This is a genomic window from Aliterella sp. E5.1, assembly GCF_057473825.1.
In genome coordinates this window covers 1-57671 of record NZ_JBYCCV010000012.1, presented here as the reverse complement: position 1 = coordinate 57671, position 57671 = coordinate 1, and the positions used below count along the sequence as shown (strand labels likewise).

At 43.0% G+C, this 57671-nt stretch carries 53 protein-coding genes and 3 pseudogenes (1 of these 56 running past the window's edge); 28 read left to right on the top strand and 28 right to left on the bottom strand.

The annotated features are described in order from the left end of the window. The 6 genes from AC2VE5_RS07025 to proS form a co-directional block, all read left to right on the top strand. Nucleotides 1-331, top strand: partial view of a TetR family transcriptional regulator gene (locus AC2VE5_RS07025; RefSeq protein WP_486887050.1) — the 3' portion only. It extends 851 nt beyond the left edge of the window; 331 of the gene's 1182 nt are visible here — the last part of the coding sequence; the start codon falls outside the window, past its left edge; it ends in the stop codon at nt 329-331. Nucleotides 332-365: 34 nt separating this feature from the next. Further along, nucleotides 366-1223 carry a hormogonium polysaccharide biosynthesis protein HpsJ gene (gene hpsJ-B / locus AC2VE5_RS07020; protein ID WP_486887049.1) on the top strand — a complete coding sequence of 286 codons (858 nt, stop codon included), beginning with the start codon at nt 366-368 and terminating at the stop codon, nt 1221-1223. 181 nt (nt 1224-1404) lie between these two features. Beyond that, a complete protein-coding gene (locus AC2VE5_RS07015) occupies nt 1405-2100 on the top strand; it encodes a DUF502 domain-containing protein (protein ID WP_486887048.1) in 696 nt (231 codons plus the stop codon). Nucleotides 2101-2149: 49 nt separating this feature from the next. Continuing rightward, entirely contained in the window at nt 2150-2791 is a 642-nt protein-coding gene (nusB, locus tag AC2VE5_RS07010) for a transcription antitermination factor NusB (protein WP_486887047.1), read from the top strand. Nucleotides 2792-2854: 63 nt separating this feature from the next. After that, the gene (gene ftsY / locus AC2VE5_RS07005; protein WP_486887046.1) at nt 2855-4453 is read left to right on the top strand and encodes a signal recognition particle-docking protein FtsY; all 1599 of its coding nucleotides are present in this window, start codon (nt 2855-2857) and stop codon (nt 4451-4453) included. Nucleotides 4454-4545: 92 nt separating this feature from the next. Then, nucleotides 4546-6354 carry a proline--tRNA ligase gene (proS, locus tag AC2VE5_RS07000; RefSeq protein WP_486887045.1) on the top strand — a complete coding sequence of 603 codons (1809 nt, stop codon included), beginning with the start codon at nt 4546-4548 and terminating at the stop codon, nt 6352-6354. Nucleotides 6355-6545: 191 nt separating this feature from the next. On the opposite strand, the gene AC2VE5_RS06995 is transcribed toward proS, so the two are convergent. Together AC2VE5_RS06995 and AC2VE5_RS06990 are read right to left on the bottom strand one after the other, a co-directional pair. Next, nucleotides 6546-6812 (bottom strand): BrnA antitoxin family protein, encoded by a 267-nt coding sequence (locus tag AC2VE5_RS06995; protein WP_486887075.1) that lies wholly within the window; start codon nt 6810-6812, stop codon nt 6546-6548. After that, nucleotides 6805-7323 (bottom strand): GNAT family N-acetyltransferase, encoded by a 519-nt coding sequence (locus AC2VE5_RS06990; protein ID WP_486887044.1) that lies wholly within the window; start codon nt 7321-7323, stop codon nt 6805-6807. The genes AC2VE5_RS06995 and AC2VE5_RS06990 overlap by 8 nt, the downstream gene beginning before the upstream one ends. A gap of 279 nt (nt 7324-7602) precedes the next feature. Here AC2VE5_RS06990 and AC2VE5_RS06985 point away from each other — a divergent pair, with 279 nt between their 5' ends. Both AC2VE5_RS06985 and AC2VE5_RS06980 read left to right on the top strand, forming a co-directional pair. Then, on the top strand, nt 7603-8322 hold the full coding sequence (locus tag AC2VE5_RS06985) for an LmeA family phospholipid-binding protein (RefSeq protein ID WP_486887043.1): 720 nt from the start codon (nt 7603-7605) through the stop codon (nt 8320-8322). A gap of 10 nt (nt 8323-8332) precedes the next feature. After that, nucleotides 8333-8935 carry a GerMN domain-containing protein gene (locus AC2VE5_RS06980; RefSeq protein ID WP_486887042.1) on the top strand — a complete coding sequence of 201 codons (603 nt, stop codon included), beginning with the start codon at nt 8333-8335 and terminating at the stop codon, nt 8933-8935. Nucleotide 8936: 1 nt separating this feature from the next. Here the strand turns inward: AC2VE5_RS06980 and AC2VE5_RS06975 are convergent, their stop codons facing one another. The 3 genes from AC2VE5_RS06975 to efp form a co-directional block, all read right to left on the bottom strand. Then, nucleotides 8937-9332: an ArsR/SmtB family transcription factor gene (locus tag AC2VE5_RS06975; RefSeq protein ID WP_486887041.1), complete on the bottom strand. Its 396-nt coding sequence runs from the start codon at nt 9330-9332 to the stop codon at nt 8937-8939. Between the two features lie 69 nt (nt 9333-9401). Beyond that, complete coding sequence (gene accB, locus AC2VE5_RS06970) at nt 9402-9914, bottom strand: acetyl-CoA carboxylase biotin carboxyl carrier protein (RefSeq protein ID WP_486887074.1); 513 nt, start codon at nt 9912-9914, stop codon at nt 9402-9404. Between the two features lie 119 nt (nt 9915-10033). Then, nucleotides 10034-10591, bottom strand: a complete 558-nt coding sequence (efp, locus tag AC2VE5_RS06965) for an elongation factor P (protein WP_486887040.1) — start codon at nt 10589-10591, stop codon at nt 10034-10036. A 150-nt stretch (nt 10592-10741) separates the two neighbouring features. Between efp and AC2VE5_RS06960 the strand changes: the two genes are divergently transcribed. From AC2VE5_RS06960 to AC2VE5_RS06950, 3 genes are all read left to right on the top strand, one after another. Beyond that, nucleotides 10742-11860, top strand: coding sequence for a peptidylprolyl isomerase (locus AC2VE5_RS06960; protein WP_486887073.1), 1119 nt, complete (start codon nt 10742-10744; stop codon nt 11858-11860). A 119-nt stretch (nt 11861-11979) separates the two neighbouring features. Next, nucleotides 11980-12504: an SMC-Scp complex subunit ScpB gene (gene scpB / locus AC2VE5_RS06955; protein ID WP_486887039.1), complete on the top strand. Its 525-nt coding sequence runs from the start codon at nt 11980-11982 to the stop codon at nt 12502-12504. A gap of 261 nt (nt 12505-12765) precedes the next feature. Continuing rightward, nucleotides 12766-13110 carry a DUF760 domain-containing protein gene (locus tag AC2VE5_RS06950; RefSeq protein WP_486887038.1) on the top strand — a complete coding sequence of 115 codons (345 nt, stop codon included), beginning with the start codon at nt 12766-12768 and terminating at the stop codon, nt 13108-13110. A gap of 4 nt (nt 13111-13114) precedes the next feature. On the opposite strand, the gene AC2VE5_RS06945 is transcribed toward AC2VE5_RS06950, so the two are convergent. After that, complete coding sequence (locus tag AC2VE5_RS06945) at nt 13115-14605, bottom strand: SagB/ThcOx family dehydrogenase (RefSeq protein WP_486887037.1); 1491 nt, start codon at nt 14603-14605, stop codon at nt 13115-13117. 434 nt (nt 14606-15039) lie between these two features. Between AC2VE5_RS06945 and AC2VE5_RS06940 the strand changes: the two genes are divergently transcribed. The 5 genes from AC2VE5_RS06940 to AC2VE5_RS06920 are packed head-to-tail and all read left to right on the top strand — an operon-like array spanning nt 15040 to nt 19438. Continuing rightward, nucleotides 15040-16050, top strand: a complete 1011-nt coding sequence (locus AC2VE5_RS06940) for a cation diffusion facilitator family transporter (protein WP_486887036.1) — start codon at nt 15040-15042, stop codon at nt 16048-16050. Nucleotides 16051-16108: 58 nt separating this feature from the next. Continuing rightward, entirely contained in the window at nt 16109-16792 is a 684-nt protein-coding gene (locus tag AC2VE5_RS06935) for a hypothetical protein (RefSeq protein WP_486887035.1), read from the top strand. A gap of 3 nt (nt 16793-16795) precedes the next feature. Beyond that, nucleotides 16796-17242, top strand: coding sequence for a hypothetical protein (locus AC2VE5_RS06930; protein ID WP_486887034.1), 447 nt, complete (start codon nt 16796-16798; stop codon nt 17240-17242). A 47-nt stretch (nt 17243-17289) separates the two neighbouring features. Next, the gene (locus AC2VE5_RS06925; protein ID WP_486887033.1) at nt 17290-17493 is read left to right on the top strand and encodes a hypothetical protein; all 204 of its coding nucleotides are present in this window, start codon (nt 17290-17292) and stop codon (nt 17491-17493) included. Between the two features lie 40 nt (nt 17494-17533). Next, nucleotides 17534-19438, top strand: coding sequence for an alkaline phosphatase (locus AC2VE5_RS06920; RefSeq protein ID WP_486887032.1), 1905 nt, complete (start codon nt 17534-17536; stop codon nt 19436-19438). A gap of 74 nt (nt 19439-19512) precedes the next feature. Here AC2VE5_RS06920 and dnaK read toward each other — a convergent pair whose 3' ends face one another. Further along, a complete protein-coding gene (gene dnaK / locus AC2VE5_RS06915; RefSeq protein ID WP_486887031.1) occupies nt 19513-21432 on the bottom strand; it encodes a molecular chaperone DnaK in 1920 nt (639 codons plus the stop codon). Between the two features lie 480 nt (nt 21433-21912). On the opposite strand from dnaK, the gene AC2VE5_RS06910 reads away from it, so the two are divergent. Further along, nucleotides 21913-23199, top strand: coding sequence for a protein kinase domain-containing protein (locus AC2VE5_RS06910; RefSeq protein ID WP_486887030.1), 1287 nt, complete (start codon nt 21913-21915; stop codon nt 23197-23199). 116 nt (nt 23200-23315) lie between these two features. Next, nucleotides 23316-24056: a Uma2 family endonuclease gene (locus tag AC2VE5_RS06905; RefSeq protein ID WP_486887072.1), complete on the top strand. Its 741-nt coding sequence runs from the start codon at nt 23316-23318 to the stop codon at nt 24054-24056. 40 nt (nt 24057-24096) lie between these two features. Here the strand turns inward: AC2VE5_RS06905 and AC2VE5_RS06900 are convergent, their stop codons facing one another. Together AC2VE5_RS06900 and AC2VE5_RS06895 are read right to left on the bottom strand one after the other, a co-directional pair. Further along, nucleotides 24097-25125, bottom strand: coding sequence for a zinc-dependent alcohol dehydrogenase (locus tag AC2VE5_RS06900; RefSeq protein ID WP_486887029.1), 1029 nt, complete (start codon nt 25123-25125; stop codon nt 24097-24099). A 70-nt stretch (nt 25126-25195) separates the two neighbouring features. Beyond that, nucleotides 25196-25360: a hypothetical protein gene (locus AC2VE5_RS06895; protein WP_486887028.1), complete on the bottom strand. Its 165-nt coding sequence runs from the start codon at nt 25358-25360 to the stop codon at nt 25196-25198. A 356-nt stretch (nt 25361-25716) separates the two neighbouring features. Between AC2VE5_RS06895 and AC2VE5_RS06890 the strand changes: the two genes are divergently transcribed. Continuing rightward, nucleotides 25717-27159, top strand: a complete 1443-nt coding sequence (locus AC2VE5_RS06890; protein WP_486887071.1) for a YcjF family protein — start codon at nt 25717-25719, stop codon at nt 27157-27159. Nucleotides 27160-27247: 88 nt separating this feature from the next. On the opposite strand, the gene AC2VE5_RS06885 is transcribed toward AC2VE5_RS06890, so the two are convergent. From AC2VE5_RS06885 to AC2VE5_RS06835, 11 genes and pseudogenes are all read right to left on the bottom strand, one after another. Further along, on the bottom strand, nt 27248-27961 hold the full coding sequence (locus AC2VE5_RS06885; protein WP_486887027.1) for a DUF4336 domain-containing protein: 714 nt from the start codon (nt 27959-27961) through the stop codon (nt 27248-27250). Between the two features lie 49 nt (nt 27962-28010). Beyond that, the gene (locus AC2VE5_RS06880; RefSeq protein WP_486887026.1) at nt 28011-28523 is read right to left on the bottom strand and encodes a GNAT family N-acetyltransferase; all 513 of its coding nucleotides are present in this window, start codon (nt 28521-28523) and stop codon (nt 28011-28013) included. A gap of 29 nt (nt 28524-28552) precedes the next feature. Further along, nucleotides 28553-31524 (bottom strand): annotated as a pseudogene (locus tag AC2VE5_RS06875) (type I restriction endonuclease subunit R). Between the two features lie 71 nt (nt 31525-31595). Beyond that, on the bottom strand, nt 31596-32000 hold the full coding sequence (locus AC2VE5_RS06870; RefSeq protein ID WP_486887025.1) for a type II toxin-antitoxin system VapC family toxin: 405 nt from the start codon (nt 31998-32000) through the stop codon (nt 31596-31598). After that, nucleotides 31997-32242 (bottom strand): hypothetical protein, encoded by a 246-nt coding sequence (locus AC2VE5_RS06865; protein WP_486887024.1) that lies wholly within the window; start codon nt 32240-32242, stop codon nt 31997-31999. The genes AC2VE5_RS06870 and AC2VE5_RS06865 overlap by 4 nt, the downstream gene beginning before the upstream one ends. Before the next feature lie 51 nt (nt 32243-32293). Then, nucleotides 32294-32845, bottom strand: a complete 552-nt coding sequence (locus AC2VE5_RS06860; RefSeq protein ID WP_486887023.1) for a Uma2 family endonuclease — start codon at nt 32843-32845, stop codon at nt 32294-32296. Nucleotides 32846-32897: 52 nt separating this feature from the next. After that, nucleotides 32898-33497, bottom strand: coding sequence for a Uma2 family endonuclease (locus AC2VE5_RS06855; RefSeq protein WP_486887022.1), 600 nt, complete (start codon nt 33495-33497; stop codon nt 32898-32900). 50 nt (nt 33498-33547) lie between these two features. Beyond that, a complete protein-coding gene (locus AC2VE5_RS06850) occupies nt 33548-33805 on the bottom strand; it encodes a type II toxin-antitoxin system RelE family toxin (protein ID WP_486887021.1) in 258 nt (85 codons plus the stop codon). Then, entirely contained in the window at nt 33802-34017 is a 216-nt protein-coding gene (locus tag AC2VE5_RS06845) for a DUF2281 domain-containing protein (protein ID WP_486887020.1), read from the bottom strand. Before AC2VE5_RS06845 ends, AC2VE5_RS06850 begins: the two co-directional genes overlap by 4 nt. A gap of 84 nt (nt 34018-34101) precedes the next feature. Then, the gene (locus tag AC2VE5_RS06840) at nt 34102-35397 is read right to left on the bottom strand and encodes a restriction endonuclease subunit S (protein ID WP_486887019.1); all 1296 of its coding nucleotides are present in this window, start codon (nt 35395-35397) and stop codon (nt 34102-34104) included. Further along, nucleotides 35397-37733 (bottom strand): type I restriction-modification system subunit M, encoded by a 2337-nt coding sequence (locus AC2VE5_RS06835; protein ID WP_486887018.1) that lies wholly within the window; start codon nt 37731-37733, stop codon nt 35397-35399. Before AC2VE5_RS06835 ends, AC2VE5_RS06840 begins: the two co-directional genes overlap by 1 nt. 175 nt (nt 37734-37908) lie before the next feature. On the opposite strand from AC2VE5_RS06835, the gene AC2VE5_RS06830 reads away from it, so the two are divergent. Both AC2VE5_RS06830 and AC2VE5_RS06825 read left to right on the top strand, forming a co-directional pair. After that, the gene (locus AC2VE5_RS06830; RefSeq protein WP_486887070.1) at nt 37909-39276 is read left to right on the top strand and encodes a GTP-binding protein; all 1368 of its coding nucleotides are present in this window, start codon (nt 37909-37911) and stop codon (nt 39274-39276) included. Nucleotides 39277-39603: 327 nt separating this feature from the next. Then, complete coding sequence (locus tag AC2VE5_RS06825) at nt 39604-40050, top strand: ATP-binding protein (protein ID WP_486887017.1); 447 nt, start codon at nt 39604-39606, stop codon at nt 40048-40050. Here the strand turns inward: AC2VE5_RS06825 and AC2VE5_RS06820 are convergent. Further along, nucleotides 40047-40337 carry a DUF6439 family protein gene (locus AC2VE5_RS06820; protein WP_486887016.1) on the bottom strand — a complete coding sequence of 97 codons (291 nt, stop codon included), beginning with the start codon at nt 40335-40337 and terminating at the stop codon, nt 40047-40049. The genes AC2VE5_RS06825 and AC2VE5_RS06820 overlap by 4 nt on opposite strands. Before the next feature lie 48 nt (nt 40338-40385). Between AC2VE5_RS06820 and AC2VE5_RS06815 the strand changes: the two genes are divergently transcribed. Both AC2VE5_RS06815 and asnS read left to right on the top strand, forming a co-directional pair. Continuing rightward, nucleotides 40386-40748 carry a sll0565 family protein gene (locus tag AC2VE5_RS06815; protein ID WP_486887015.1) on the top strand — a complete coding sequence of 121 codons (363 nt, stop codon included), beginning with the start codon at nt 40386-40388 and terminating at the stop codon, nt 40746-40748. A gap of 30 nt (nt 40749-40778) precedes the next feature. Beyond that, nucleotides 40779-42167 (top strand): asparagine--tRNA ligase, encoded by a 1389-nt coding sequence (gene asnS, locus AC2VE5_RS06810; RefSeq protein WP_486887014.1) that lies wholly within the window; start codon nt 40779-40781, stop codon nt 42165-42167. Here the strand turns inward: asnS and AC2VE5_RS06805 are convergent. The 4 genes from AC2VE5_RS06805 to AC2VE5_RS06790 form a co-directional block, all read right to left on the bottom strand. Then, nucleotides 42164-44845, bottom strand: a complete 2682-nt coding sequence (locus tag AC2VE5_RS06805; protein ID WP_486887013.1) for a chloride channel protein — start codon at nt 44843-44845, stop codon at nt 42164-42166. The genes asnS and AC2VE5_RS06805 overlap by 4 nt on opposite strands. 121 nt (nt 44846-44966) lie before the next feature. Then, nucleotides 44967-45563, bottom strand: a complete 597-nt coding sequence (locus AC2VE5_RS06800) for a GDSL-type esterase/lipase family protein (protein WP_486887012.1) — start codon at nt 45561-45563, stop codon at nt 44967-44969. A 12-nt stretch (nt 45564-45575) separates the two neighbouring features. Beyond that, complete coding sequence (locus AC2VE5_RS06795) at nt 45576-46892, bottom strand: TldD/PmbA family protein (protein WP_486887011.1); 1317 nt, start codon at nt 46890-46892, stop codon at nt 45576-45578. Nucleotides 46893-46968: 76 nt separating this feature from the next. Further along, a complete protein-coding gene (locus tag AC2VE5_RS06790) occupies nt 46969-47838 on the bottom strand; it encodes a Tab2 family RNA-binding protein (protein ID WP_486887010.1) in 870 nt (289 codons plus the stop codon). 215 nt (nt 47839-48053) lie between these two features. Between AC2VE5_RS06790 and AC2VE5_RS06785 the strand changes: the two genes are divergently transcribed. Continuing rightward, a complete protein-coding gene (locus AC2VE5_RS06785; protein ID WP_486887009.1) occupies nt 48054-50027 on the top strand; it encodes a protein kinase domain-containing protein in 1974 nt (657 codons plus the stop codon). 42 nt (nt 50028-50069) lie between these two features. On the opposite strand, the gene AC2VE5_RS06780 is transcribed toward AC2VE5_RS06785, so the two are convergent. The 3 genes from AC2VE5_RS06780 to AC2VE5_RS06770 all read right to left on the bottom strand — a co-directional run bounded on the left by AC2VE5_RS06780 (nt 50070) and on the right by AC2VE5_RS06770 (nt 53359). Beyond that, nucleotides 50070-52316, bottom strand: a complete 2247-nt coding sequence (locus tag AC2VE5_RS06780) for a glycoside hydrolase family 57 protein (protein WP_486887008.1) — start codon at nt 52314-52316, stop codon at nt 50070-50072. A 101-nt stretch (nt 52317-52417) separates the two neighbouring features. Continuing rightward, nucleotides 52418-52648, bottom strand: a complete 231-nt coding sequence (locus AC2VE5_RS06775; protein ID WP_009631463.1) for a NifU family protein — start codon at nt 52646-52648, stop codon at nt 52418-52420. 63 nt (nt 52649-52711) lie between these two features. Beyond that, entirely contained in the window at nt 52712-53359 is a 648-nt protein-coding gene (locus tag AC2VE5_RS06770) for a DUF3386 domain-containing protein (RefSeq protein WP_486887007.1), read from the bottom strand. A gap of 128 nt (nt 53360-53487) precedes the next feature. On the opposite strand from AC2VE5_RS06770, the gene AC2VE5_RS06765 reads away from it, so the two are divergent. From AC2VE5_RS06765 to AC2VE5_RS06750, 4 genes and pseudogenes are all read left to right on the top strand, one after another. After that, nucleotides 53488-53823 carry a 2Fe-2S iron-sulfur cluster-binding protein gene (locus tag AC2VE5_RS06765; RefSeq protein WP_486887006.1) on the top strand — a complete coding sequence of 112 codons (336 nt, stop codon included), beginning with the start codon at nt 53488-53490 and terminating at the stop codon, nt 53821-53823. A gap of 1341 nt (nt 53824-55164) precedes the next feature. Continuing rightward, entirely contained in the window at nt 55165-56379 is a 1215-nt protein-coding gene (locus tag AC2VE5_RS06760) for a glycosyltransferase (RefSeq protein WP_486887069.1), read from the top strand. A gap of 363 nt (nt 56380-56742) precedes the next feature. After that, nucleotides 56743-57430 (top strand): annotated as a pseudogene (locus tag AC2VE5_RS06755) (IS1 family transposase). 12 nt (nt 57431-57442) lie between these two features. After that, nucleotides 57443-57571, top strand: a pseudogene (locus AC2VE5_RS06750) (IS1 family transposase); the annotation flags it as partial. Nucleotides 57572-57671 lie beyond the last annotated feature (100 nt).

Genomic DNA, 57671 nt, shown 5'->3' with positions numbered 1-57671 from the left:
CACTCGCAATCCCTTGACTGGGTGGCTTAGAAGTCGCAAAGACGAGCATCCGGCGTTATTTTTGAATGATTCTGGGCTACCAATGTCTTCTCTAGATATAGATTTGCGTTGGCAGGCCCTAACAGAGGGCTTGTTGACACCGGAAGGGCGATCGCCAATCATTGAGCAAGCGGGGCAAACGTGGTGTATAGAAATGTTGAGCAAGGGCATGAAGCTAGAAAATTTGAGTATGCTTACGGGTTTAAATTTAACTAAGCTCCAGCCTTACGCACGTAGAGCGAAAGAAAAATTAGCCTTAGAACAAGCTATTAATCTTGATCGCAAATCTTAAAGTTCTTTTATTTATAACTTCTTACTTAAAACCAATGAAAGCTATCAACAAGCCTCAATCCCCTTTTATTGCCCAGATTTTGAAACTGGTGGGGATCGTATTAATTTTGTCTTTTCTATTAGATTTTGTGATTTTGGCTTTTCCGCCGGGAAATCGAGACGCACTGTGGCAAATTGGCTTTGTCACTGCCACTATCGATCGGGGGATCACACCTGTAATTGGCTTGGCTTTTTTGCTAGTAGGATACTGGTTCGATCGCAGTCCTAGCGATACGTTGACTCAGCCGCCACTATGGTTGAGCTTAAAGTTTTGGGCGCTATTATTATCTAGCTTATTGGGATTGCTGTTTTTAGTCATGATTCCTATACACATCAATAATGTAAATATTGAAAGCAGTAGGGCGGTAGAGCGGATTAATCAAAATTCCTTGCAAGAAGAAGCTAAGTTGCAAGCAGAGCTTAACCAATTTCAAAATCAATTAGGCGATGCCAACGTCCGTAGTAAATTAGAAGCTGAAAAAAATCGAGTCAAAGCCCAAGTTACCGCTTTACTGCAAAACGAACAGCAGTTTAATCAAGCCCTCAATAGCGATCGCACTCCCGAAACCGAAAAAAAATTGCTGCGCCAATTTAAAGCCAATCCCCAAGCTCTAGAAGCGTTTTTGGCAGAGCAAAGCGACCCCGTTGCTCTTGGTAGCAAGAGACTCTCGCAACTACAACAACAAAAACAGCAGTCGGTAAACCAAGCTAGACAAGAGGCTTTGCAGTCTAGTATTAGAATGACTGTCCGCAGTTTGTTGATATCGATTGCTTATATCTTTATTGGCTGGATGGGCTTAAGAAATCTAATTGGCGCAAATCGCTCGGCGACAACCCAATCTACCCTACAATAAGAATAATTGTTACGACCCTTAGTTAATAAAGTAATTATATGCTGAGTGAATTTAACTAAAAGTAATTATTAGTACGCTGCCCGCAGGACTTAAAGTAAGAACATAGATTGTGTGTAGGCTGTGGTTTGATTGCAAGTGCGTAAAATCCCAAAAGCAATTATCAAAGGAGAGTGAGCAATTAGTGCTCGAACGCTTCAAACAAAACTTAAAAAATGACTTAATTGCCGGATTATTAGTAGTAATTCCCCTAGCTACGACAATTTGGCTAACCATTACGATCGCTTCTTGGGTTGTAAACTTTCTCACGCGGATTCCTAAACAAATAAATCCGTTTGACGACATGAACCCAATTTTAGTAACTTTGCTGAACTTGGGAGTGGGTTTGGCTGTACCGCTATTGTGCATTTTGCTCATAGGCTTAATGGCACGCAACATCGCTGGACGGTGGTTGCTAGATGTAGGCGAAGATGTATTAGAAGCAATTCCTTTAGCAGGAGCGGTTTATAAAACTTTAAAGCAACTCCTCGAAACCTTACTTAAAGACACCAATGGAAAATTTCGCCGCGTGATTTTGGTAGAGTATCCAAGACGAGGAATATGGGCGATCGCTTTTGTCACAGGTAGCATGAGCAATGAAATTCAAGCGCAGATGGTGCGCCCCGTGCTAAGTGTATTTATTCCTACTACTCCGAACCCAACTACTGGCTGGTATGCGGTAGTGCCAGAAGACGAAGTAATCAATTTATCCATGTCTATTGAAGATGCTTTTAAAGTCGTGGTATCGGGTGGAATTGTTGCTCCCAATACCCTCATACCTTCTATCGCTGGATTGCCAGACCTTAAACTCGACGAAGCACCCCATATAGAAAAAATGTAGACTTGGCGCTAAAAATTGCTACTATAAATCCTCCTCGCCCCTAATTTCTATGAAAACCCAAACACCCCGCCAAGTTGCCCGCGAACTCGCACTCTTGAGCTTGAGCCAACTGCCACAATCATCCCAAAAGCTAGAAACTCAAGAAATTTCAACTTTGCTGTCTGCTGCAATCGGCGTTCTTACAACCGAAGCCCAAGACGCGCTCACCAATGCGTCAGGAGAACTACAACGGAGTAGCGATCGCTTGCTCAGCAGTGAAATTCGTTCTACAGATGTAGAGTCAGCCCGGACAATGGTAACCGAAGCTGTAGAAGTGACTCAAAGCGCCATCAATCGCTTGGGTGTAGCCTTGGAATTGCCAGATTGGATTCAAAGGGCAAATCAACAAGAAGTCCGCAGCTATACTATCAGTATTATGGCTACAGTCAGCGCCAAGCTAACTCAGATAGACGAAATATTAGGAAAAGCTTTGGTAGATTGGCAAGTAAATCGGTTAGCCAAAATCGACCGTGATATCCTCCGCATTGCGATTTGCGAAATCTTGTTTTTAGGTCAACCCGATCGCATTGCTATCAACGAAGCCGTAGAACTTGCCAAACGCTACAGTAGCGATGAAGGATATAAGTTTATCAATGGCGTGATGCGCCGGGTGACAGAGCAACTAAAAGCTCCCACCGCTCCAGCTTCTTAATTAAATTAAATTCTGCCCTGGATTTGTTCAAAAATACTCCTCCCATTCATGTAAGTTAGTCCAATGGTTTTTAATTGGTTCCGCCGTCAATTTAACGATAAAGATACCTCGCATCCAGAAGAAGAACAGCCTGCGGTTATAGAGGCGGAGGTAGAACCAGAAGCACAAACAGCTTCAGAAGAAGACGTTGCGGCAGAATACTTAAAATGGGCTAAAGCTGCTTACCAAAATATTCAACAACAGCAAGCACAATCTACTCAAGAAAGCGTTGCTGAAGTTGCACCACCTCAAACTGAGCCAGAAACGCAACAAGTAACGGCGGAAACTTCAATAACAGAAGCAAACTCAACAACCCTAGTTCCCGTAGCCGATGAACCAGACTCAGAAACGCTAGGATCGGAAGCTGTGCAGGTGGACGAACCAGATCCGGAGTCAGCAACAGTTATTCCCCAAGCTGAGGAACCAGACTCAGAAACGCTACTTGAAGACAAATCCAAAGAGCTAGACTCGGAAACTAAGGCAGAAACCGCCCCTCTGCCATTTTGGGCGCAAGCTGAAGCTGACAGATTAGCAAGAATAGAAAGGCTCAAAGCTACAGCCATTGAAGTTGAACCGGAAGTATTGCCACAAGTCCAACCTACAGAAGACGTATTAGTTGCTTTTGATGAAGGCTTTTTGTGGTCAGCGGAAATTTTAGCTTCTCAAGGTCGTCGCCCGGAAGATGTTTCTTTAGAAGAAATTACCTGGCTAAAAAAACTCCGGCAAGGATTAGATAAAACGCGCCGCAGTATAGTTAATCAACTGAAAGCAATAGTCGGTCAAGGACCGCTCAATCAAGCTGCTGTAACGGAAATAGAAACATTGCTATTGCAAGCAGATGTTGGGGTTCAAGCGACCGACTATATTATTAATGCCCTGCAAGAGCGACTGAAGCAAGAAGCCTTACCCGCCGACGAAGCGATCGCTTACCTCAAGCAAATCCTCCGCGATATGCTCGATCGCCCCTTAGAAACTTACTCCCGTACCTTTGTCCCCGAAAAAGACACGCTCAATATTTGGCTGATGACAGGGGTCAATGGCGCAGGTAAAACTACTACTATTGGCAAAATCGCCCACATTGCCCAAAAGTCTGGCTATAAATGCTTGATTGGCGCGGCGGATACTTTTCGGGCGGCGGCGGTGGAACAGGTAAAAATCTGGGGCGCAAGAAGTGGAATTGAAGTAGTAGCTAATCCCGGACAAAATACCGACCCCGCCGCCGTGGTATTTGATGCGATCGCGGCGGCGCAGTCTCGTTCTACAGAACTATTGCTAGTAGACACGGCGGGACGATTGCAAAACAAAAAAAACTTAATGGACGAACTAAGCAAAATTCGCCGCATTGTAGACAAAAAAGCCCCCAATGCCAAGGTTGAATCGCTGCTTGTATTAGATTCTACTCTCGGTCAAAATGGACTGAGACAAGCGGAAGTTTTTGCCGAAGCAGCGCAATTAAGCGGTGTGGTTTTAACTAAACTTGATGGCACGGCTAAAGGTGGAATTGCCTTAGCAGTAGTGCAGCAACTAGGTTTACCTATTCGGTTTATTGGTGCGGGGGAAGGGATAGAAGATTTGCGCCCCTTTTCTAGCTACGAATTTGTGGAAGCATTACTCAGTAGTTAGAAATCGCCTCTTTTTCTAATTAAAATCTGCGCCTGGGGATGCTTTAAACTAAAAATTGCGATCGCCAAATAGTTACAGATAGGTTACGAGCAATGCGACTTTCAAAAATGTTATTTGTTACTCTGCGGGAAGATCCTACAGAGGCAGAGATTCCCAGTCACAAATTATTACTCCGAGCAGGTTACATCCGTCGCATTGGTAGCGGTATCTACGCTTATCTACCTCTAATGTGGCGCGTATTGCAAAAAGTTTCGGCGATCGTGCGCGAAGAAATGAACGCGACAGGCGCGCAAGAATGCTTGTTACCTCAAATGCAACCTGCGGAGTTGTGGCGCGAATCTGGACGCTGGGATACTTACACCAAAGCCGAAGGGATTATGTTTTCCCTCATAGATCGTCAAGATCGAGAATTAGGCTTAGGTCCCACCCATGAAGAAGTAATTACCACTGTCGCCCGCGAAACCATCCGCTCTTACCGCCAATTACCCGTACATCTCTACCAAATTCAGACTAAGTTTAGGGATGAAATTCGTCCCCGCTTTGGCTTGATGCGCGGACGGGAATTTATTATGAAAGATGGCTACTCTTTTCATACCGATACCGAAAGCCTGAAAAAAACTTACGACGATATGCACCAGGCTTATAGTAATATGCTGCGCCGTTCGGGTTTAGCATTTCGAGCCGTACAGGCAGATTCCGGCGCAATTGGCGGTTCGGGTTCCCAAGAATTTATGGTATTGGCGGAAGCTGGAGAAGACGAGGTACTTTATACCGAAGATGGACAATACGCCGCTAACGTAGAAAAGGCTATTTCTTTGCCACCCGATGCGGAAACGTCACCCTTTACAACTTACGAAAAGCGCGAAACTCCAGGGACAGAGACAATCGAGAAAGTTTGTAAGCTGCTTGGTTGTTCGCCGACTACTTTAGTTAAAAATGTGCTTTATCAGGCAGTTTATGACAATGGTAAGACAGTTCTAGTCTTAGTTAGCATTCGCGGCGATCGCGATGTCAATGAAGTTAAGTTGCAAAACCATTTAAGTAGCGTAGCTGGGCAATATAGCGCCAAAAATGTTTTAGCTTTAACCGTTCCAGACACCGAAGCACAGAAGAAATGGGCAGCTAAATCTTTACCTTTGGGTTACATTGCGCCCGATATTGGTGACGATTATATAACTAGCGATCGCACTATCCATCCCAAATTCTTGCGCCTAGTTGATGAAACCGCCGCCTCACTGCAAAACTTTGTTACTGGTGCAAACGAATCTAACTACCACGTAGTCGGCGCAAATTGGGGGCAACAATTGCCACAACCCGCCCAAGCTATAGATCTGCAAAAAGCAAAAGCAGGCGATCGCGCGGTTCACAATCCTCAGCAAACTCTACAAAGTGCAAGAGGCATTGAAGTCGGGCATATTTTCCAACTAGGAACTAAATACTCCCAAGCCTTGGGTGCTACCTATACAAACGAACAAGGGGAGGAATTGCCCTTAGTGATGGGTTGTTATGGTGTGGGGGTGTCGCGTCTAGCACAGTCGGCTGTAGAGCAATCTTACGATAAAGATGGAATTATTTGGTCAGTTGCGATCGCGCCTTACCACGTGATTATCTGCATTCCCAATATCAGCGACACCGAACAAGTGCAAACGGCGGAAAAACTATACACAGAATTAAACGCCGCCGGAATTGAAACTTTACTAGATGATCGCAATGAACGGGCAGGAGTTAAGTTTAAAGATGCTGATTTAATTGGCATACCCTATAGAATCGTTACCGGGCGCAGTCTGAAGGAAAATAAAGTTGAAGTAGTCGAAAGAAAAAACCGCCAATCTCAAGAAATCCTGATTGATGAAGTGGTAGCTACTTTAAACCAGTGGATCAAAGCCGCCTTAAGTGCTTAAAGTAGATAATTTTTCACTTTCTAAGCTTGCACTTTTACGGGCGCTTTCAAGAGTTCAATGTTTTGAATCTCTAGGATGCCACTACTTTCAAAATCAACGCTAATCTGAACTTTCGTAGGATTAGTGTCTTGCTTGAAATGGGCGCGAACTTCAAAAGAACGCCAATTTTCAGTTTGTAAAATGCTTGTTGACTATGCTTTATGGGCTTCTGCATAAATCCGTAGTGCCGCAGCCATTTTCTTCTCATAATCCTCACCCTGAGCCTGAAACCAGGCTAGTGTGTTGGGATCTACCTGAACAAGAACATTTAATGGCTCTACAGGTTTCCACCACCGCGATTTACTAAAAAACTCCTCTGTCAATGGCGGAATCTCAGAAGTGTCAATTTCTTCCTCTGTAAGGGAGTCAAGTTTCTCCCAATTCGTCTTTGAGGTATTGTTCATAGCATTCTCATTTATTTTCCTCGATGCCTGCGCTAATCTCCCACTTCCACACCGCTCCATCTTCTGGATCGATACTTTCCGCTACTTTGGTCATTCCACACTTTTGTAATACCCTAGTCGAGGCGTTAGGCTCTGCTAAGGTATGGGCGCAAACGCAGTCAACTAACGGTGATGCGATCGCAATTTCAATAAGTTGTTTTACAGCCGAGGTTGCCACACCTCTATTTTGATAGCTTGGAGCGACGGAGTAGCCAATTTCCACTGTGCGGTTATCATCGGGAACGGATTTAAAGCCTCCAAGTCCAACTATTACGCGATCGGGACGAAAGAAAAATAAATAACATAGCCACGGATGCCAAATTTGCTTAGCTTGCATTTCGTTGAGGCTGTGCTGAAGCACTGCTCTAAATCCCCTAGGTAAGTATCGGTCAACTACCTGAAACCGATAAACTTCAAAAAAAGCACTCTCACCCTCAATCAGCTTTTCAAGATGTTCAACGGAGCAAGGAACAATTTCTACATCCACTATTCAACCCTCCTACCTTTCTAGCCCTTAAAAACTAACCAATAAGAAATATTGCTCTCCCAAATAACCTTACTGAAAATCCCGAACTAGAAGAAGGTAAAATTCTTCAAGCTTTAGAAATCAATATATCTATCGCTAAAAAAGTCAGTAGTACATCAATCAGCTTTACAAAGCACAACGGTGGAATTTTTAACAATTTTCCTATCTAGCCTCTTGGGTCTAGTTTCGCGTCCAGGCTTAGTTGTCGAAAAGGTGGCAAGTAATGCCCTGCGATAGCGCTTGCGCGCACGCACGGCTTCGCAGTTTGCCAGTGTTGAACAGCTACAAGTCCGCATCGACAACCCTCCCAGTCACCAACTATTGCAAGGTAAAATTCAAAAAGCCCGTATAGCTGGTAGAGGTTTGCGGCTAAAACAGCCAGCTATTCGCCTAGAAGTGTTGGAACTAGAAACCGACCCCATTGACTTAGATATCCCTAGTCTAGGACGAGGAAAACCAAAACTAGAGCAACCTTTACAAGCTGAGATACGTCTAGTTATCAATTCCCAGAACACCAATCAAGCTTTGAAGCCAAAAGCTGTAGTAAATAGGTTGCAAAACTTGGGGTTTGATATCTTCCGAACCCCATCTAGGGAGCAACAACGCTTGCAAGCCGTCAATCCCCGCGTGGAATTATTACCCAACCGTCTGCGATTGCAAGTAGAACTAACCGAAGTTGATGCCTCGCCCCTAGGGATTAAAGTAGAGATGGGACTAAATATTATTGCTGGACAGCAAATTCAACTTGTTGACCCCGTAATATATGTAAACCAGGAGGAAGTACCACCACAAATTGTGGATGCGATCGCAAGCAACCTCAATCAACAACTCAATCTCGCCAAACTAGAAGCTTACGGCATCAGCGCGCGAGTTTTAAAGTTAGCGATCGATCGCCAACAGCTAGAAATTGCTGCTTTTGTACGCGTAGACAATTCTGCCCGATTTTTTAAAAAGTCTTAGGAGATAACCAATGACACGACAACAAAAAGTTAACCCTATTTCTGGAGGTGCGATCGCCCTCGCTGTCACCGCAGCCTTAGCGGCGGGCGGGGGTCTTGCTTGGTGGGGTTTTCAAGCAAATAATCCCATTACGCCCAACGTTGCACCCAATGTAGTCCAGAATCCTACACCGCCCGCTACCGTACAATCTACCACCGCAAGAATCTACTTACTCAAAGACACGGGCAGGAATTTAGAGCTTGTTCCTACGCCGATTGAAGTCAACACCGACCAGCCCGACGCTGTACTCACAGCAGCTTTTAATAGTTTACTGGCAAATATTGACGGCAAAATTGCAAGTAGTACTATTCCTGAAGGAACCAAACTTCGCAGCTTGAAGATTCAAGAAGATGGCATTCACGTTGATTTATCAACAGAATTTACTACCGGAGGCGGTAGCGCCTCGATGAGCGGTCGTTTGGCACAGGTTATTTATACAGCAACAACCTTACAACCTGACGCAAAAGTGTGGATTGATGTAGATGGCAAACCCTTAGAAGTTTTGGGCGGTGAAGGCTTAGAAATAGACCGCCCGATGACACGCCAAGGCTTTGAAGAAAACTTTTCGCTCTAGATCATGAATAAGGCAAGCCCCTTGCCTCTTGCCTTTTACCTCTGATTCCTTGTCCCTTGCCATTGAGAGCGCGAAATTGGTGGGCTTGTTGTTCGATCCGATTGGCTAAGCGATCGCATACTTGGTTACATAGTTCAAAAATCATTTCATCTTCCACGCGGTAATAAGCACAAGTCCCTTCGCTGCGACGGCTCAAAATACCTGCCTGCCACATAATCTTTAAGTGCTTAGAGACATTTGCCTGACTTGTATGAGTCGCCTCTACAAGTTCTTGCACGCATTTCTCGCGATCACGCAGCAAATTTAGTAGACGCAAGCGCATCGGTTCGCTTAGGAGGCTGAAGTATTCAGCTACTTGCTGCACAATTTCTGATGGTCCAGATATTGCTGATTTCATGAAGATCACCCTAAAAGCACTGATCCCAAGATTTTAGCAAGGAATTGGAAATCAAACCGTTTATATTCTTTAGTTCGGGTTAATTCGCATCAAAGGTTGCCCGTATTCTATGGGTTCGCCGTCTTGAACGAGAATTTGAACTACCTGCCCAGACACCTCGCTTTCAATCTCGTTCATCAGTTTCATCGCTTCAATAATGCACACTGTTTGACCCAGACTAATGCGATCGCCAACTTCGACAAAAGCTGCTTCTCCAGGAGCCGGGGCGCGGTAAAATGTACCTACCATTGGGGAAATTACTTCTACAAATTTTTGCTCAAGAGGTGGCGAGCTTACAGGGGCTTGGACATTTACTACTGGCTCAATGGGGCTGCTATCGACTAATTCTGTACTAGGGGTCGTCGCCGCCGGGAGTGCTGACTTAGAGCTACCCACTGCCGATCCTGGTGACATTCCCTCACTGACTCTAGGATTTTTTCGGATCGTCAATTCAAAATCATCGCTTTTGAGAGCAAACTCGGTGATATCAGTTTGAGAAATTGTAATTAAAAGTTGGCGCAGTTCGTTAAAATCGAGTGGCACAGCAGGTATTGACCTCATTTATTCGCGATCGCATTATTTTTCTAACTCAGAAAAATGTTGCAATTAATACCAATTTATCTTTTCAAATTAGCTGAAGTAAGGCTTCTCCTCAACAATCTTTATTCTCGTCCCTGGTAGCTATCGGTACGGGTATCAATGCGGATGCGTTCGCCAGTAGTGATAAATAAGGGAACCATGATCGTTGCGCCAGTTTCTACGGTAGCGGGTTTTGTACCTCCGGTTGCCGTATCGCCTTTAACCCCAGGATCTGTTTGCGTTATTTCTAAAACTACCGTATTGGGCAATTCAACTTCCAATATTTGCTCGTCCCAGCGCACGACGTTTACTTCCATGCCTTCCTTAATGTACTTAACGCGATCGCCAATTTGGCTGGCGCTCAAGCGGCTTTCTTCGTAGGTTTCCATATCCATAAACACATACTCATCAGCTTCTTTGTAAGTATGCTGCATGGTACTTTTTTCTAAGTTCGCTTGCGGTACTGTTTCCCCGGCTCTAAATGTGCGTTCAATAACACTGCCAGATTGGGAATTTTTTAGTTTCGTCCGCACGAAAGCTGAACCTTTACCCGGCTTGACGTGGAGAAATTCTACTACCCGCCAAACAGAGCCATCTAATACAATCGTTACACCCGGTCTGAAGTCGTTACTAGAGATCATGAGGAAATTGACAGGATTTTTTTTGCAGGACAATCGGCATTTATTGTACCGCTTGGAGGGGACAAGGAAAGGAGGCGCAAAGATTTTGAAGTTTTAGTTGCAACTTCGGTAAGGTAAACTGATTTGATGGCGCATTTTTTTAGCTATCCCATGACAAAATTGTGGAAACGCTGGCGTAGAGCCAGCCTAGTTGTAACTCTACTTGCTGTCCTATTTCTAGGAACCAGTGCGATTGGCTGGACTCCTGCAAGTTTCGCCGCCTTGCCGGCGGGTAATGCGATTACCGACGGCAAAGCATTGTTGCGCTACTCACTACCCATTGACAACCCAACTGTACGAGAATTGCAAGCAAGTCTAGAAGATATTGCTGCCCAACTACGCGCAAATCGGCGCTGGGGTGCTATTTCGAGCGATCTAAAAAAAGCAAACAAAATTGTTAAAGATAGATCGGCAAAACTACTAGCAACAGTTCCTGAAGATCGCAAACCTCAAGCGATCGCCTTAATCGATCAAATTCAAGCCGGGATAGAAACTCTCCAACCGGCGGTGGAAGCTAAGGAAAAAAATCAAATTTGGGAAGACCGAGCTAAGTTGCTAAATTTAGTAGGACAATTGGAAGACCTGATGGCTGTAGGTTTTCCCTTTGAAGTACCAGCAGAGTACAGCAATTTGCCTCAACTTAAAGGTCGCGCCACCGTAGAATTAACCACAAACAAAGGCGATCTTACAGTTGTTTTAGATGGTTATAGCGCCCCAGTTACGGCAGGAAACTTTGTCGATTTGGTACAAAGAGGTTTTTATAATGGCTTAGAGTTTACGCGCAGTGAAGACTCTTACGTGCTGCAAGTCGGCGATCCGCCTGGTAAAGAACAAGGATTTATCGACCCTGATACTGGCAAATACCGCGCTATTCCTTTAGAAGTGCTTGCCGAAAATGATAAGACTCCAACTTACGGAATTACTCTAGAGGATGCTGGGCGTTACCGCGATGGGGTAGTTTTGCCTTTTTCTGCTTACGGAACCGTCGCTATGGCTCGTCCTGAAGGCGAACCTAATGGTGCGTCATCGCAATTTTTCTTTTTTCTGTTTGAACCAGAACTTACCCCCGCCGGGAGAAATTTGTTAGATGGTCGCTACTCGGTGTTTGGTTACTTGACTGAAGGTAAAGAAGTTTTGGAACAACTCAAAGCTGGAGATGTAATTAAATCAGCTAAAGCTGTATCGGGATTAGAAAACTTGGTAGAGCCAAAAGTAGCTGCTAGTAAATAAAAATCATCTAAAGTTCTGGGAATTACCCCCGCATTTTTTGCGGGGGATTTTTGTAACCTCGATCCAGTCTATGCAAGAATACCTGTAACTCAAAATCTAATGTTTCTATCTTTGACTCAATGCGCTTAGCTACCAAAATTGAAGCCATCCTTTACTTGAAAGGTCAGCCGCTAACGATCGCCGAAATTGCAGAATATGCAAAAGTCGATCGCCCAAGTGTTGAAGAAGCCTTAATTGAGCTTATAGACGACTACGCTCACCGCGATACTGCTCTTGATGTTGTCGAAACTAATTCTAGTTATAGTCTGCAATTGCGTTCAGATTTTCAATCGTTGGTTCAAGTTTTGATTCCTCTAGAAATGGGTGTAGGAGCCTTGCGGACTTTGGCAGCGATCGCTCTCCATTCCCCAATTACTCAAACTCAATTAGTCGATTTACGCGGCTCTGGCGCTTATCAGCACGTCCAAGAACTGGTAGAGCTAGGTTTTATCCGCAAACGCCGACAAACCGATTCCCGCTCTCATTTGCTATCAATTGCGCCAAAATTCAATCAGTATTTTCAGATGGATCAACTGCCACAGCAATTGCTCGAAAGCCAGCCCCATCAGCTAGAAATGGAATTTGCTGCTACAAACAATAATTAAAAAAGATTTACTATCTGCCACCCCTGGCACGGCTCAATTCAATAGTTATAATTGTTAGTTTGCTAAAATTTATACATTACAGATTTGTAATAGTTGAGATAATGCAAGCACGCAAATTAATTGAGATGAAAATTTGTTGCTGTTCTTAAAAATGCAACTAAGCCCAAAACTAATGTATAAAATTACGATAAACTGCCAATGGCAGGTTGCCGTTTGTAGCAATCGTACGTCACATTAGAGATCGATTATCTAAAACTACACATGGTTTTTAATTCTGACTTTCTCAGCGACAGCGCCCAAGAAGACCGAGTAAACCCCTTGTTAAAATATCTCCAAAGTCAATCACCAGAGATTTTGTCTCACGTTGCCAAGTCTGCCAGCCCCGAAATTAAACAAATAATCTCTCACAACGTCCAGGGCTTGGTAGGAATGCTGCCTTCGGAGCATTTCAATGTCAAAGTTTCTACAGACAAAGACAACTTAGCTGGTTTACTCGCGTCAGCAATGATGACAGGCTACTTTTTGCGCCAGATGGAGCAAAGAATGCACTTAGAAGATTTAGCCGACTCGGCAATGCCACCTCAAGATCCCAATAGCAAAGATTAATTGTTCAGCGCGGACGACCTAGAGTAGTGATGTAGATGGCAGCTTCATCAACAGGAATGCCCAAAACTTCATTGACGCGATCGTCAAAAAATCCGGCAATCCCGCTTACACCCAAATTGAGGCGGATAGCAGCCAAGTTGAGGCGTTGCCCCAAATGCCCAGCATCCATGTGGAGGTAACGATAAACGCGATCGCCATACTGAGTTATTGCTGCTTGTAAGTCGGCGGTATGAAACAAAACTGCTGCCGCATCCCGTCCCAAATCTTGCCCCAGGCAAAGAAAATGCAATTCTCGGCGGAAGTTTTTAAATCGGATTTGCCGCAATTCTTGAGTTTTGGGCGCGTAGTAATAACAACCAGATTCTAAGCCTTCTACCCCAGACACAGCGATAAATGTTTCAATTAAGTGCAAAGCAAAGTAATCGGGGGTTCCGTCTAGTTCTTGCTCAACGTAGTGCTGGGGTTGGTAGGTAAAATTGAGTAAAGCGTTGAGTTCTGCCAAAGTTAAGTTTTCGCCATTGTAAGTGCGAGTGGAGCGACGTTGAAAAATAGTTTGTTCTAACGCTGATAACTTTCCGCCCCAATCAATAGGCGGGGAAATAGTTGGAACTTTGAGGCAAAAAGGAAAATTGTATTTGTCTTCACTAATACTTGGGCGCTCAACTGGAGTCATAGATTCAATCGCTGTAGCGCGGTGGTAGTAAGGCAATAGCTGACCATCAGAAATCGCTGGATACTGGGTTTGGACGGTAGAAGCTAAAGCTGTTAAACCACGAGGTAGGTTTTCTTGGACATCTAACAAATCTGCCAAGCCAATAATAGAAATCGCACCTTCAGTATCCGCATCTAAATACAGCAAATTATTTATCGCTTCATCGATAAAGCCGCCGATGAGATGGGGGCGAAAATCATTGATAGCACTAGCAAGTTCGATATTGCCGAGTAGATGCCCTGTATCTAAAAATATCCGGCGATAAGCCCTGTCTTGATAGCGCCAAGCCGAGCGATAAAATACCGCCGTAGTAGCGACAGCAAGCTGGGTGTGTTGCAATACTGGATGCCAAAAACAAGCCGATTGCAAACTTTGCCAAACCTCACTTTCCCAAAAATGGACTAAACAATGATTTTGAGCTTGGTAGTTGTATAGTCCTGGTGGCAGCAATGGCGTACCGCGAGAAACTAAATAAATTTCGGCAGGATATAAGCCCCCTGCCGAAGGCGCAGCCCTTAAGTATATAGGCGCTCCCATTGTATCTACCCTAGCTGTCAACCCATAGCTAGATAATAGTAGCCGCGACAACCGCCGCCACCATACTTCTGTTGTTTCCTCTTGGAGGTATAGTTTTAGATCGATAGTTTTCCCTAGCTTGTACTCTTTAAACGGTGCTGGTTGCTTACTCCAGTCCAAACCTTGGCTTCTAGAAGCGATAGTCTCTGGATCGTATTTAGTCCGTTCGTGATAGTGCTGAGTTATGGAGGGTTGCAGTTCTGGCATCGAAGTTTAAATAAGCTTCATATGGTGTTAAATATTGACACTTTTCGCCGTACAAGAAAAGTAGGATTAGTTAAAAAACTTTGAACTAATCCTACTTTCGTCAGTAATGTCAGCCTTTTGAGGGAGATTAGCTAGTAATATCCTACAAATTGAGAAATTAATTCAAATAGTCTACTTTTTAGCATTTTTTGCCGTTTGCTCAGAAAAATTAGAGCCTTTGATAGTCAACAATGACTAAATTATTTAATAAGTTTCTCCTAGCCACCGAGCGCCAACCCCGTATTATTACTGATTTTTTCTTTACGATTACTATTTTTTCTTTGAATTGCCCGTATTTTTACCCAAACTTAATCAAAGCTTAGTTTCTTACGATAGGAAAAACTACTAAAGTACGTTCAGGTATTCATCCGTTTGTAGGCAAACAGGGATTGGAGATGGCGTTCTCGGTGGAACAAGATATTAGTCATCATCGCACCGCAATAACACTGAGTCCTTGCTGCGATTATTCAAAGATAATTAATACTGGTAGTAACGAGCAGAAAACCAAACTACTATGGTTTTCGGTAATTATACTAAGTAGTTTTTTTATTGCCGAATTAGCGACAGGGCTTTGGAGCGGTAGTTTGGCACTCCAAGCAGATGCAGGACATATGCTCTCAGACCTTAGCAGCTTAGGTCTAGCGATAGTATCTAAAAAATTAGCTACTAGACCTGCTAGTAAACGAGCGACCTTTGGACATCAGCGAGTAGAGGTTCTAGCAGCTTTAGCTAACAGTATTGCTTTAATTGTGATCGCTTTATCGATTGCTTGGGAAGGTGCAAGCCAGTGGCTAGAACCAACTCCAGTAATGGGGCTACCGATGGTGATATTAGCAGGAATTGGGCTATTGGTTAATAGCATCAATATTGCCTTACTCTACAAAGCAAGCCAAAACGATCTGAACTTACGCGGGGTTTTCCTGCATATGGTGGCAGATACGGCTAGTTTTTTAGGTGTAATTCTGGCGGCTATAGCTATCTACTTTTTCCATTGGTTGTGGGTAGATGGGTTTGTTAGTTTGTTAATTGCTTGTTTCTTGGGGTGGGGTGCTTTGCCTGTACTTCAAGAAAGCTGGGCAGTTTTGATGGAGTATGCACCCAATCCAATCAATTTAGCGGAGGTTGAAGCAGCACTCAAATCCTTCAATACCGTTGAGCAAGTAGAAAAATTACATATTTGGACAATAAGTTCTAACCGAATAGCACTGGTTGCTCATCTAAATGTAAATTTGCCTAGTGGTAGCGATCGCGATCGCTTATTAGGACAGCTAAAAGCTCACCTGAAGCAAGAGTTTGATATTGGAGAATGCACCTTAGAGCTAACAAGCTGTACCAAAGAATCCTTTGTTTTGCATCCTTTACTCAACAGCAATCTAATTGAGTTATTTGCTCGCCAACAACGTTAGATCGCCAATTGCTAAAAAGAACAAAATTTAATCTGTTAACTTAGCCACCCTAACAAATATGCGCGTCCATCATTTTGCACTTCTACTTGGGCTGACTACAGCAATTACATCTACCCAGCTATCTGTACAGGCTGCGGCGATGACCTATCAAATCCAGTCTGGTACAACTAGCTTGAGTTTAGATGAAGCTCTTTCACCCTTCGGTCTATCTTACAAGGTAGACTTTGATATTATTCCTCCCAGCAACGATCCTAATATTGTCGGTACCAACTTTACTTTCAGCTACGACGACCAAACAAAAGCTTTTACTCCCCTAAGTGGCACTATTGAGCATACAGGTAGCGTTGCTTTTAATGTAGACCAAGCACAGTTAGCTTTGCTATCCCCCTTTGAAATTGGTGACTTCTCCTTTGAGTTTGACGACGCTGGTTACTACCTTAGAGATAACGTCAGCACTGGTCAAAGACTATTTGACCTCAAAATAAATAGCGCGCCTACCTTTGATGGCACGAATTTATTAATTGAGGGCGCAGACGTATTAGTTTCTCAAGACTTTGACTATCTTCTAGACAATGCTACGGGTTCCGACTTGCCACTATTTGGTTTTAAAGTTGCTCAAGCACAAGTCAGCGCTACTGCCGTTCCCGAACCAGAAACTAATATTGCAGCCTTACTGTTACTAGCGGCTGGTATGGGTATGGCAATTAAGCGGCGGCATCAAGCTAAAAAGTTAGAACTTTAAGCAATGAATATAAGCCGCGCAATTCTTACTAGCTTAGTAGTTTTGTTAAGTAGCCCTGCTATTGCTTGGGCAGAAGACAAGCAAATTACTTATACACTCAATACTCAAAGTAATCACAGCCATCAAGCTTTGACAAAGCAAGCAGAGTCTTTGACAGGAGAATTAATCGAGCAAGCCTTCGCACAAAATCCTAGATTGACAGAAGTCACAGTGTCCATCATCGGCGAACGTAACGGTCAAGAAGTACCTCTATTGGCTGCTAAAGTTTCTCGCGCTAACTGGCAAAAAAATCCCCAAACTCAATCGTGGACGCAGTATTTCAGCAACTCTGCTGTACTGCTAGGCTTCAAGCAATTGCAGTCACCAACAAATGTAGTGCGTCCACAAAATAGTAACTTCATAGCTAAAGAAGTAGCATCTTCGCACCTAGAACCCAACTTTTACGAGTAAGCCAGCACAATTTCACTTTTCCTAACAAACAAATAGAGGCATCAGCAATGATAAATATCCTGAAAAAACGTTGGCAACGGGTAGCTTGGTTTATAGCTAGTTTTTTGACTGTCATGTTGTTTTCGTTCACTTCTAACCAAGCACCAACTACCGCCGCAGCTAGTCCCAAAACGGTAGTAAAGTCTAGTTTTTCTAGTGCCGCCTTTAAACAAGTAGCAGCTTCGCACCTAGAACCTAACTTCTACAAGTAATTTCAATCTCAAAAAAAATTAGCTAATTAGAGGCACTGCAATGATTGCATGGTTTGGAAGACACCTACGGTGGCTGGCTTTTTCATGGGCAAGTTTACTATGTACAAGTATGTTGGTGTTTGGAATGCCAGCACAAAACGCGATCGCCGCAGGTAACGGAATCAACGTTATTTTAATGATCGGTGATGGCATGGGCTGGGAAATGGCTCGCGCGGCCGCCGTTGCCAACGGTACTCCTATGTACAAAGGTGGCAAGGGTAGAGGTCTAAGCTTTCAGAACCTAGCTGGTTACGCTCAGATGACCACTTACGGAACCACAATTGCTGGTTCTACCATAGATGATGATGACAATCCAGTAGTTGATGCCAACGGCAATCCCGTAATTGCCTTTGATACTGGTAATTCTGCTTTAGATAATTCCAATTTAGATAACACCGATCCCCTAACGGCAACGGGTGCAAGTCCAGTTCGTCCTGGTTTTGCCTTCAAACCCTTACCTTTTAATCCTGGTACTGAGGCAGATGGTGGTAGCACTGATTTGTCGCTAGGTAACTTAGTCGGTTACGAACCACAAAGAGGCGGCCCAAATCCTTGGACACCTATTAGCCCTACGCAATCTACTGCTGACGGTTACGACAAAGAGTACATCAAGTACAGCTACCCCGACTCTGCTAACACAGCAACCACACTTTATACCGGGGTTAAGACTTATAACAACGCAGTCGCTGTAGACATCTTTGAGAAAGACCTGACCACAATTTTGCAAACTGCCACTAAACTTGGCAAATCTACAGGCGTAGTTACTTCTGTACCAATTACTCATGCCACTCCGGGAGCCGCGATCTCTACTGTCAACCGCCGTGCTAAGTACGACCAAAATCCAGCTGTAGCCACTAGCCCTGCTCCTGCCTTAGACAGTATTTTGCAGGATGCTCTAACACAGTTCAAGCCCACAGTATTGTTAGGCGGCGGTCATCCATTAGATTTCCAAAACAGAACTAATGTTGGACCAGTTAATAACTACACTTACATTAAGCAGGAGACCTACGATACCTTAAGAACCAATCCCACTAATAACCGTTACGGTTACACTTTCTTAGAGCGCGGTCCTGATGCTGCCAAGAAGCTAATCGATACAGCAAAAGGAATCGAACCAGAATCAGGCGATCGCTTGCTCGGCTTGTATGGCGCTCGCGGTCAAAATGGTAACTTGCCAGTCAGTTCAGCCAATGGCGACTATAGCACTACTGGTCTTGATATGTTCTCATTATTTTCTACGGCAACAGATGAGGATAATCTTACCCCAGGAATTCCTCAGCCTGATACTGTTCGTCCGTTAGCTCCCGGCGAAACTGATGCTCAATTCATAGCCAGAGAAGTAAACGAAAACCCTACTTTGGCAGATTTGACAACCGCAGCTTTGGAAGTTGTCAGCAAAGACAAAGACGGCTTCTGGATGATAATTGAAGGCGGAGACATTGACTGGGCTGCTCATGATAATAATATGGACAACCTAATTGGGACAATGAATAGTTTTGATCAAGCTGTCCAAACAACAATCGATTGGATCGAGAAAAATGGCGGCTGGAGAAAAAATCTCCTAATTGTTACTGCCGATCACGATCACTACTTAACTTTGAATGACAACTTCCCCGAACTATTAAAAACTAAGGGAGCAGAAGCTTTAACTTTTGTAGAGCATAACCCCGCCAATGCCGGACACTTCTGGGGTTCAGATCCTAACGTAAAATACGGCTGGGGCAGTCATACTAACCGTCTAGTGCCAGTTTATTATCAAGGAGGAACTTCGACCTTGACACAGTTTATTGGCAAAGGCTACAAGGCTTATGGATTTGACGTGCCTGGGGTTCCTGGCGCTGTAGATCAAGTCCACATTTATCAAGTCATGCTCAACGCACTTACAGCACCCGTAAGAAGAAGTTAGTTTTAAATCGCCTACAAAACAAAACAAGGGGAGGCATAACGCCTCCCCTTGTTTTTATGACTTAACTAGATGTATTACTTAGACTCGGTAAAATCCGCATCAATTACATCATCGCCACTAGGGGTAGAAGCAGAACCACTACCACCATCATCCCCAGGAGTACCAGGTGCTTCACCGTCGCCACCGCCACCACCTTGCTGATACAAGTTAGCGCCGATAGTGTACAGAGTTTGCTGGAGTTCGGGCATCAAGGTTTTGATTTGATCGTCATTTTCTGAAGCGATCGCATCTCTGAGGTTTTTGACCATGCCTTCAATCTTAGCTTTGTCATCGGCGGGGACTTTATCGCCCAAGTCAGCAATTTGTTTTTCTGCTTGGTAGGCTAAAGAATCTGCCTGATTTTTGCGTTCGATTTTTTCACGGCGCTCTTTGTCGGTAGAAGCATTTTGCTCAGCTTGCTGTACCATCCGCTCGACTTCAGATTTGTCGAGGGTAGAAGCGCCAGTAATGCTAATGGACTGCTCTTTACCGCTACCTTTGTCTTTAGCTGTGACATTGAGAATACCGTCGGCATTGATGTCAAAGATAACTTCAATTTGCGGTACGCCGCGAGGTGCTGACGGAATACCATCTAAACGGAATGTTCCCAAACTCTTGTTATCGGTAGACATTTCCCGCTCTCCTTGGAGGACGTGAATTTCTACATTGCTTTGACCATCTACCGCCGTTGAGAATACTTCCGACTTTTTGGTAGGAATAGTTGTGTTGCGGGGAATAATTTTAGTCATTACGCCACCGAGGGTTTCTACTCCCAATGATAGCGGGCTAACGTCGAGTAGCAAGATTCCGGTAACGTCTCCTGCTAATACTCCAGCTTGGATTGCCGCACCTACAGCTACTACTTCATCAGGGTTGACAGTTTGATTAGGATCTTTGCCGAGTATCCGCTTCACTAAGTCTTGGACGGCAGGAATCCGGGTAGAACCACCTACTAAGACAATTTCATTGATGGCACTTTTATCTAACTTGGCATCGCGCATCGCATTTTCTACAGGAATGCGGCAGCGATCGATGAGGTCAGAACAAAGTTCTTCAAATTTGGCACGGGTTAGAGTCGTATCTAGGTGCTTGGGCCCGTCTTGGGTAGCGGTAATAAAAGGTAAGTTGATTTCCGCTTGAGTGACGCTAGATAGCTCAATTTTTGCTTTTTCTGCCGCTTCTGTTAAGCGCTGCAAAGCTTGCTTATCTTTGCGTAAGTCGATGCCTTCTGAGCGTCTAAATTCGTCAGCTAAGTAATCGACGATCTTTTTATCAAAGTCGTCACCACCCAAGTGAGTGTCACCGGAAGTTGCTAATACTTCAAATACACCATCGCCTACTTCTAGCACCGATACGTCAAACGTACCGCCACCAAGGTCAAATACTAAGATCGTTTCGTTGCTCTTTTTGTCGAAACCGTAAGCCAAAGAAGCAGCCGTAGGCTCGTTGATAATCCGCAATACTTCAACTCCAGCAATGCGTCCGGCATCTTTGGTAGCTTGACGCTGGGAGTCGTTGAAATAAGCAGGGACGGTAACTACAGCTTGGGTGACAGTTTCACCTAAGTATTTGCTAGCATCTTCTACCAGCTTTCGCAGCACTTGAGCAGAGATTTCTTCGGGGGCAAACTGCTTGCCAGCACCAGGACAGTCTAATTTGACATTGCCGCTACCATCGCGAATAACTTTGTAAGAAACTTCGGTTGCTTCGTGGGTTACTTCTTCGTATCTACGTCCGATAAAGCGCTTGACCGAATAAAAGGTATTTTCGGGGTTCATTACCGCTTGACGTTTGGCGATTTGACCAACTAAGCGATCGCCATTTTTGGCAAAGGCAACGACTGATGGCGTTGTCCGAAAACCTTCCGCATTAGCAATTACGGTGGGCTTGCCACCTTCCATCACTGCTACGCAAGAATTTGTTGTACCTAAGTCAATTCCAACTACTTTTGCCATTGGAGATATTTAGCTCCCTATAACTACTAAAAATTTATGGACAATTCAAAACTAAAAATTGCACTCAGTACGTTGGTTTTTGTACTATTTTATATACTGAGCTTGACTAGCCAATGGTTCCTAGGGGGGTTTTCCGAACCTGGGGCAGGGCGGTCAATTTCTGAGGATTGGCTAACAAAATGATTGCTACTTGTCTTCAATTACTTTCACTGTTGTTAATGTAAGTAAATTTCAGGCTTGAGTAATTAGTGCGAACCGTAATTTAATAGTTGTGTTTGCCGTCCGTAGGCGTTTTTTAACGGTCGTGGCAGTGTCTGTTGATAAATTTTTGCTCTACAAACTGCCAAAAGTACCTAAATATATGTCATTTATCGCTTTGATTACTTTGATAGGTTAGAAGTCAGCTATCCAATCTCAACATATTTTCAATTACTGTAGAACTGGCTGTGAAGCCCAACAGTAGTAGATTCATTGCGTCTTATGATGTTAGGCAAGTTGTTAAAGCAGCGTTACCAAATTGTTGAAGCCTTGAGGGCAGGAGGAGGATTTTGTCAAATCTATCTAGCTAAAGACATTACTCAAGCAAATTGCCCCAAATGTATTGTCAAGCAACTACTACCAACAACAGGCAATTGTGCCAGTAGCTTGGTGGAAAATATTAAGAAATCGCTGGTTAGAGAAGGAGAAGCCCTCAACACGCTCAGCACCTATAACCGCGTTCCTGACCTTTTGGCTTACTTTGAGGAAGATGGAGAGTTTTACTTAGTCCAAGAGTTGATTGAGGGCTATTCTCTCTGTACGGAAATCTATCCTGGTTGTTGCTGGAGCGAAAATCGAGTTATTCGACTTCTCTACGAAGTATTGGAAATCTTAGCGGTAGTGCATAGCTATGGATTAATTCATCGCGATATCAAACCAAGCAATCTAATTAGACAAAACGGCACGCACAAGTTGGTTTTGATTGATTTTGGTGCAGCTAAGCAAACTTGGACGCAAGCAGTCATAGACTACGAAAAAACTCGCATAGTTGCCTTGGGTGCAGACGCTACGATCGCCATCGGTACGCCAGGATATATGCCCGCCGAGCAAGAACGCGGCACTCCTAGACCTAGTAGCGATATTTATGCTTTGGGCATGATGGCTATTCAAGCCCTGACGGGGCTAAATCCTTCCCAACTGCTAGAAAACTCGGAAACCGGAGAAATTTTGTGGCAGCAGCACGTTAAAGTTTCCCATGCCTTTGCTGGTATTTTAAACAAAATGGTGTCTTACCACTTTAAAGACCGCTATCAATCGGCGACAGACACTTTACAGGCACTCCAACCGCTAATTAATCTGTCTATTCCCCCCACAGGGCAAGAAACGCCAGCTTTTCAAGAGCTTGCCAGCAATACTAATTTAAAAGGCAAACAGAGGCTATCTGTTGTATCGGGCGCGATCGCATTTCTTTTGGCTTTAAGCGCGGGCGGCTACTATTTGCTGTCCTCACCTTTTCCTACTCTTAGAGCCGAAAAACCCCTAGCTGCGGCTGCTTCAAATGCCACTTTAATCCATACCTTAAAAAGTCATACAAATGTTGTTTGGTACGCTATTTCAAGCTTTGACGGTCAAACATTAATTAGTAGTAGTGGAGACAAAACAATCAAAGTATGGAGCTTAGTAACAGGAAAGTTGCTGCGGACTTTAGCAGGAAATTCCGAGCAGGTTTTGTCGGTGGCAATTAGTCAGGGCGATCGCACTATTAAAGTTTGGCGGCTTGGGCCTTAAGCTTTTCGCTAAGGCGCGATCGCACTTTGTGTTGGAGTGTAGTCGTGCGATCGCATGAGCCGAAAGCAGATAATAGAATAAATCAAATAATTTTTTACCTTCAAGCAGAGGTTGCCGTGTCTGTTACTACTCAAACCCCTGAATCGCAGCTAACCATTTCCTATCCTCTTTTGCCAGAAGATTTTATTCTCCCCGATGACCTAGTAGAAAATACAGACCAGCCTTTATTAGCGGCGGCTTTACGCCAACCTTTGACCGCCTTTCCCAATCTAGTGCAGGATGCTTTAGTTGTTTCTAACTTTGCTTTGTGTGCCGCAATTGGCAGGAGAATTATTTGTAAAGCACCAGACTTTTTGTATGTGCGACCTGTAAATCTAAGACAATCATCTCAAATTCGCCGCAGCTATACTCCTAATACGGAAGGGGTAATTCCTCAAATAGTGATGGAGTTTCTTTCTGCTACTTATGGCGAAGAATACTCTGTTGAGTTTACAGAGGGTGTAGGTAAGTGGTTTTTTTACGAGCAAGTTATTCAAGTACCTCGCTATGCAATCTTTCGACCAGATACCGGGCGACTTGAAGTTTATGCTTTAGAAGCTGGACGCTATCAAGTTCAAACCCTAGAAGAATCAGAACGTTGTTGGATACCTGGATTAGAGCTATTTTTAGGAGTATGGGAGGGAACCCACGAAGGCAGAACTGGCTATTGGCTGCGATGGTGGGATGCTCAGGGGGAACTACTATTGTGGTCAGAAGAACGGGTAGAACTTGAACGCCAACGGGCTGAACAAGAACACCAACGAGCAGAAAGATTAGCAGAACAGCTACGTCAGTTGGGAGTAGATCCAGAGGTTTGAGTGCTGCAACAAAGGGCGATCGCGCATCAGCCACTTTTCGTTAAGGTGCGATCGCTACTTTGATTACTTTTCGCGCTTTCATATCCTGAAATACTTGCTCTAAGTCTTGCAATGAGCGTTTTTCGCTAATTAATAATTCAAAAGGGATGCTTCGACTAGCTAGGAGCGATAATGCTGCGCGTACATACTCAGGAGTGTTGTGAAATACGCCTTTAAGAGTTAATTCGCTGTAATGCAGTTGTTCGGTATTGACGCTAATTGTCGTATCTCGCGGACAACCACCAAAGAGATTAACTGTTGCGCCAGGGCGCGCTAATGCGATCGCATCTTCCCATACACTAGGTACGCCTGTCGCCTCAATTACTACATCTGCGCCCCATCCATCGGTTAAATCTTTCACTACTTGGGTAGTATCTTCTATGTGTTTGTAGTTAAATGTTTTAGCTGCCCCTAGTTTTTCTCCAACTTGCAACCTCGCCTCATTACCACCAAATAACAATACTTCTGCGCCTATTTGATTGGCTAATACTGCCACAAACATGAGTCCAATTGCTCCATCTCCTAGCACTACTACGCGCTTACTTGCCAAAACATTCGATCTGGCGACTCCGTGCAATACGCAGGCTAAAGGTTCCGTTAATGAAGCTAATTCATGCGGCAATTCGTCAGGAATAGATAGCAAGTTCTGCTGGACAATCGGGGCAGGAATTTTTAGATATTGAGCGAATGTGCCGTTATTCCAAGTGATATTTGGGCAAAGAGAATACTCTTGCTGTTGACAAAAAAAACATTTTGTGCAAGGAGCCGAATTATTAGCAACAACGCGATCGCCTATTTGCCAATTGTTGACATTTTGCCCGACAGCAACAATAGTTCCAGCAGCTTCATGTCCAAATAAAGTCGGAAGTTGTAACATTTTGGCATGACCACCCCGCCGCCATACTTTCAAATCTGTACCGCAAGTAGTGGCACTAGAGACTTCAATTACAACTTCCCCGTCGGCAACAGTAGGATCGGCAACTTGTTCTAAGCGTAAATCTTCCTTACCGTAGAGTAGGGCAGCCAGCATAAATTTATTGTCTGTAATTTGGGTTTCACGATTTTATCAGGGTTCAGACAACTTTTTGCTGGCATAGTTACTAGCGTTTGCTGGCAACGGCTGGTTCTTTGGGCGGTATTTTGCTAACTGCTAAAATTGGTACTTCTTGCCAACAGGAGGTACAAAACCAATACACACCACGTTGGCGGACGTGACGTAGCAAAGGATTACCGCAGCAAGGGCAATTACTATTATGGTCTTGCATAATTTATCTCCGTGTTTCAAAAAGAATGAAGCGCGATTTTTTAAAGCAGTACACCGATCTAAAAAATGTGAAATTAAAGTAGATAACAGCGACCTAATCGTTTTCAGTTTGATAAATTAGAGCGATGTTTTTTATTTGATAGTTCTGGCAACTACACTGACCAGGATAGACGCTATTTTCTGAAGCCTCATCTATCTTGGGGATCATCAACTACGAAAGTATTTTTAGCGATCCCCAAAAGTCAGCATAAAAACTTTCAGTTCCATTAATAAATGCCTAGGCATGGGCAGCAAGTGCCGCTCTTTAGTAGCATAGGGAAGGCAAGTAGAGCAAAAAAAGTTGGACGGCGTAGCTTTATGTTAGAGGAAGTATTAATGCCTAAATTGCGGCGACCGATTTTGGTAGGTGGAGTTGGTTTATCTTTGGCGCTGTGGCTGTTGCAAAGCTTTAATAGCTCAATGGGACAATGGAGCGAATTGGGCTTATTTGGGGTGATCGCTCTTTGTATTTGTCTATGGTTATCTCAACAAAATAAATTAAAAAAAGCTCAATTAGTCGATAATTCACCTCCAAGTCGGCAAAAAGCGGAAATAGTAATTGCAAATACTAATAATGCAATTAACCAATTGCAAACTGAGTCCGAAAATCATATTGCGTTACCACTGCTACAAGCGCAATTTACAAAAATAAATAATGAGTTAGAAAGGCAGTATCTAAATATAGCTATTACAGGTGGCAAGGCAGTAGGTAAAACAACGCTACTAAAAGCATTATCTGGTTGGGAAAATACAGGCGATAAATCTGTAAATTTCCAAGAAACTAAGCCTTTATTTACACCAGAAAACAATACCTTGCTAGAGGCAAATTATGCCGACTTAGTAATATTTGTTACCAGTGGAGACTTGACCGATTCCCAGTGGCAAATATGGCAGCAAATGGCAGTCAAAAATCAACGGACAATATTAGCTTTTAATAAGCAAGACCAATACCTAAGCGAAGCACGATCAACGGTACTGCATTCATTGCAACAAAAAGTTGCCGATGTAGTTGCAATGAATGCAAATCCAAATCAAGTCAAAGTCCGCCAGCATCAAAGCGATGGTTCGGTGCGCGAATGGTTAGACAAACCCGCCGCCGATATCAGCCAACTAAGCGATTATTTGCAGCAAGTGGTAATCAAAGAAGGACAAGAATTAATTTGGGCGACAACTATTAGACAGGCAACGAGTTTGCAACTAGAAGCAAAAACTGCTCTAAACCAAGTAAGACACCAAAAAGCTACTCCGATTATTGAGCAATATCAGTGGATAGCTGCCGCCGCCGCTTTTGCTAACCCCGTTCCAGTTTTGGATTTGTTGGAAACCGCCGCAATTAATGCTCAATTGGTAGTGGAATTAGGCAATATTTACCAACAAAAGTTTTCACTCCAGCAAGCACAAACCGTAGCCGGAACAATGGGGAGCTTGATGTTGAAGCTGGGACTCGTCGAATTATCTACAAAAGCGATCGCTACTTTATTGAAAAGCAATGCCATCACTTTTGTCGCTGGTGGTGCATTACAGGGAATTAGCGCAGCTTATCTGACTCGCGTTGCTGGACTAAGTTTGATTGAGTATTTCCAAAGTCAAGAAGTAGCTGTAAATGCTGAGACTGGCTTAAATCTAGATAAATTTGGGCAAACCTTACAAAAGGTATTTCAGCAAAACCAACAAGTCGCTCTATTGCAATCTTTTGTCCAGCAAGGAGTAAGTCGTTTATTACCAGAATCTCAGGTTAAAGCTGACGGTAGCGCCTCTTAGTTTAAGTGGTTTAGAAATTGCCAGAGATATATTTAGTCGGCTTAAGCCGACTTTAGCTTATTAGCCTGGGGTTTTAACCCTAGGCGGGCTAGTTAATAGATTGACCTAAAAAGCTTTCATACCCTGCTTTAAACTTTTGCTTTCCCTGATTTTCGATAATACTACCGTGAGCCATAATTACTCGCTCAAAATCCCAATCAAGAATTTTTTGCACTGCTAATTTAATCTTTGCTTTTTCCGTGGTTGCAACTTTTTCTAGCAAGGATGGACTAAAAGATTTGTATCCGCCAATGACTCTCGCGGCAAATTGAGTAACTAAAGGAAAGCTATCATCAAAGTGAAATGCAATGTCTGTAAGAATCAAGGTGCGGCTTTTTGGGTGAAAGAAAACCCACTCATTTATTAAGTCAATGCCTTTGAAGCCAAGAGTTTTAAAGCCATCAAACAACACGCAACGAAGCTCAGTAGGAAAATTATCTACATTACTATCAATTTTGCGATCGATGGGAAGTTCTGGTTTTTTGACTTCCAAGCCTGGAGTAGCCCAAAATGTTGCTTTTGGGTAGAGGGCTTTGAAATCTGCTGCAAATAGATAGTGATAAAGGTTTGGGGCAATAATGTGCGAGACTGTGCCAAGCTCGTCAAGCTGACGGATAGTTGCGCTATCGATTTGAATTGGCGAAATAACGGCTATTTCTAGGTTTTTTAGCCGAATAACCGTCATTCTTGTACCAACACCCAAGCCAAAATACTTAAATGGGGCTTCTGCAACCCAAATATCAGGAGCAATTTCTTTAAGCATATTTAAACTATATAGATGTGATCGCGATCTCTAAAACATCAATCAATTATTACTTCTCGATCTTGAAGAACAATATAGGATTACCGTCAACGATCTTTTCTTCTACTTGTTTCATCCCAATTCTTTGAGCAACTTTTTGAGATTCTAGGTTTGGCTTGTTGCAGCTTGCTAACAGATATTGATAGCCAAGCTCGTTAAAAAAATACTCCAATAGGCGGTTAGATGCTTCGGTAGCGTAGCCTTTTTTGGTTGCTTGGGGTAGCAAAGCATAAGCCAACTGGGGTTGCTTTTCGGCAAAGAAATACCACAAACCAGCAAACCCAATAATTTTTTGTTCGCCCTTAGTCTCAATAAACCACAGCCCAAACTTTTGTTCATTAAAGAGCTTTTGACTTTCTAGTAGCATTTCTTCAACCTGTTGGCGAGAAAAAATGAGATCGTCGCACAAATACTTTCTCACGTAGGGATCTATGAAAATATTGTGCAAGATATCAAGTTGGCTATTTAAGATTGGTTGCAGTAATAAGCGCTGAGATTCTAATCTTAGTTCTTGAAAGTGCATAAGGATACAGCCTTATTGGAAATTGACACTTAAGCAAGCAACTGATTTAGTTGTTCTGGAGTGCTACGAATTAGTAATTGCATGATACCTGCATCAAAAGTTCGCTTAAAATCGGGGTCGGAAGCATAACGTTTATAAAGGTCAAGTTCTCGCTTTCGTTCTTGGCTAACAGCTTGTTGGATTAACTGCTCTAAAGCAATGCGGCGGTTTTGTTCGTCTTGATTATCAACTACTTGGGTTTGATAATTGGGATTATTGACAACGTGCTGGGCAATGTTAATAAATTTAACTCTTTGCTCTTGGGGTGTGGCATCCCAACCAGAAAAAAAGCGATCGTTAAAGGCGGCGATAATTTCACTCAGGGAATCGCTTTGGGGCGCATCGCCGCGATAGCCTCGCAGATTGGAGTTTTGGGGGTCGATTTGCGCTTCTGTTGATTCAAGAGTGATCGCATAATTAAGATGCACTCGTTCTAAACCATAGGTAGATAAATCGATACTTTCGAGCAATTCGTCAATTTGGTCTACGGCGGGATCTCTAACGTATAGTTTGGGGATGAGGAATTTCAAAAACCAGTACAATTTCTCCCAATTCAAATTGTTGTAAAGAATTATACAAGCAACTTGACCGTAGATTTTGACAAACTGTTTAGCCTTAATTTTGAAGTCAATCTTATCTTCATTTTCTAACTCTAATTCTTGATTGAATCTCGCCGCCGCTACGTCTATATAATGGGCTAAGTTGGTCTGCGGGGACTTTGTTAAAAAATAGCTCGTTAAACTGTTGAATTTCTTGGCTTTCGTAAACCCCCACAATTGCCAAAGCTTCTCGCAAATCGTGCAGGACGTTGACATCGGTAGGTTCGCTTAAAGATGTGGAGGTGTAAAAATCATCAAAAGCGTGTCGGATATCATCAACGGTGTTGAAAAAGTCAAGCACAAAAGTATCGACTTTGCCCATTTTGTTGTTGCAACGATTGAGGCGCGATAGAGACTGTACGGCTAGAACAGATTGCAGCTTTTTGTCTACATACATAGTGTGCAAAAGCGGTTCGTCAAACCCGGTGAGAAACTTGTTAGCAACTATTAAAATTTTGCAATCATCGGCTTTAAATTGCTGGGGGATATCTTTACTAGGAAAGCCGTTGAGGGTGTCTTCGGTGTATTCGATGCCATTTACAGTTTTTTTGCCAGAAAAAGCAACGATCGCTTTAAAGGGTGAATTTTCGCGTTTTAAGGTTTTGCAAATGGCGAAATAGTAGCCAATAGCCGCTTCAATGTTGCGAGTGACGACCATTACTTTAGCTTGTCCTTTGAGCTTTCTGGGCTTGTAGACTTGCTCTAAAAAGTGATTTACCATGATTGTCGGCTTTGGTAGCGATCGTCTCTTTATGCCCTTCTACATAGGCTCTCAGCTTCTTTTGAGCTTTGGCTGTATCGAATAGGGGATTGTCTTCGACAGATTTTTGAATCTCGTAGTAGCTGCGGTAGGTGGTATAGTTTGCCAGCACATCCAGAATAAAACCTTCTTCGATCGCTTGTTTCATCGAATAGAGATGAAATGGTACAAATTTTCCATCGGCGTTTTGCTGTCCAAATTTCTCTAGGGTGGTGTTTTTGGGGGTAGCGGTGAAGGCAAAATAAGAGGCGTTTTTACCTAGTTTGCGCCCTTCCATTGCTTTAAGAATTTTGTCTTGGATGTCGTCTTCGATTTCTTCGTCATCGTTACTTAAAGCCGCGTTCATTTTGTCCGCCGCTTGACCGCTTTGGGAGGAGTGCGCCTCGTCGATAATGATGGCAAAATTGCGATCTCGTAAATCTTCTACACCATTGACAATAAAGGGGAATTTTTGAATAGTTGTAATAATAATCCGCTTACCTGTTTCTAGCGCGGTTTTGAGTTCTTGAGCATTATCTGTATGGGTAATAATATTTTTAATTTCCGAGAAACCTTTGATGTTGTCGCGGATTTGTTTATCAAGGTTGGTGCGATCTGTTACTACAACTACCGAATCAAACAGGGGGTAATCGCTCCCTGGTGCGTATAGCTCGATTAGTTGGTAAGCTGTCCAGGTAATAGAATTAGATTTGCCCGACCCGGCGGAGTGTTGAATTAGATAGGTGTGTCCTACGCCATTTTTTTGAGCATGAGTTAGCAGTTGGCGGACTATATCGAGTTGGTGATAGCGGGGAAAGTAGAGAGATTTTTGCTGAAGGGGGGTTTTGCTATCTTGGGGAGCTAAAATCGCTAAGTGTTCGATGATATTTGTAAAACTGCGACGGGTGAGAGTATCTTCCCAAAAATAGGCGGTTTTGTGTCCGTTTGGGTTGGGGGGGTTGCCTTTACCAAAGTTAAAACCTTTGTTGAAGGGTAGAAAGTAGGTATTGTTTTTGTCTAGTTTGGTTGTCATCCATACTTCATCGGTATCTACGGCAAAGTGGACGACGCACCGCGCAAACTGGAGGAGGGTTTCGGCGGGATCTCGGTCAGTTTTATACTGTTCTCTAGCGTGGTAGACCGTTTGACCCGACCAAGGGTTTTTTAATTCTATAGTGGCGATCGCAATTCCATTGATAAATAGCACCATATCAATAGACAGCATGGGATTACTTTTTGAGTAATGCACCTGGCGAGTGACAGAAAATATATTGCGATCGAAGTTCTCTAAAACCTTGGGATTTGCGTCGTTGTAGGGGAGGCTATAAAGCAAGGTCAGATGAGCGTCATCAATTTCTAGTCCCTTTTTCAATACTGAAAGAATGCCACCAGTTTTGATTTTACGGTCTAGCCGCTCTAAAATAAGTCTTTGCCAGTTGGGGCGATCTTTGAGCTTTTCTAATTCTTCTTTTTGGGTTGTTTCCAGAAATCGCCAAAACTTGGCGCTATCAATGGCAAATTCGCGCTCGAAGTCCGCACCGTTGCCTTTTTCGTAGCGAGAATGGTCTATTAGAGAGGTTTCGATGCAATTTTCTAGCGCCTGCTCGTTAGTTTGGCTAACCATTTTAGTTCCTGCAAATAGGATATTTTTTTAAATGCTTTGATATCTAGTTGTTCAATTCATCCTAGTTTGGCTTACCAAATGGTTTGAATAACTGACAGCGCTCTGATTTTGCAACCTTTCGTAACCAAAGGTAAATTGAGGCAAAGTGCTGTTGCGGCAATAATGCGATCGCCCATTTCAGGAACAGTTAGGCGAGGAATTTTAGCTAAAGACTCAGCTACCAACAGATCCATTGGCGCAACAACTAAACCAACATTAGGATCGGTTAGAGCCTGTAAAAGTTGTTCTAGGGCTATTTCAGGAATTTTATTTTTTTCAACTAGGTATGTTATTTCTACCACTGAAATTGCTGATATATAAATTGCATAACCATTATTAATTGCGCCATTGAGAGCCAATACGGCATCCGGTGATAACTTCTTAGAGTTTTGCAAATACCAAATAATTGTATGAGTATCAGCAACTACCGCACTCATGATTCAATATCCGTTGAGAAATCCCACATTTCCTGTCTAGCTTCGGTAATTTCTTCCTCTGTAATCTCGATAGGTAAGTTTGCCCAAAGTCCTTTTAAGCTATTAGGAGGATGAATGTTTATTTCTTGGGGTTTTTGGAGATTTCTTTTAAACTGCAAAAAATCAACAAACTGAATTACGGCTTCTTGTTCTTCTGGAAGTAAGGTTTCTAACTTTTGAAACAGTTGCTCTTTGACCGTCATAATTGCTCTATTACTCCGCTTTTAAAATCTGTGCTGCATATACATCGCATTTTATTTTTGATTCATCAGTCGTTGCACCGGAATTTCTACATCGGGAAAGGCAAAAGGCGACACTACACCAGTTTTGAAGGTTCGCTCGGTGGTGTAACGATCGCTTTCTAAGTCTCGAAAAACTATAAGCTCTTTACCCGTAAGGTTTACTACCCAATATTCAATAATACCCGCTTCGCTATAGGTGGCTTTTTTTTCGTTTAAGTCTTTGTCAAGTGTGGTGCTTGAGAACTCAATCAGCCAAAAAATATTGCTGGGATAGGGATGGTGTTTTAGATAAACCGATCCTAGAGGTTGAGCGATCGCTAAATCTGGGATAGGTTCAGATTGGTTGGGTAAGGTGATGGGGTGCGCCTCGCGGACTTTGGCGCGATCGCCTAATAATGCCCGTAAATAATCCCCAACTTCGCTATTGTAGTAGGCGTGGGACTCTCCTTCGGGGGGCATAACTATAATATCTCCGCGCAATAGTTCGACGGGCTGATCGTCAAATAGTCCCAATGCGATCGCCTGATGGTAACGTTCTATTGTCCATTTATAAGCGGTAATCATAGTTATTTAGCCTTAAAACGCAATAGAGCAACGGTGGGATGGTAACTATTATTTAATTGGGCTTCAGGGCTTTGCGAAAGGTGGTTGCGGCTTCTAATCGAGACGTTTGGGCAATTAATACGCAACGGGTAAGTAAATCTAGATCGAGGGTTGCAAGTTCTGAAATCTCGCTGCGGGAAATCTTTTCGTAGCAATTATCTCGCAAATGATAAAGGCTAAATAGCCCGTCTTGCCATAACCATACTTCAGGGACATTAAGCGCTTGATATCGCTGGAGTTTTTTGGAACTACCGCTATTAAAAATTACTTCGATTACTAAATCGGGGGTTGGCTTTGATGTCCCAAAACAGTAAGATTCATCCGCCTCGGCTGAGACTTCCCCTTCTCGCTCTTGCGTCATAGAACCTGTAGGATCAAATTCGATTGCCATTTCTAAACAGAACAATTCGATCAACATCCCAATGATGGTTTTAAAAAATTCGTGTTCGCGTCCCGGCATAATAATTTCGATTTCGCCGTTGTAGTAGGATAGTCTGACCCCTGGCGACTCGGCAAAACCTGCTTGAATTAGCTTAAAATGTTGCCAGGTAATACCCCCATAAACGAGGCGCTGATCGGTAGAGAGATAATTGAGAAGGGGAGTTTGGGTCATCGTCAGACCTCATAATTGGGCTGGATCGCACTTTTAATTTTAAGACTTTTTTAGCGGTAGACATCTCCGCGATGTCCAACCTTAACCACAGCAATTAAGAGCGTTTGATCTTGAATTTCATAAATAATGCGGTAGTCTCCTACACGAATGCGATATAAACTTTCTGCACCTTGCATTTTGAGTGCGCCGGGAGGACGTGGATTTTCTGTTAGTTGTTCGAGGCGTTCAACGATCGCTAATTGCACAGACTGAATTAGTTTTTTAATTTGACGTTTGGCGGCTGGAGTAATCTCAACTTTATAGGTCATAACCCAAGTTCTTGTTTTAAATCAGCAAGAGACGTTGTACCGTACTGCTTTGCTTCTTCTATTGCAGTACGAGCGGCTTCTAAATCGGCTTGGGTTTCTAATTCTTCTCGGTCTTGTTTTGCTTTGAGAAAACGTAAAAAATCAAGTACCTCGTCTAGTATGGGTTCTGGGGTTTGTTCAATTTCTTGGAGTAGCAAATATTTTGTATTCATTGTCCTTTGACCTTGATTGATTTGATATTTGTATTCTGAGCCAAAAGTAACTACCTACGGAAACTCAAACGATCGCAAAGTTCCTTAAACTTTTATTTTTCCGGTTACGGCTTCCGCTATATAAACTTGCTTCAACTCTTGAAAAATAGATATTTCCTGTAGGGCTGTATCTATTGCTTCTAAATAAGATTTTATGACTTTCGATAGCCATTTACTAATTTTTATCTGCTCATCTAATGGCGGAAGTGGCAACCGATGACTAGCTAGAATTGCTAGATAAATACTTGGCTGCGCCGTTTGTGAAACATTTTCTTCAACAAAGTATTTAAAAATGTGGCTTTCCGTATAGTCAATGAAATACTCTTGAGCAAGCTGATTAGGTTTACATCGAACGTAGCCAACATGGCGTGTAAAAGACAAAGGCATATGCTCACGAGCAACGAGAGCAGCAAACCCGATTGAGCCAACTAAAGTGACTAATACATCTCCCACTTCTGGCTTAACTCTGGGATGACCTAACTTATAAGCATTTTCTGAAATATACGTCGCTTTATCTATAGCTATTTTTCGATTGCGAATATGTTGTGTGGATATAAAATTAATTCCTTCGTCATGCTTTGCTGGGGTAATATGCAGCCCATCTTTGATAACTTCACAGCAGTATTTAAGTTGGGACAATTTCCAATGAGTAGGCATCTCGCCTAACCACTCAATACCACGATCGCACATAGGAACATTTGGATCTAAACCTCTGGTAACAGCTTGATTAATCAGAATAGCTTTTTGTTCTTGTAGGAGTTCGATGAGGCGCTGTTTTTGGGCGATCGCTTGGTCAATTTCGGCGGTTTTGCGATCGAGAAATTCAACAATTTTTTTTTGTTCTTCGATAGGAGGGACAGGGGAGCGTATGCCAAAAAAGTTATCATTTTTAATAACTTTTCTCAATCCTGTGTATAGGGGTTGTAGACGTTTATCAATATCGAGTGAAAGATAATAGTAATAAAGGTAACGGCTATTAACATCATCAACGCACTCGATTACTGTATAAGCTCCTGTAATCATTCCTTTTTGATTTGCATGACCAACAGTCCGAGGGGTTTCCTCAATATCAAAGAGGCAAAATATTAGATCGTTAGGAGCAACAATTTTGTATGTATTAAATTCCGCAGGAAATTTACCCTGTGGATTTTCCATGTTTCTTGCTATAACGCCCTGCAATGTAAGAGATAGCAACGTAAACTCGTTAGACTTTTTCCCAACAGAGTCTTTTTTTTCTTTAAAAATAAATTTATTTTTTCGCAAATCCCAATGGCTAGGGATTTCGCCTAACCACTCAACCCCACTATTCTTATAACTCTCATACTTGGGAAAATCTACCATTACTCAACCTCCCCAAAACTCACCAACCGCTTTAGCAGTCCTTCTGTCTCTTGTTCCAACGTCAATATTTCCGCCGTTACTTCCTCAAGACTTCGCAAAGACTTGTGTTGATAGAAATATTTATTAAAGCTAATCTCATAGCCAATCTGGGTTTTGTCTAACGCCATCCACGCATCATCTACATGGGGGCGCACCTCCCGGACAAAGTAATCATAAATATTATCTTTCAACGGCACATTTTCAGTGTCTCTTAATTCGCTGTCTGACTCGTACTCAATCCATTGTCCCGGCTTCTTCCCTGTCCAGTAGCCAAAGTCTTGCAAGCGCTCCTCACTGGTGTCTAATTCCAGCAACAAATCGCTCAACGCCTCATCTTTTAACTTGTGAACCTTCTTAACTACCTTTTCCGCCTGATCGTCGCGCCAACTCACCGCACTCATAAGCTGGTTTTTCTCACTAGCTGAAAGCTTAATAGCCAGCTTTTTAATAGCCGCCTCTACTTTTAGCGAAAACTCGTTAAAATCCAGCCACAGCCCTTGTCCTACTTCGCTCATGAGCTTTTCACCCACCGCCATTAGTTCGCGCTGCGTTTCCCAAGTTTTCACCGCCAACAGCATAGCTCTTTGTTTCTGATTGAGTTCAATTCCCTCTTGCTCCAAATAAGCCTCAACACTGGGTTGATGCGCCGCCAAGTCCCTATAAATTGCCTCCCCCCATTGCTCGTACATCCACTCCATCACCTCTCGCAAAATTGATACAAACCGCAGCCCCGCTAACCTTTCGGGTGTAAACTGAGCCGCCAAGCGCAACGGACGCTCAATAGTAACTTTGTAGTAGCCAAAATCGTTATTATCAAACACCTTAGAAGTACCTTGGTTAGGCATCTCCAAATAAAGGTGAGTAATTTTGTCAATATGTTCGGCAGAAAACTCGCAATTTTTCGCCCCCAAATTCTTCCGCAACTTCAGGTATTGTGACGACGCATCGATTAGTTGCACTTTACCCCGACGATGAGGAGCTTTATTATTCGACAGAATCCAAATATAGGTAGTAATTCCCGTGTTATAAAACATATTATTAGGCAACTGGGCGATCGCCTCCAAATAATCATTTTCAATAATGTAGCGGCGAATATTGCTTTCTCCGCTCCCTGCATCCCCAGTAAACAGCGACGAACCATTATGAACCGATGCAATCCGAGTTCCCGAAGGACTATCTTGTAATGGTTTCATCTTGCTAACCATATCCATCAAAAATAGCAATTGCCCATCCGACGAACGCGGCGTTGCTGCAACCGTCTCATCAATTCCTTTAAAGTTTTTTAGAACCACCTGAAAGCGCGGGTCAAGCACTTCTTTACCATCAAAGATAAATTTCTGCTCTGACTTGTAAGACTTGCCGTAAGGCGGGTTTGACAGCATAAAATCAAACTTCGTTCCCGCAAACTCATCAGTAGACAAAGTTGAACCGAATTTAATCTTCTCTGGGTCATTTCCCTTAATCATCATGTCCGACTTACAAATCGCGTAAGTTTCGCCATTTACCTCTTTCCCATAAAGATAAACCGCCGCCTGAGAACGAATCCCCCCTTCGGGATTAGTAATAAAGTCTTGAGACTCCGTAAGCATACCCCCAGACCCGCAAGCCCCATTGTATATAGCAATTACCGCAGGCAACTTATCTTTTACAGGCATAAATAGTACGTGAGTCATTAATTTAATAACTTCACGGGGGGTAAAATGTTCTCCGGCTTCCTCGTTATTTTCTTCGTTAAACTTGCGAATCAATTCTTCAAACACATAACCCATACCCAAATTGCTCAAACCGGGCAATCTGCGCCCTTCTGGATCTAGCGCGTCATTGGGACTGAGATTAATATAAGGAGAAGTAAATTTTTCCAGCACATCTAACAACACATCTGCCTGCACCATGCGCCTTATTTGGCTTCGCAGGTCAAATTTGCTAATAATTTCCTTAACGTTGTCGCTAAACCCATCTAAATAGGCGCTGAAATTGGCATCAAGAATTTGACGGTTATTTGTGGCGGTTTTAACCAGTTTTTTTAAAGTCCAATCTGAAGTATTGTAAAACACATATCTTGAAGCATCCCGTAAACCGATAGGTTCTAGAGTTGTAAAGCCTGCTTCCTCGCGCTGAAAGCGGACTTCTTCGATCACCGCATCCTTAGTTGTTTCTAGCAAGCAATCTAGCCGCCGCAATACAAACATCGGTAAAATCACATCTCGGTACTTACCACGCACATAGACATCGCGCAGACAGTCATCAGCAATTGACCAGATAAAGGAAACAATTTTATTTTGCAGTGCTTGATCCATTAGGTAGTTACTAAAATAATTTGTTAATTGCAATCGCCTAACACATAGATTATTCCCAAAATGAGTAGCTTAGTTAGGTGCGGCTAAATACTTGACGCGCGATCGCATCTCAAACGGCGAGAGTTTTATAATAAAAATCTATAGACTTATACGCTAAATAATTTACCCTGTGAGCATTCGTCAAACATCTTCTGTACCTACGGCGGCGGAATCTCACACCAACCGCGCTCGTGCTAGTATCCGCCAAGCGCTATCTTGGTACTCTAATAATTTGCGTAAACCCAATCAGCAGTTTTCTAACGCTGAATTACTCAAGAAGCTAAAACCAGAATTTGATGTTTTGTCTTCGATTCTTAATAAACTTGACTCAAATATAATTTCAATTGCGGCTTTTGGTTTGGTTAGCCGGGGCAAATCTGCGGTTTTAAATGCTTTGCTTGGGCAAAAGATCTTGCAAACAGGTCCTCTTAACGGTGTAACCCAGTGGTGTCGCTCGGTGCAATGGGTAGCAAATCCTAATAGTAAAGTCCAAGTAGAGCTAATTGATACTCCAGGATTAGATGAAATTGACGGCGAAGCGCGAAGTCTTATGGCGGAAAATGTAGCTCGTCAAGCCGACTTAATTTTATTTGTGGTAGCTGGCGATATTACTCAAACCGAGTACCAGGCGCTCTGCAAATTGCGCCATTACCAAAAGCCGCTCATTTTGGTATTTAACAAAATCGATCTTTATCCCGATACTGATAGACAAGCAATTTATCAAAATCTGCAAGAACTAGGGGCAACAGGAGGCGAAATGCTGCCGGACGAAATTGTGATGGTTGCCGCCGAACCAACTCCCCTAGAAGTGCGCGTAGAGTGGGCTAATGGCGAAACTGGCTACGAGTGGGAGACTCCATTGCCGCAAATCAATGAATTGAAACAGAAAATTCTGAATATTCTTAATCGAGAAGGGCAAAGTCTTTTGGCACTAAACGCCCTCGTGCAAGCCCAAAAAGCTCAAGCAGAAATTGCTTCTGTAACTGTAGCCGAGCGCCAACAGCAAGCCGAAGACTTAATTTGGCAATACACCAAATATAAGGCAATCGCGATCGCTCTCAATCCCATTGCTTTATTAGATATATTGGGGGGCTTTGTTACTGATTTAGCTTTAATTCGCGCTTTAGCACGGTTGTATAATTTGCCGATGACTGGCTACGAAGCTGCAAAGTTATTAAGAACTATAGTATTTAGCTCCGGTGGCTTGCTTTTGGGCGAATTAGGTAGCAGTTTATTTTGGGGTTTGGGTAAAAGTACAGCAATCGCGCTTTCTAGTGGCGAAAATCCGTTCAATATTTCAACTTATGCAGGAGCGGCGGCGATTCAAGCCGGAATTGCAGCCTATGGTTGCTATGCAGTAGGACGAGCGGCACAGGTATACCTAGAAGGCGGCTGCACTTGGGGACAATTTGGCGCTAGTACCGTAATTGCCGAAATCCTCTCTCGCACCGAGCCAAACACAATTATTTACCGCCTGCGTCAAGAATTATTGTCTGTCGATTAGCAAGCACTAATAGTTTTGGCTATTTGAGCAGATATTGACAAAGGGCTTGGGTAATAGAAAGAGGAATGCTAAGATTGAAATGCAATGATAATTTTTTAGTTAAACGAACATATTTAAGTAGATAAATAACTAACAAACTATTTATGATTATCTACTCGAAACTCGGCGAATCGTCTTGAGGCATCATGCTTTTGCAGATTAAAAGTTCAATCTACTTAGCACAATGCCCAAACACTAGGCGTGCATAAAATATGATTACATAGCTCACGTGGAAGACCATAAAACAAGCAAATCAATGTCTAGCCAACAGCTACGGGGTTTTTGTACGTGATTACCATTTCACCACGTCCAGTCGGGCGCAATTGCAGCACTATTAGCTTTGCATCAACTCTATACCTTTGCCCAATTTTAGACTTATTGTTGGCGGAAGTGCCAGAAAAATGGCACGCCGAACTAAGATTAGGATTGCAAGAAGCTTTAGTCAACGCCGCCAAACACGGCAACAAACTCGATCCTGGCAAAGTTGTTATCGTCCGCTTTTTCTTAGTCAGCGAATTCTATTGGTGGGAAATTAGCGATCAAGGCCGTGGATTTACACCTGATTGCGATCGCGATTGCCATCCCACCGAATATTTACCCCCAGAAGTATCAGAAAATGGTCGCGGAATGTTCTTATTAAAAACAATTTTCGATCAAGTCCATTGGAATCGAGAAGGTACAGAGTTGAGACTGTGCAAGCAAATGTCCCGTTTTCGGTTTCCCCTAGTTAGTTAATCGGCTTTATCTACCGCACCATGACTAGGACAAGGAGGTGCAGAAATAGAACGATCTAACCACGCTGTAGCTTGTTGCAGCCGCGATAGAGCTTCTTCTGGTTTGTCTTTGAGCAAAAATACTATTGCCGCCGCCGCTTGTTCGCTAGAACGGGCTTTACGATTAGATTTTAGCTTGTGCCATTCGTTGGGGGAAATAGTTAATCTCTCAATCAAAGCTTGAGCTAATTGCACAGTTGTGAAGTCATTAAGATTAGTAGTTTTGACAAGATCGGTACTTTCAAGCATAAAATCGGGCAAATAAGGTTATTTACTCTTACTGTATCAAGGGATTATATGCAGCCGCCTCCCGAATCATCAACCGATGTTTCAAACGCCGATATTGAAGGAAGTATTGCTGAAGTAGAACAAGCTTTGACTGCTCTCAAACAACGTTATGCTCAAATAGAAAGCGATCGCCAACGTAAAGCAGAGCTAAAGCACCGATTAGAGGAAATTAGACCGCAATTAGCCAACAATAAGCTGCCAGCCTTGCAAGCAGAACTTAAAGAAATTAAAGCCCAAATAGAAGCTATAGAAGTCGATTTAGAAAGCCAGCTATTTACTATAGATGTTTTTAAGGAACCATTCTGGCAAGCGGTGCGGTTCGGTGGGCTGGGGATTGTTGTAGGCTGGATCTTAAAGTCTTGTACTAGCTAAAAAAGTAAATACCCAAAATATTTATAAACGATGACCAGAAGTATTGCAGATATATTAAAAAACGGTCAGCCAGAGGAAGATTTAACGATTCAAGGCTGGGTACGTACTAAACGCGACTTGAAAGGATTTGCCTTTATTGAGGTAAACGATGGCTCCTCTTTGGCTAATTTGCAAGTGGTGCTAAATTCGCAAATGCCAGAATATGAGAACTTATTAAAGCGGTCAAATACCGGGGCTTCCATCGAAGTTACGGGCAAATTAGTTCCATCCCAAGGTAAAGGGCAGCGCATTGAGTTACAGGCGACTTCAGCCACCGTATACGGCGAAGCTGATGTCGATACTTATCCTTTGCAAAAAAAACGCCATTCTTTTGAATTTTTGCGGACAATTGGACATTTGCGATCGCGTACTAATTCTTTTGGGGCTGTTTTTCGGGTCAGAAATGCCTGTGCAACTGCTATTCACCAGTTTTTCCAGCAACGGGGTTTTTTGTGGGTACATACGCCCATTATTACTAGCAACGATTGCGAAGGTGCGGGGGAACTATTTACTGTTACAAGCTTAGATTTAAAGAAAGTTCCGCTTACCGACAAGCAAGAAGTAGACTACAGCCAAGACTTTTTTGGTAAACCAGCTTATTTAACTGTAAGCGGACAGTTAGAAGCAGAGATTATGGCAATGGCTTTTAGTAATGTCTATACTTTTGCGCCGACTTTTCGTGCTGAAAATTCTAATACTTCCAGGCATTTGGCAGAGTTTTGGATGGTAGAACCAGAAATGGCTTTTTGCAATTTGCAAGGAGATATGGATTTAGCTGAAGCATTCTTAAAGCACGTTTTCAATTATGTAATGGAAACTTGCCCGGAAGACATGGAGTTTTTTAACGAGCGAATTGATAAAACTGTACTTGCAACGGCTCAAAACATTATTGATAACGAGTTTGAGCGCTTAACTTATACCGATGCGGTTTCGCTACTTGAAAAAGCGCCCGTAACTTTTGAGTATCCTGTAAGTTGGGGTTTGGACTTGCAATCAGAACACGAACGCTATTTAGCGGAGCAGTTATTTAAAAAACCTGCGATCGTAACTGATTACCCAGTAGGAATCAAAGCTTTCTATATGCGTTTGAATGACGACCAAAAAACTGTTAGTGCCATGGATATTTTAGCCCCCAAAATTGGCGAAATTATTGGTGGTTCTCAACGGGAAGAACGAATAGACGTATTAGAACAAAGAATGAAAAATCAAGGCTTAAATCCAGAGGATTTGTGGTGGTATCTAGATTTACGCCGTTATGGGACAGTTCCTCATGCTGGTTTTGGGTTAGGGTTTGAGCGCTTGGTGCAATTTATGACCGGAATGGCAAATATCCGCGATGTTATTCCTTTTCCACGTACCCCATTGAGTGCAGAATTTTAATTATCTTTGCCCGAAATTGCACTGCGTACCAAAATCGCCGTGCAATCTACCTTTAGAGCAATTTCTACCGGAATATTGCCGCTTATTACTTGCTTGAGCATTCCTTCTCTACTTGCTCCTAACACTACTACGTCAAAGTTTTCCGATTTAGCTTGCTCGATTACCCCTTCAATTACCGAATTAGCTTTTAGTGGTGCAGCCGTTACAAGACTTTTTAAGTGGCGCTGGCGCACTAGATAGCGCACGGCTTGTTCCAAAACTTGAGTATTTGGTGACCCAGTTGAAGTAACTACTTGACAAAAATGTACTGATGGAGAGGCGGAAAGAGTTAGTAAGGAGGGTAATAGTTGAATTGCCGTTTGAGAATTGGGACCACCCGCAATTGGTACAAGCCAGCGATTTAATTGCGTATTGGGGAGCAAGCAGTAAGGCGGCGGTATGCGTACTTTACGCTTAGTAGGGAGAGAAAAATGAAGTTTTTGGTGCGCTTCTTGGGCAAACTTGACTAAAACCACTCCACAGCTTGCCTGTCTAATTAAAGTATCAGCAACGCTACCAAAAATTCGCCCTGGAGTAATAGTTTTACCTTTCCAGCCCATTAAAACTAGATCGATATGCCGCTCTTTGATTATTTCTAAAATAGCGGAAGCTGGATCGTGGGCGACGCGAATTTGAGTATGCAAAGGAATATTAAATTTACGTGCCTCGGCTTCTGCTTGATGCAGCAATCGACGGCTTTTGGCAGTATTTACGGGGGTTTCGGCAGGAGAACTATTGCGAGAAACTAAAATTACTTGAACGCACTCTAATTCGTAATGGCGATCGCGCGCAATAGCTAAAGCAAATTGTAATAAAGCATTAGCTGTATAGGGATTGGCTAAAGGTACGAGCATTCGTCCTTGTCCTATAGCAGGCGATCGCGTTTGATACACGGTGTAAGAAGGCTCTGGTTGCGGTCCTATTTGTCGATTTTTGCCGTTGAGCTTATCTGCTTCGGCGTGAATAATATCGGCACGGGTAATAATGCCAATCAGCTTTCTTTGCTCGATTACAGGCAATCTACTCACTCCGTAACGATCGAGCAAATACAAAACATCGCTTAAACTCGCATTAGGACTTACCGTTACAGGTTGAGGAGTCATAATCTCACCTAAATGAGTATCTCCTGGTAAAGATAATTCGCGCATTTTGGCTAAATCTGTTTGCGTAACGATCCCGACTAACTTACCGTCGTCTACTACCGGGAAGCCGCGATGATGAGAGCGAGAAAACGCTTGTACCGCCTCGTCTAGAGTCATTTGCACCTCTAAAGTTTCTACACGCGGCTGCATTACATTCTCTGCCGTTATGGTGGTCAGCAATCCCTGAGTGGGCGCTGCTATATCTAAGCTGATGCCATTTAAGGCTAAAAGCTTGTCGTATAGGGAGCCGGGCGCAATTTTTTCGGCAATTAAGTAGGAAGTAACCGAGCCAATCATCAACGGCAAAACTAGATTAAAATCTGTAGTCATTTCAAAGACAATGGCGATCGCTGTTAAAGGGACTTTGGAAACGACGCTAAAAAAAGCTCCCATCCCCGCCAAAGCATAGGTAATCGGCGAACTCATACCCGTTAGGTTATATTCGATTATTCCGACCAAATAACCAAGCGCCGAACCCATAATCAGGCTAGGAGCAAACACCCCTCCCGGCGCACCAGAACCCGCCGCCACTACTGTGAGCAGAAATTGAGCAACAAAGGCGATCGCCGCCGCGTACCAACTAGCTTCCCCCGTCAGCATAAATTCTCGCAAGCCAGTATTGTCGTGAAATTGGCGCGGCAGTAACGATACAGCGATCCCCGAAACAGAGCCTGCTATTGCAATCCGCAATGGCAAACTAACGTGCAAACGTTGGTATAGTTTTAAACTGGTAATGATTCCTTGGTTAAATAACGAGCCTAATAGCCCCGCTAAGATTCCCAATATTATATAAAAAGGAATTTCCCCTAAAGAAAAGCTAGTAATATTTGCCGTTAATTCTAAATTTAGTTGCAAGCTTCTACCACCCAACAGCCGGGAAACTACCGCTCCCACAAACGAAGCAATTATTGCCGTACCTAAAGTTATCCCAGATAAATCTTGAAGTAGTTGCTCGACTACAAATAAAACTCCGGTAATGGGTGCATTGAACGCCGCCGCCAATCCCGCCCCCGCTCCGGCGGCAATTAGCTGGCGGCGATGATTGGGAGACATGGGCAAATAGCGACTCAATCCCCCCGCTAAAGCCGCCCCAATATGCACTGTTGGTCCTTGCCGCCCCAAAGTTAAGCCCGAACCCAGCGCCATGCTGGCACTAACCAACTTTACTAAAGCAATGCGCCAAGAAAGCTTGATAGAGACATTGGCAAGACTGGCTTTGACATCAGGAATGCCACTACCGCCAGCTTCTGGAGCTAACCTTTGGATTAGTAACCCAGAAAAAAAGCCAAAAGAACCGCCAATTAGGGGCAATACTAGCCAAGCGGGTTGCAAGGTTGAAGATTGGACGCGCCAAGAGCCAAGCCAACCAGAGCTAAATTTGAGGAAGACCCCAGCTAAAGCTGCTACTAAACCAATAATTACCGCATAAGAAATCGCGCTTGTTCGACTTGGTTGCAGCCATTGGCGCAAACGCTGTTGTATAGCAGGAGGTAGCATTTTTTGCACGAAAAAGGAAAGAAAAAACTGCTTCTGACGCTCTTTAATCGGTTATTTGTGACTTGGATAAGGCTTAATTTGTTGCAGCACTCACATTTTGCCTAGTTATATACTTATGTTCTCATGTAAACCAAGATAACCAAGGTTGCCAATTTTGCACTAATTGAGCTAATGCAGCGTAGCCAGCAGCACGAGGATGAAAGCCATCATTTGCCATTGCCTCATTTATCCATACATCAGAAGCTTGCAAGGGAGTGAAAATATCTAAGTAAGGTACATCCATCTCATTGGACACGGAGGCAAAGGCAGCAGATAAACGAGCAATTCTTTGATTTTGTTCTAAGTCCACTCCTGGCGCTGTTCCTACCATCAACACCGGAAACATCTGTTTAGCTATTTTTAGTATGTTGCGCGTGTTTTCTAAAGATGTTTCAAAGGCAACGCGAGTTTTACCGTTTTCTATAGTCGTGTCATTAACACCAAAGGAAAATACAATTCGTCCATTGTGTTCTGGAGGTAAACGATAGGTTACTTCTTTTTGCCAACGCTCCTTAAGTTCTGTAGTAGTTTCTCGCCTTACGCCTAAGTTGTAATAAGTAATATCATGACCGAGATGGCAAGCTTTGGCGCAGATTCTACCCGCCCAACCCAAACACTCAGGATCGCCCGTACCATTAACAAAAGATTCACCTACAAAGCAAATACGCAGACTACGCATAACTAAATTGCTTTAATTTTCCTCTCGCCCGATCGCTGATAGTCCCTCTACGATTAATGATGGCGTATAGCAAGAGCCGTTCCACTCAGCATCGTTACCCAAAGCAACTAATTGTTTTAGGGCTGTGTAGGCATTACCCGCCACCATTGTATCTTTGACTCGCCCGATCGCCTGACCATTTTTGACCCGGTAGCCCAAGTCAACATTAATGGAAAAGTCCCCCGAAATACTGCCTCCATCCCCCAGCATTTGATCGATAATAATCCCGTCATCGAGTTGAGCAATCAATTGGGACAAAGAGTTGTTGCCTGGTTGAATCAGCAAATTAAATAAGCTTGGGGTAGGATAGCTACCCAAACCAGGGCGAAACCCGTTTCCTGTCGTCCCTGTCCCTAATAATCTCCCGCAGGTGCGATCGCTAACAAAATTCTGCAATACTCCATTTTGCAAAAATACAAGAGGCATTGTGGGCGTACCTTCATCATCAAAGGGACAACTAAAAGGACCAGTTTCTGGTTCTTGGGAAATAGTTAAAGCGCTAGAAGTTACTGCTTGCCCTAATTTATCTGCCCAAGGTGAAGCTTTTTCTAAAACTCTTTTGCCATTGAGCGCCGCTTGCAATGTACTCCACAACATATCTGCGGCTTTGGATGTAAATAAAATAGGTACGTGTCCTGTAGGCGGGGCAGTATTTTTTTTAGCCCAATCCAAACGCTGCAAAATTTGCTCAACTATCTTTTCAGGTTGAAGAAAGTCCCGTTGAGTCTGTCCGTCCGATACGCTTAAAAAGTCATCACCTCTAATCCATTCCACCGCTAGATACGCGCTGAGAGTAGTATCGGTGTAGTGGCAGTCCAAACCCATCGAATTAACCAAACGAGTAGTCTCAATATCGCTATCCCATTCGGCACTAATTAAAACTTCGGGGTAGGCATCGTGAATGAGCGCGATCGCTTGAGTACCCCACTCTATTAGCCGATCTACCGCTACTTCCTGCCCTAAATTTGGATAATTTGGCTGAGAATTAGTAGCAAGTTCAATTGGTTCGGGTTCGTTGAGTTGGCTAAGAGCCAAAGCCCGTTCTACTAGAGTTTGCGGCGCTACAGAGCCGTAGGCGACCGCCAGCCCCGGACATCCATTTCTCCATAGTCGCAAAGCTGTACCCTCAGATTGAGCGCTTTCTAGCTGCTTGAGACGGTTTGCCTCAAAAAATACGGGACGAGAGAGCGATTTTGATTGATACACTTCTGCCTTTTCTGCCCCAGATTTAATTGCTATTTCTAACAACTGTTCTACTAGAAGTGTATGTTGTGGTATTTCGGAACCCATGCGCTTTGCTGCAACTGTGGAATTTTTGGATTTATGTAGTGTTTCTAGGGGAACTGTACCCTGATCCAGGTAATTTTTACGGTAAATTAATTTCTTGCAACAGCCAAAAGCCTGCAAAAACTTCAGATTCCGGACTTGATTGCACTGCTAAAAAATGCACTTGGTTAGCTTTTTGTTTTGCTTGCTCAAATTCTTGAGCAGTTTGTGAGGTTTGGGAGTTAGTTAAGGTGGCTAAAAGCCAACTGTCGCTTGCACCAGTTTCTAAAAGTAATCTAGTCGGGGTTGTGCGAGTATCTACTTTGAGCGCGGCAATTTCTAAGCCTGACATCCACCCAGCTAAAGGTATAGCTCTAGGAGAGTAAATTATGATCCCAGGAACTACGGTGTCTGGCGTGATTTGTGCTAGTGGTAGCGGGAAAGCTTCACCAAACCCAATCTCCCATTCTGGCATTTGGGCTAAGTCCGAGCCTAATAAGCTGGCAACTACCCACTTTTGCCCAATTAAAGCGTCTGGTAAACGTTGAGGTTCAGAACTTTTTTGCGCCCGTACCGATGGATTGGTAGCCTCTTGATACCCTGGTTCTTGGGGATAAACTTCCAAGAAGCGCTGTTGCAACCATTGATTGAGCGCCAAAGTCCGGCGGCTAGGCTGGGCGGGAATACCCAAATCTTGGCAAGCTTTGGTAATCATATTGTTCATAGGAGTGCGAAAGAACCGGAACTTAACTGGAGCCGCCCCCGCCTGCTCAATTGCCGATTCTAAAGCCGTTTTGAGCCAAGCCGAATTTACCTGCGTACTTGAGCAATACTCAGAATACTGAAACAGCGAATCAAGCTCGGTGTCAATAGTTGACGGGCTTTCGCAAACTAAGACTTCCCAAAGTTTTTTGTTGTTTTCATCCATTACTGGACGCGAATAAAAATCAATTTCCCAAATACTGCCCATGCCTTGCCGTTAAAAATTGGCTACCTTGTAAATCGTACAGGCGATCGCGTCCTCATTGATCGGCAAATCGTTATTCGTCTCATTGATAAGAGACAATAGGTGTAGAAATTCTTATGGTTTGGGTTTGAAAAAGCTATTAGTTAGCAGAAAACCTTGTTTTGGCGTACTTTAAGGTAACTTAACCTGACAAAAAGTAAAGAACTCATGTCGATTTTATGAGCTATTGTCTCAATCCTAATTGTCTGTACCCCGAAAACTCTAACGATCGTAATTCGTGCAGAAGTTGCGGTAAAAGTTTGTTGCCGTTACGCGATCGCTATCAGATTATTCGCCTGCTCAGTAGTGGTGGTTTTGGGAGAACTTTTTTAGCAGAAGATCGAGACAAGCTCGACGAATTATGTGTAGTCAAACAATTAGTCCCCCAACTGCAAGGTACGAGCGCCCAAAACAAAGCAACGCAGTTATTTGGGCAAGAAGCTAAAAGGTTGCAGCAGTTAGGCGAACATCCTCAAATTCCTACCTTATATGCGTATTTTGAATCTGATGGCTACCTTTACTTAGTTCAACAGCTAATTGTCGGGCAAAGTTTGCGAGAACAGTTAGACTCACAGGGCGCTTTTAGCGAGCAGCAAATTTGGGAATTATTTGCTGACTTGTTACCCGTATTGCAGTTTATTCACAATCATCAAGTAATTCACCGCGATATTAAGCCCGATAATATTATGCGCCGCCAAAGCGATCGCCGCTTAATTTTGATTGACTTTGGCGTATCCAAACAATTTACTACGACAAGTCACGCCACCATCGGTACAACTATTGGCTCCTTTGGTTACGCTTCTAACGAACAAATGAATGCTGGGGAAGCTTATCCAGCAAGCGATCTTTACAGCTTGGGCGTAACTTGTTTTCATCTATTGAGCCAAATTTCTCCTACCCATTTATGGACGGAGTATGGCTATAGTTGGGTAAAACAATGGCAGCAACACTTAAACGTCCAAATTAGCTCCGGACTTACTTCAGTTTTGGATAAGCTGTTGCAAAAAGATATGCAGCAGCGCTACCAAAATGTCGAGCAAGTTTTTCAAGACTTACGAGCAATGCCAGCATTTCTAGCTGCGGATGTCACACAGTTGCCATTGCACGTACCTAGCTTTACAGAAAATCAAGGTCGTCATGGCGATTCATCTCACAAAGTTGCCCCCGTCACTACAACTCTAAATCCCAGTCCAAATTTTGGTTGGCGCTACAAGCTATTGCTAGGAAGTGCGATTGTTTTGCTGCTAGGATTTGCTGGATACAAATACTGGACTAGCAAGCAACCTTCTACACTCATGGGTCATAGAGGAGAAGTTAATACGGTTGCAATTAGTCCTGATGGTCGCACTATTGTTAGTGGTAGCGACGATCAGACACTGAAAGTTTGGGATCTAAATAGTCAAAAATTACTACGTACTTTAAAAGGACATACAGACTGGGTTTACGGTATTGCCGTCAGTGCTGATGGTCAGACTATTGTTAGTGGTAGTAAAGATAAAACTATTAAGCTTTGGCAATTGTCAGGGCAGCAAACCCGAACTCTCACAGGACATACTAGCTATATAAATGGTGTTGCTATTAGCCCCAACCAGACAAAAATTGCTAGTGGTAGTTACGACAAAACTGTCAAAGTCTGGAATTTAACAACTGGGCAAGTAGATACTCTTAAAGGGCATTCTAGAGAAGTTCTAACTGTTGCTATTAGTCCTGATGGCAAAACTCTTGTTAGTGGCAGTGTAGACAGAACTTTAATCATCTGGAACTTAGATACTTTAAAAGCCCAAAGTCCCTTAACTGGACACACAAGCGATGTAAATGCCGTTGCGATTAGTCCCAATAATCAACAATTAGCAAGTGTCAGCGACGATCGCACTATCAAACTGTGGAACCTCAACACTGGACGCGAAATTCGCACTTTGACAGGGCATTTGGCAGATATTAACGCTGTAGATTTTAGCCCTGACAATCACTATGTTGCCACTGGTAGCGATGACAAAACTGTCAGAATTTGGGATTTAGCGACTGGGGAAGATATATATACTTTTAAAGGGCATCAAGGTGCAGTGTTTGCTATAGATTATAGTCCTGATGGACAAGTTCTTGTTAGTGCTAGTGCAGACAAAACAATTAGAAAGTGGCAAGTACCAAAGTAGTAGAACCTCTTGAGCGAGTCAAGAGGTCAGTAAAATCGGCAGTTAGGGGACATCTATGGGAATTAAAGCATTTTCCGGCAAATAGCCTTTAAAACGCCCTTCATCTGCCAATACCAGAGTCATCCGCAACGGATAGTCCGGGGGAATTTGCAAATCTGCCCAAGGGATAGCTACCTCCAAACACCGATCTAAACCGATTTGAGCGCGACTAAACCGAGGATGCCATTGATAGTTGTCTCCCGCCTCTTGAAAATGCACAGTTTGAGTAAGTAAATTAATTTCTAACTGATGGTGAAATAAATAATTTAACGGTGCTTCATCCGGCAAATCTCCTACCGGAGCGGGGCTATTGTGCATAGTGCGATCGGGATAAAACCACAACAAATTTACCTGTGGCGGACAATCGCGCCCTGGTTTAATTCCTGCCTGGAAGTCTAAGCGCAAGTAAAAATTAGAGTGATCTACTCCATACCACAAGCGTTGAATTGCACTACTGCGGTGCATTGTTCCTCTCGCTCCCCCGACTTCTAACCTACCCGCTCGATCCCAGTCTTGTTCGTCGCCTTTACCATCAATAGAGGGGTGAATAAATCCTTCAGGGCGCGAATCTAGTTTTGCTTCGTGGACTTCTACGGGTTGACGGATACTAGGCGGTATCGGCTCATTTAGGGCTTGGTAGATATTGTACAAATGTTCTCTAAATAGTTGGTCAAAAATGGCATCCTGATTTGAGGAATGTCCTTCGCCAAACCACCAAAACCAGTCGGAACCTTCGGCGGCATACATCGCTTCCCAGGCGGCGGGGTTATTTTCTTCGGTTGCTTCAGGATGGTTGGCTAAAACGGTTCTCGCTTCTGTTAGCAAGTCCCAGGCACGATTTTTAGCCGGATCGCCGATCCAGGTTGTAAAGCTACCATCTACCCAAGAGCCGCTATGCAGGCGATCGCACTGTAAGGTCTCTGTAGCCGGGAATTGGTCTAAATACTCCGATACAGTCACAAGTTTTATCTGCTCGTTGTCGCTCAAAGCTTGGTACAAGTTTTCTAAAAATGGCTTGCCATCTTCAGGGTAAAATTCCCAGCAGTTTTCGCCATCAAGGGCAATAGTGACTAAATGCGGCTGCTCTAGCGAGGTACTACCGCTTGTTTGGTGCTGTTTGAGGGAATGAGCGATCGCTTCTAAATGTCCTACTAAGTCGGCGGCAGCCCTCTTAGGGGGCATAGAACTATAACTAAACCCAATTAAGTCTGACAAGCGATGATCTCTAAATACTATTGCCAACTCTCCGGCGGGAGTTTCTAACCGATAAGGGCGATATAGTAATTCTGGCTGCAACAGATTTCCCGCCCCATCCCGATTGAAAAAGTGCTTCAGTGTCCAGCCTAATACAGCTTCATCAGAGCAAAGCCACTTAAATCCTTGCTTGGCTACATAAGGCAGCATTTCTGGGCTAACAGACTGTTCTGAGGGCCATAACCCACGCGGAGAAGTCCCAAACCTGTCTTCGTACATATCCCAAGATTTTTGTAAGTGCCGCGGTATATCTTCCGTCCACTGAAACCGACGCTTGGGCAATTCCATATTTGGTACGGCAACTCGTCCAGAATTTGTATCCGCTAGTAGGGGTAATATCGGGTGAGTATAGGGCGTAGTTGTCACTTCTAATTGCCCGTTTTCCTGCATTTGCCGATGTTGCGGGATGATGCGGCTAAGAATTTGGCGTTGTTTGGAATAAATGCGCTGGCGATCGCTTAAATTAAAATTGCGTCCTCGCTTCAACCAGTCAGCAATTTCTGGATCATCCCAGAATAAGGGATCGATCCACGCTAAATTATGCCAAGCGAGCAAATCGCTGTAGTCTTGAGTTTCAAAGTTTTCTAAGCACCAAGCTCTACCTTTATCTTGCCTTTGTCCATAAAGTTCGGCGTACCGAGGATGGGGGTCAATTAGGGTGTGGTGATTAGCATCAAAAAAGTGTTCGATAATAAATTCGTGTTGTTCCCTGATTATCTGTTCGTCGGGAGTGAGACAGACAGTTAGATAAGGATCGAAAGCAGTTCCTGCAATATAATCTTCTAGCTGCAATATCAACGAAGGAACCAAGTTTACCGTTTGATGCAACTTAGGATAGCGCTCTAACATTAGAACTAAATCCAAGTAATCTTTTGTCCCGTGCAGCCTCACCCACGGTAAACGGTACTGTTGAGAACCAGAATTGCTGCTGTCACGACCTTTGTATAAGGGCTGATGTTGATGCCAAATAAAAGCTACATACAGGGGATGAGACATAAAAAAATTAATTAGTGACGTTATGCGATCGCTCTAACAGTAAAATAGCAAAAGGCAAAAGAAGTAATCCCTTTTGCCTTTAAAATTAATAGCTAATAGCTTTAAATTATCTGTTCAACCTCGGCAATTTCAGGAATCATCTCGCGCAAACGGCGCTCAATCCCCATTCTTAACGTCATTGTCGAACTAGGACAAGAACCGCAGGCTCCTTGGAGGCGCAACTTAACAATGGGTCCATCTAGTTCTACCAATTCCACATTACCGCCATCAGAAATGAGGTAAGGGCGCATTTCATCCAAAACTGTTTCTACATTATCGATTGTCAGTTCCATTAATTCAGCCCTCTTTTAACTTGCTTGCATCTATATCTATGTTAGATCTAATCGCCAATGCCTTTAAACAGTTGCAGGTTCTAGCAATTTTACATTAGAAAAACTAAACTCTGTCGTCATCCGCGTACCATTTTCGTAGGTTTCAATCGCTTCGTTAGTCATGATATGGTAGTCACCTACTGGTTCAAAGGTATCTTTGAACTTCATAGTGCGGGTAATGTCATTAGTTTGAGGATTGCGGAAAACCACATCATAGCGCGATGATACATACCCATTGCCTGTATCTAGGCTTTCTTGGGTATCAATTACAAACGCCATTCTGCCCATGACTCGGCTAACTTGGCAAATTTCTGTACCGCGAATCTTGTAGTTAGATCCCATAGAGTCGCCTTTGACCAAGATTTCGGTTGCACCACTCTCATCGCTTGCCCCCAGTGTAAACTCATTTTTGCCATGAGCTTGTTCAAACTGGGATCTTTTCCGGTGGGTGACTATATCCCGCAGTTGAGTATAAACGCTCTCCTTGACGGTTTCATCTTCCATTCCTTCGACTTCTACGCTGAGGTCGCGGTTGATGCGAATTTTGCCGTTGTAAACTTCGTCGCCTTGCTTAATTTGCACGTCGGCGCTGTAACCAGGAAAGTTTGCATCCCAGGTGTAACGATTTTCGTAAGCTGCTTTGAATAAGTCACGAGCCGTCGTTTGAGTCATAAAGCCTTTTTTTATTGACACCTTTTCCAGTTTAACGATGTTGGTGAAAGATTTGTACTGATGGAAAAAAGTTGAATTAAGAGCTTGCAGATTTAGGTATAACTTTAGTTGTTGCGCACTTTATAGATATGGCAGTTTATCAAGTTAGGCTGATTAATAATGCGAAGTCTCTAGACCGTACTATTAGCGTACCAAGCGATCGCTATATTTTAGAAATGGCGGAAGTTGCAGGTATTCGCTTACCTATGGGATGTGGTCAAGGCGAGTGTTCGGCTTGTGTTGCGAAGCTGATAAGCGGTGAAGTAGATCAAAACGAACAAAAATTTCTCCGTCCGTCTGAATTAGCTGCCGGGTACGCGGTTACTTGTGTCGCTTACCCGCTATCTGATTGCACCTTGCATACTCACCAAGAACAAGTTTTGTACCCATCATCGTTGTATGGATCGCCGCCACAGGTGCAATAGTTCCCTTAATCTAGGAGCAGATATTTTTCCTAAATGGTGTAGACAACCCAGAAAATGCTGAGATAACTGCAATTCAATTTAATAAAAACAGTATTTTTACTGGCGATAACTCTAAATAGAAATGATTAAATCAACTTAGTTAAACAGATTTCTCCTCCTGATTTAATTTACTTCGCAAGCTTACCAAGGCTTGCGAATACATAACCCTAAAGAGCCAAACTTATGCCAGTATTTGACACTTTCTTTGCCTTCAGTTTTGTTTCTACTATGGCTGTAACTTTACTAGCTACGGCTTTGGCTTATCAACCAACTTTTCGCTAACTATTATCGACCGCTTTATACAGAACTATTATTTACCTGTCAAAGTCTTTAACCAGTTGCATCACTAGCTTCCCGCCAATTATTACTGACCGCTTTATACAGAACCAGTATCTACTGCAACCCCCCTTTAATTTTATTAAGGGGGGTTTATCAACTCTTTGCTATTTATTGTCAATCACTACTATATATTAATCGTCAATACTTCTAAACACTGGGGAAATAAAGGTGGTTTTGCTGTATTTAAAAACTATGTGCATAGCCAATGGAATTGAGAGTAGATTGCTTTTATTTTACACTAAAAATCTCTCGTTCAATGCCTTGAAGATGTTATGCCTGTTGTGAATATCATCTGAATTAATAATTCACTTGAAAATAAAGCATTTCCGTTTTCAGCTTTGGCAATTTAGTGTTAACTGAAGTCAAATTTTAGGGACAAGTTTGGTTTTATTCATCAGTTATTGCCAATTGTTATTCAACTTTGGCTGATAGCCGACCTAGTTTCTACTAAAGGAGGACACTTTGGTACTATTACCAAAAAATTTGAGCCTAACTTAATCTTCAGACCTTGAAATTCCCAACGTCCCTCAGTAGCTCTATTTTCAAATTACTTCTGCTCGTCAGTGTCTTCTTTACTCAAACTTTATATTTGCAAATCTAAATCATATTTTTAGGCAATTATTTTGGAGGTGTTATTAAAACCCTCCAAAACTAGGCTAATACGGTCGCTCAGACAATTATGACAATATTTTATTTTTTTAAGGTTTATTCATTTCGTTTAAAATTGCTGTTTTTCTTTTTCTTCGATCTCTGCGTAAGCCTTGCCAAACTTAAAGCTGACGTTTCAAGAGGCTGGTAAACTTTAAGTTATTTATTGCTATATAGAGATTTAGCAAAGCTAAGATGATTTGTTGCATATTTCTTAAGAGCGTGATAAGCTGATTCCTTAAATTAATTTAATATTAAATATTTTCTGCTTAGCTTGCCTAAATTACTTTAGTTTCAGCAGCAAATTTTATGCCAATGCGTAAGCCTGTCTTGACTATTTTTTATCAATTTAATCCTTGGTACTCTACTATTGGCGGTATTCAAACAGTAATTACTAATTTTATCAAGTATGCTCCTGATGATTTTGAAGTTCGGCTTGTTGGTACAGGCAAAGAACTTGGGTCGCCGAAAGGAAAGTGGGAAGAAGCAGAACTCGCAGGTAAAAAAATTCAATTTATGCCTCTTTTTAATCTGCAAAACGATAACGTCAGAAGTTTAATTCCTACTACCTTAAAATACACATCGGCACTTCTGGGCCATTCTTTAGCTTCTGACTTTATGCACTTTCATCGTCTTGAACCAACTTTAGCAGCGCTGCCCTGGTCAGGAGACAAAACTTTATTTATTCACAACGATATTCAAAAGCAAATGCAGTCTAAAGAAAATGCAAATACCATTCTTTGGAGGCAATTTCCTCAAGCGTATTTCCTGCTTGAAAGCTTGCTAGTCAAGCAGTTTAGCCAAATAGTTTCTTGTAACTCTGAATCTGTAAAGCTTTATCAACAGCGATATCCAATGATTACGGAGCGCGTTAGTTTCATCAAAAATACAGTAGATAATCAAATCTTTTATCCATTGTCTCCAGAAGAAAAACAAGAGAAAAAGGCTGCCCTCGCTCGTAGATTGGAACTATCAAAAGATACGCAGTTCATTTTATTTGCAGGTCGTCTGCATCCTCAAAAAGATCCTATTCTTTTAGTTCGAGCCATCCCTGCTTTAGCTGATTTAAACGTGCATTTACTTATTGCTGGTGATGGAGAGTTAGCTTCGGAAGTGCGCCTTGAGATTGAGCGATTAGGGTTGTCCAAAAGAGTATCAATGTTTGGATCAGTCACCCAAATCAACCTTGCAGAGTTACATCAAATTGCTAGTGTTTTTGTTCTGAGCAGTGCCTACGAAGGTATGCCTTTGGTTGTGCTTGAAGCGCTAGCTTGTGGCACACCAATAGTAACAACTAAGTGCGGTGAAACCCCAAAATTACTTCCTACTGATTGTGGAGTTGTGTGTGGTGAACGAACGCCCTCGGCGATCGCCGAGGGCGTTCGTCAAGTAATACTTTCCCCAAAGAACTACTCAATTGAGTCCTGCGTGCGTGCTACCCAACCCTATAGCGCTCGTCATGTCATTGGCGAAATCTATAGCGATATGTTGCACCGTTGGGAAAAGCAAATTTCCTCTACTTTTTCTTAAGCAAATTTAGATCTTTATCTTCATTCATTCAAGTGAGAAATAGCTACTATGAAAATTGCTGTAATTGGTGCAAAAGGTTTACCTCCCAAGTAAGGTGGAATTGAGCATTATTGTGCGGAACTTTATCCCCGTATGGGTTGCCCAAGGACCCTCTGTAGATTCATTTGCCCGATCTTCTTACACCTATGGTTCTTGGCTTGAAAGTTATGATTTTGAGGATGTCCGAGTTATATCTATACCCAGTGTAAATGTTAGAGGTCTAGACGCTTTTTTACTTCAGCACTAGGCGCAATAGCTGCCACGGGCAAAAAATATGATATTATTCATTTCCAGGCTCTTGATCCGGCATTGCATAATGGAAGAATGAAATGTATTCATTGTGCATCTACTTTAGTTAGCAAAAACGGACACCGCCGTGGGAAACAAGGCTATATATGTCGTGCCTGCGGTCGTCAATTCCTTGAATCCTAGGAGCTGATAGGATATCGAAACTCAATTAAAGAGCATTGTCTAACACTCTACGTCAACGGCATGGGTTTTCGTGCCATTGGAAGGGCTACAGGTGTGAATCACAACACTATTATTAATTGGGTAAAACAGACAGGATCTTCTTTAGCTGATGCTCCAGAATCATCAGAAATTCCGGAAGTTGCCCAAGTAGACGAACTAGAAACTTTTGTGGGTAAAAAAAACAAGATATGGCTGTGGGCGGCTGTCAGCAAGGCAAGTACCGGAATTATAGCTTTGGTTTTAGGAGACAGAAGTGCCAAAACTTTTGAGCCACTGTGGAACATTATTAAGTGCTGGCATTGTTTCTTCTATGCCACCGATGGCTATTGAGTTTACCCAATTTTTATTGATGATGCTGACCATATTGTCAAGAAAACTTATATGACAATAGTAGAGGGAGAAAATAGTAGACTAAGACATTCCTTAGCTAGGCTACATAGGAAAACATTTTGTTATTCGCGCGTCACAAGAGATGCTGCGATTATCCATTAAATTATTACTGCATTACCTAAATTATAGAACTGTCCCTGTGTCAAGCTAAATCATTCGCCTGTTATGCAACGCCACGGTAATTAACTGGCTCAAAGCGGTGGGAGAGTTACTCCCGGATGCTTATAACCCTGACCAGATTCCCCAAGTGGGCGAACTCGATGAACTAGGGCGTATCTGCAAAGTCTGGATGTAGCGTAATGAGCTATTTTAACCAGATAAGAATCGCCGCAATCATCAGCATTGCTAGGTAGTTTTCGGCTCGTTTTTCATAACGAGTAGCTACCCGACGA

Coding starts and splice junctions, on each gene's coding strand:
- hpsJ-B (WP_486887049.1), top strand. CDS start 366: ATGAAAGCTATCAACAAGCCTCAATCCCCTTTTATTGCCCAGATTTTG.
- nusB (WP_486887047.1), top strand. CDS start 2,150: ATGAAAACCCAAACACCCCGCCAAGTTGCCCGCGAACTCGCACTCTTG.
- ftsY (WP_486887046.1), top strand. CDS start 2,855: ATGGTTTTTAATTGGTTCCGCCGTCAATTTAACGATAAAGATACCTCG.
- proS (WP_486887045.1), top strand. CDS start 4,546: ATGCGACTTTCAAAAATGTTATTTGTTACTCTGCGGGAAGATCCTACA.
- AC2VE5_RS06980 (WP_486887042.1), top strand. CDS start 8,333: ATGACACGACAACAAAAAGTTAACCCTATTTCTGGAGGTGCGATCGCC.
- AC2VE5_RS06975 (WP_486887041.1), bottom strand. CDS start 9,332: ATGAAATCAGCAATATCTGGACCATCAGAAATTGTGCAGCAAGTAGCT.
- efp (WP_486887040.1), bottom strand. CDS start 10,591: ATGATCTCTAGTAACGACTTCAGACCGGGTGTAACGATTGTATTAGAT.
- AC2VE5_RS06960 (WP_486887073.1), top strand. CDS start 10,742: ATGACAAAATTGTGGAAACGCTGGCGTAGAGCCAGCCTAGTTGTAACT.
- scpB (WP_486887039.1), top strand. CDS start 11,980: ATGCGCTTAGCTACCAAAATTGAAGCCATCCTTTACTTGAAAGGTCAG.
- AC2VE5_RS06950 (WP_486887038.1), top strand. CDS start 12,766: ATGGTTTTTAATTCTGACTTTCTCAGCGACAGCGCCCAAGAAGACCGA.
- AC2VE5_RS06945 (WP_486887037.1), bottom strand. CDS start 14,605: ATGCCAGAACTGCAACCCTCCATAACTCAGCACTATCACGAACGGACT.
- AC2VE5_RS06940 (WP_486887036.1), top strand. CDS start 15,040: ATGGCGTTCTCGGTGGAACAAGATATTAGTCATCATCGCACCGCAATA.
- AC2VE5_RS06935 (WP_486887035.1), top strand. CDS start 16,109: ATGCGCGTCCATCATTTTGCACTTCTACTTGGGCTGACTACAGCAATT.
- AC2VE5_RS06930 (WP_486887034.1), top strand. CDS start 16,796: ATGAATATAAGCCGCGCAATTCTTACTAGCTTAGTAGTTTTGTTAAGT.
- AC2VE5_RS06925 (WP_486887033.1), top strand. CDS start 17,290: ATGATAAATATCCTGAAAAAACGTTGGCAACGGGTAGCTTGGTTTATA.
- AC2VE5_RS06920 (WP_486887032.1), top strand. CDS start 17,534: ATGATTGCATGGTTTGGAAGACACCTACGGTGGCTGGCTTTTTCATGG.
- dnaK (WP_486887031.1), bottom strand. CDS start 21,432: ATGGCAAAAGTAGTTGGAATTGACTTAGGTACAACAAATTCTTGCGTA.
- AC2VE5_RS06910 (WP_486887030.1), top strand. CDS start 21,913: ATGATGTTAGGCAAGTTGTTAAAGCAGCGTTACCAAATTGTTGAAGCC.
- AC2VE5_RS06900 (WP_486887029.1), bottom strand. CDS start 25,125: ATGCTGGCTGCCCTACTCTACGGTAAGGAAGATTTACGCTTAGAACAA.
- AC2VE5_RS06895 (WP_486887028.1), bottom strand. CDS start 25,360: ATGCAAGACCATAATAGTAATTGCCCTTGCTGCGGTAATCCTTTGCTA.
- AC2VE5_RS06890 (WP_486887071.1), top strand. CDS start 25,717: ATGTTAGAGGAAGTATTAATGCCTAAATTGCGGCGACCGATTTTGGTA.
- AC2VE5_RS06885 (WP_486887027.1), bottom strand. CDS start 27,961: ATGCTTAAAGAAATTGCTCCTGATATTTGGGTTGCAGAAGCCCCATTT.
- AC2VE5_RS06880 (WP_486887026.1), bottom strand. CDS start 28,523: ATGCACTTTCAAGAACTAAGATTAGAATCTCAGCGCTTATTACTGCAA.
- AC2VE5_RS06870 (WP_486887025.1), bottom strand. CDS start 32,000: ATGAGTGCGGTAGTTGCTGATACTCATACAATTATTTGGTATTTGCAA.
- AC2VE5_RS06865 (WP_486887024.1), bottom strand. CDS start 32,242: ATGACGGTCAAAGAGCAACTGTTTCAAAAGTTAGAAACCTTACTTCCA.
- AC2VE5_RS06860 (WP_486887023.1), bottom strand. CDS start 32,845: ATGATTACCGCTTATAAATGGACAATAGAACGTTACCATCAGGCGATC.
- AC2VE5_RS06855 (WP_486887022.1), bottom strand. CDS start 33,497: ATGACCCAAACTCCCCTTCTCAATTATCTCTCTACCGATCAGCGCCTC.
- AC2VE5_RS06850 (WP_486887021.1), bottom strand. CDS start 33,805: ATGACCTATAAAGTTGAGATTACTCCAGCCGCCAAACGTCAAATTAAA.
- AC2VE5_RS06845 (WP_486887020.1), bottom strand. CDS start 34,017: ATGAATACAAAATATTTGCTACTCCAAGAAATTGAACAAACCCCAGAA.
- AC2VE5_RS06840 (WP_486887019.1), bottom strand. CDS start 35,397: ATGGTAGATTTTCCCAAGTATGAGAGTTATAAGAATAGTGGGGTTGAG.
- AC2VE5_RS06835 (WP_486887018.1), bottom strand. CDS start 37,733: ATGGATCAAGCACTGCAAAATAAAATTGTTTCCTTTATCTGGTCAATT.
- AC2VE5_RS06820 (WP_486887016.1), bottom strand. CDS start 40,337: ATGCTTGAAAGTACCGATCTTGTCAAAACTACTAATCTTAATGACTTC.
- AC2VE5_RS06815 (WP_486887015.1), top strand. CDS start 40,386: ATGCAGCCGCCTCCCGAATCATCAACCGATGTTTCAAACGCCGATATT.
- asnS (WP_486887014.1), top strand. CDS start 40,779: ATGACCAGAAGTATTGCAGATATATTAAAAAACGGTCAGCCAGAGGAA.
- AC2VE5_RS06805 (WP_486887013.1), bottom strand. CDS start 44,845: ATGCTACCTCCTGCTATACAACAGCGTTTGCGCCAATGGCTGCAACCA.
- AC2VE5_RS06800 (WP_486887012.1), bottom strand. CDS start 45,563: ATGCGTAGTCTGCGTATTTGCTTTGTAGGTGAATCTTTTGTTAATGGT.
- AC2VE5_RS06795 (WP_486887011.1), bottom strand. CDS start 46,892: ATGGGTTCCGAAATACCACAACATACACTTCTAGTAGAACAGTTGTTA.
- AC2VE5_RS06790 (WP_486887010.1), bottom strand. CDS start 47,838: ATGGGCAGTATTTGGGAAATTGATTTTTATTCGCGTCCAGTAATGGAT.
- AC2VE5_RS06785 (WP_486887009.1), top strand. CDS start 48,054: ATGAGCTATTGTCTCAATCCTAATTGTCTGTACCCCGAAAACTCTAAC.
- AC2VE5_RS06780 (WP_486887008.1), bottom strand. CDS start 52,316: ATGTCTCATCCCCTGTATGTAGCTTTTATTTGGCATCAACATCAGCCC.
- AC2VE5_RS06775 (WP_009631463.1), bottom strand. CDS start 52,648: ATGGAACTGACAATCGATAATGTAGAAACAGTTTTGGATGAAATGCGC.
- AC2VE5_RS06770 (WP_486887007.1), bottom strand. CDS start 53,359: ATGACTCAAACGACGGCTCGTGACTTATTCAAAGCAGCTTACGAAAAT.
- AC2VE5_RS06765 (WP_486887006.1), top strand. CDS start 53,488: ATGGCAGTTTATCAAGTTAGGCTGATTAATAATGCGAAGTCTCTAGAC.
- AC2VE5_RS06760 (WP_486887069.1), top strand. CDS start 55,165: ATGCGTAAGCCTGTCTTGACTATTTTTTATCAATTTAATCCTTGGTAC.